Raw genomic sequence first — 56163 nt, 5'->3', positions numbered from 1 at the left:
TCGCCGACTGCTGTCGAATCTGTCACAATTCGGCCCTATTCGAGGTGCGATAGCGCTTTCTGGCCGTCAGTATTTCGACTGATGTCTTGAACGTTTCAAGTAGGGCATTTCCCACCACCAATCGAGGTTCTCTGAAGCCGCATGCCTGCCGAGATCCGCACGGCCCGCGCGTCTGACGTCGATGATCTCGCCGCCATAGAGAAAGCTGTTTTCTCGACCGACCGTATTTCCCGCCGCTCCTTCCGCCTGTTCATCGAACGTGAAACCGCCGAGACCCTGGTCGCCGAAGTCGATGGCCGCGTGGCCGGCTACGCGATCGTGCTGTTTCGCAAGGGAAGCGGTGTGGCGCGCCTGTATTCGATCGCCACCGGTCCGTTTTTCGGTGGGCTAGGTGTCGGCCGCATGCTGCTCGGATCCGCCGAAGAGGCCGCCTTCGAACACGATCGCATGATGCTGCGTCTCGAGGTGCGCGAGGACAACAGCCGCGCGATCTGCATCTACGAACAAGCCGGCTATCGCAAGATCGGCCGCGAACCAGGCTACTATGAGGATGGCGAGACGGCGCTGCGCTACGAAAAGACCTTGCGCGGCGACGTTCCGATCGCCACCAAGGTGCCGTTCTATCAGCAGACTTGCGAATTCACTTGCGGCCCGTGCTGCCTGATGATGGCCATGGCCAATTTCGATCGCGGCTTCGTGCCGGATCCGGTCATGGAAATCCGCCTGTGGCGCGAGGCGACGACCGTCTTCATGATGTCGGGGCCGGGCGGCTGTGAGCCTTTCGGCCTTGCTGTCTCGGGGTACGAAAGCGGGCTTGCGGCGGAGGTCTACGTCTCCTTCTACGGCGCGCTGTTCCTGCAATCGGTGCGCAGCGAGGACAAGCGCCGGGTGATGGAACTGGCCCAGGTCGACTTTCGCCGGCGCGCGGAACTTTACGGCATCCCGGTGAATTACCGTCCGTTCACCATCGACGATATCAGGGCCGCGATCGCTGGGGGAAAACTGGTGCTGGTGCTGATCAGCGGCTTCCTGATGTTCGGAAAGAAGGTGCCGCATTGGGTGCTGGCGATCGGCGATGACGGCGACCATATCCTGATCCACGATCCTTGGGTCGAGGACGAAAGGCAGGAGACGATCCTTGATGCCGCCAATATTCCCGTGCCTTACGGCATCTTCATGAACATGGCGCAGTTTGGCCGCGACGGACTGCGTGCCGCCATCACTCTGGGAAAGCGCTGATAACAATGACCTGGGTTATTCTTACAGGCAGGCAGAGCGATCTCGACCAGGTGGCGACACCACATAAGATCATCACCAATCGCGACTATCTCGCGCATCCTTCGTTGTTTCGCGGCCAGCGCCCGAAAGTCATCAACCTCTCGAACAACTACGCCTACCAGAGCCGAGGCTACTATGCCTCGCTGCTGGCAAGCTCGCGCGGGCATAAGGTGATCCCGACGGTCGAGACGATGATCGACCTGTCGGAGCGCAAGCTTTATGAGCACGCGCTGCCGGAACTGGAGCTGGCGCTCAACAAATGCCGCAAGGACCTCGGCGGCGCCTTCCCGCAAAAAGTCTGCATCTTCTTCGGCATCGGGCCGTCGAAAATCTGGGACCGTTTCGCCAAGCTGTTGTTCGACTGGTTCCGCGCACCGGCGCTCGAAGTCCACATCAAGGACAGCGCCGAATGGGCCTCGATCCGCAAGATCGGCTTCCATCCGCTGGCGCGCATGACCGAGGACGAGGAAAAAAACTTCATCCAGTGCCTGGAGACCTACACCAACCGCGAGTGGCGCGACACCAAGGGCCGCACGCCGGCGCGCTACACCTTCGCCACGCTGGTCGATCCACATGAGGAATTGCCGCCGTCGGAGATATCGTCGCTGCGCTACTGGGCCAAGATCGCCGAAAAAATGGGCGTCGAAATCGAGCCTATCACCAAGCGGGACCTCGCCAAGCTCGCGAACTACGACGCGCTGTTCATCCGCGAGACGACTTCGATCTCCAACCACACCTATCGCTTCGCCCGCCGGGCCCAGCAGGAAGGCATGCCGGTCATCGACGATCCGTTGTCGATGATCCGCTGCACCAACAAGGTCTATCTCAACGAGCTGATGGCCTACAACAAGGTGCCGGTGCCGCCGACGGTGATGATCGCCGGTACCTCGGACCTCGAACTGGCGGCACAGACACTGGGCTTTCCGCTGGTGCTGAAAATCCCGGATTCGTCATTCTCACGCGGCGTCAAGAAGTGCGCCAACTTCGATGAACTGAAGACGCTCGCCACCGAATGGCTGGAGGATTCCGATCTTCTGATCGCGCAGAAGTTCATTCCGACCGAATATGACTGGCGCGTCGGCGTGCTCGGCGGCCAGCCACTGTTTGCCGTGCATTATCTGATGGCCAAGAAGCACTGGCAGATCGTCAACCACAAGGCCAACGGCAAGCCCGACCAGGGCGGCATCAAGACCTTCACGCTGAAGGAAACGCCGGCGCATGTCGTCGAGACGGCGGTAAAGGCGGCGCGCTGCATCGGTGACGGGCTCTATGGCGTCGACCTTAAGGAAACCAAGGACGGCGTCTTCGTCATCGAGGTGAACGACAACCCTAACCTCGACCACGGCTGGGAGGACTCCGGCGAAAAGGACGAAGTCTGGGTGCGTCTGACGCAGTGGTTCCTGGAGCGGCTGGATCGACCGGGGCGGTAGTCAACCGGGCTTCGAGGTTTTTGCCGGCTGAATTCGCAAGGAAATTTACCGCACCTTTCGTGATGGGGACCGGGCGAGCTCCGTGTGCATCACATCGCGGCTGACATAAACCGCATAGGCTTGCATGCCGAGCATCACGCGGTGTGCCATTTCATCAACTGCCGCAGTTTCATACGCTGATCGGAGGGCATTTGAAGGTGGTAGAGCCGAGCTATGTCAGCTTTCACGGCAAATACATCGAGATGCTACGCTGATGACGGCCGCTCACCCGGTTTGGCTATGCACCGAACGGGATTCTAACAGGCGCTGAATATCGGCCGCCTTTGACGGCACGCCGATCAGATAGCCCTGCGCCTCGTTACAGCCATTGCCTCTCAGCATGTCGAGCTGCGCCTCGGTCTCGACACCCTCGGCGGTGACGGTGATGCCAAGCTCGGCACCCAGCCCGATGACGGTGCGAACGATCGCCGCAGTGTCGCGATTGCCCAGGTCGTGGATGAACGAACGGTCGATCTTGATCTTGTCGACGGGAAAACGCCTGAGATAACCGAGCGAGGAATAGCCGGTGCCGAAATCGTCGAGCGCGATGCGAATGCCGAGCCCGCGCAACTGCCGCAATGTCCTCAGCACGGCTTCACTCTCATCCATCAGCACGGTTTCGGTTATTTCCAGTTCCAGCCGGTCGGCGGGCACGCCGGAAAAGGCGAGAGCCGAGATGACGCTACGGGCAAAGCCGCCGCTTTTGAGCTGCACGGCCGAGACATTGACCGCGATGCGCAGGCCGGCCGGCCAGCCTGCCGCAGCGGTGCAAGCCTTTCTCAGCGCCCACTCGCCAAGCGGCACGATCAGTCCGATTTCTTCGGCGACCGGAATGAACTTGTCGGGCGCCACCGTGCCCCGCTCTGGCGAATGCCAGCGCATCAAGGCTTCGGCACCGACGATCTCACCGGAGGCGATGTTCATGATGGGCTGGAAATCGAGATCGAACTCCTGTCGAGGCAGCGCTGCCTCGAGGTCGGTCTCGAGTGCGCGTCGTGCCCGCACCATGGCGTCCATTCCGGGCTCGAAAAAACGGTACAGATTGCGCCCTTCGCTCTTCGCCCGGTAGAGCGCCGTATCGGCGTTTTTCAGCAGCGTATCGGCGTCGCTGCCATCGTCGGGAAACACAGCGATGCCCATGCTGATGCCGACATGCATATCGCGGCTCTTGTCGCGGAAGGGTTTTGCGATCGTTTCGACGATCCGCTTCGCCAGTTTCTCAGCATCGGCGATACCCTTGAAATTGAACTGGATAATGACGAATTCGTCGCCGCCGAAACGGGCGACGACATCCGTTTCACTGCGCAGGCAACGCTGCAGCCTGTCGGCCACGGTCTTCAGCAGCCAGTCGCCGGCCGGGTGCCCCCAGCTGTCGTTGATGGCCTTGAAGCGATCCAGATCGAGCGAGAAGATTGCTAGCGGCGTAGCCGCCGGATCTTCCAACGCAAGATCGAGGCGTTCGCGAAACATCTGGCGGTTGGGCAACCCGGTCAGCGTGTCGTGATGCGCAAGATGTGTCATGCGCTCTTCGGTGCGGCGGCGTTCGGTGACGTCGTCGAAGGTCGCCACCCAGCCGCCGCTCATCGGCTGGCGTGTGACCAGAATCGTCCTGCCGTCGGTAAGATGCCGATACGCCGAATGCATTTTCCCTGCCACTAGGCAGGCTTCGGTTTTGGCGACTTCGCTATCGACGTCGATCTTCGTATAGATGCCAAGTTCCAGCAATCGTTCGAGTGCGTCGCGGTGCGTCGTCCCGAGCGGGAAGTCCGCCGCGGTGACTTTGTAGAGTTCCAGAAAACGCCCGTTGCGCACGATCATCTTGCCATCGGCGTCATACATCAGCAGGCCCTGCGACATGTTGGCGAGCGCGGCGTCGAAGCGGCGGTGCTGCTCCTTGAGCTCTTGTTCGGCGCGCCGCTGTTCGGTGATGTCCTCGTAGATCGAGACCCAGCCGCCCAGAGCCAGCGGGCGATGCGAGATGTTGATGATGCGACCATCCGACAACGTCTCCTCATAGGTCGAGGGTTTTGCCTGGTCGATATAGGGCTTGCGGATGGCGTAGAGCTGTTCGGCGCTTTCCGAGGCGATGCCTATGTCGACGCTATGGCGCAGAATGTCGAGGAACGGGATGCCGGGCCGTATCACCTTGGGGTCGAGACAGAAGATGTTGATATAATTGCCGTTGCAGATGATCATCCGCTCGTCGGCGTTGAACATGCAAAGGCCATGCGACATGTTTTCGACCGCGGCCGAAAAACGTTCGTTCCGTTCGCGCAGTTCGTCTTCCATATGGCGCGAGCGATCCATGCCTTCGGGCTCCCGATCCGGGACGGCCGAACCACCCTTGGCATCAGCGACGGGCATGAGGCGCCTGCGGATCGTCATCGAACGAGCTACTGTGGTCGCCGCCGGTTAATTTAGCGTTTTAGCCGACCGCGGACGCCGAAGCCTGATGCCGCGACCTCTCGATGGCGGAAAACCGCTTCAGGAACGCATTCTGCGCCCAGGTCACCGATCGCGGCGTGAGGTCGAAGCGGTCGGCATTGAAGCCGCGCGGACGGCCGAAGAATTCGGTCGCCTCGGCGGTCGAAAACCCGGCAAGCAGCGTCGCCTCGAAATAGGCGGCGATCTGGTCGGCGCGCTTGATCTCCTTGCGCAGCGCGGCAGCTGGTTCCGGCGGCAGCGAGAAGCGCAGATGGATCGCGCGCTGCAACCGCAACTCACAGTCCTTGTAGCTTCCGCCCATCACCGATTTGAACGGTGAGATCATGTCGCCGATGACATATTCGGGGGCGTCGTGCAGCAGCGCGGCCAGCCGCGCATCGGGCGAAGCCTCAGGCATCAGATCGCAGAACAGCGCCTCGACCAGAAGCGAGTGCTGGGCAACCGAGAAGGCATGTTCGCCGCTGGTCTGGCCGTTCCAGCGGGCAACGCGGGCGAGCCCATGCGCAATGTCCGAAATCTCGATATCGAGCGGCGAGGGGTCGAGCAGGTCGAGTCGGCGGCCCGACAGCATGCGCTGCCAGGCGCGTGCCGGCGCGCCGACACGGTCGGCCGCCATCAGGCCTCCTCCGCGCTGACGGCTTCCTGCGGGAAGGCGAATTTTGCCCAAGCCGGGATGGCAAGTGAAACGGTGGCGTCCCCGGCCATGATCGGCTGACCGGCGTCGATCGCCGCCTTGATCCGGTCGATGCGGGCAATGGCCAGACCGGTCGTGCCGACAGTCGAGCCGAGCGTGCCAACCGACCGTCCCGCGACGGTTAGCTCGGTGCCTGATGCGGGTAGGGACCTGTCGGCCGATGCAATCAGTACGCGCCGCCGGGCGGTGCCGCGATGCTGCATGCGCGAGACGACCTCCTGGCCGACATAGCAGCCCTTTCTGAAACCGACACCGCCGGTTTCGTCCAACAGCACGTCATGGGGGAAAGCGTCTCCAAGTTGGTAGTCGCTGCCGCTTTCGGCAACACCGCCGGCGATACGGAAGGCGTGCCATGCGGCGAGGTCGCTTCGATCATCGGTTTTGCTATAGGAGCGCGTGACGGCGCCGCTCGGAAAGCGCGTGTCGGTCACCGCCGTTGAATCGGATTGTGAGGGCGTTGATTCAGGTCCCCATGCGACGGTGACAAGCGCCTGATCGGATTTGGCAATCTCGACTTTGGCGCGCAGTTTGTAGAGCGTCAGCCGGCGCATGAAATCGTCCGAGATATCGGCACGGCATTCGAGCCGGAATGCATTCTCTCCGGCGCGCGAGATCAGGAAATCGAAAAGGATCTTGCCTTGCGGCGTCAGCAGCGCGCCGGGCTTCGCTTCGCCAGGAGCCAATATGTCGAGATCGGTGGTCAGGATGTTCTGCAAAAAATGCTCGGCATCGGGACCCGAGACGGAAATGAGGGCGCGGTCTTTGAGCTGGGCAAAGGGCATGGGCGGAAAAGCAGCCTGATCTTGCAAAATGGTCGGCCTTTACGTAAGCCGCTGGCACTCCCCCCGCAAGAGAGCATGGCCATGATCTACGACCTCATCCTGACAGGCGGCACAGTGGTCAACCATGATGGCGAAGGGGTCCGCGATATCGGCGTGAAGGACGGGCGCATCGCCACCATCGGCGATCTCCGCCAGGCTTCGGCCGGCGAGACGATCGACTGCCGCGGCCTGCATATCCTGCCGGGAGTCATCGACAGCCAGGTGCATTTTCGTGAACCTGGACTGGAGCACAAGGAAGATCTGGAAACGGGTTCGCGCGCGGCGGTGCTTGGCGGCGTTACCGCCGTGTTCGAGATGCCCAACACCAATCCTTTGACCACCAGCGAGGCAGCGCTTGCCGACAAGGTTCGGCGCGGCAGCGGTCGCATGCACTGCGATTTCGCATTCTGGGTCGGCGGCACGCGCGAGAATGCGAAAGATGTCGGCGAACTCGAGCGGCTGCCGGGCGCGGCCGGGATCAAGGTCTTCATGGGCTCGTCCACCGGCGATCTGCTGGTCGAGGACGACGAGGGCGTGGCATCGATCCTCCGAAACACGCGCCGTCGCGCCGCCTTTCATTCCGAGGACGAGTTCCGGCTGCGCGAGCGTCTGAACGAACGCATCGATGGCGATCCGTCATCGCACCCGGTCTGGCGAGATGAGATCGCCGCCTTGCGCTGCACCGAACGGCTTGTATGCATCGCGCGCAATGTTCGCGCCCGCATCCATGTCCTGCACATCTCGACGGCCGAGGAGATCCTGTTCCTCGAACAGCACAAGGATGTCGCGACCTGTGAGGCGACGCCGCATCATTTGACGCTGAGCGCGGACGATTATGCGCGGCTCGGCACGCTGATCCAGATGAACCCGCCAGTGCGTGCCGCGCGTCATCGCGACGGCGTCTGGCAGGGCATTGCGCAAGGCATCGTCGACGTGCTCGGCTCCGACCACGCGCCGCACACGCTGGCCGAGAAGGCAAAGCCCTATCCGGCCTCGCCCTCGGGGATGACCGGCGTACAGACGCTGGTGCCGATCATGCTCGACCACGTCAATGCCGGCCGATTGACGCTGCAACGCTTTGTCGACCTCTCCAGCCACGGCCCGCAACGCATCTTCGGCATGGCGAGAAAGGGCCGCATCGCCGCCGGCTACGACGCGGACTTCACCATCGTCGATATGAAGCGGCGCGAAACCATCACCAACGCGCAGGCCGGCTCGAAAGCCGGCTGGACGCCCTACGACGGCAGGGAAGTGACTGGCTGGCCCGTCGGCACCGTTATTCGCGGCCTGCGTGTGATGTGGGAAGGGGAGATTACCACGCCGAGCCAGGGCAAAGCGGTGGAATTCTCCGAAGCATTGGCGGAGTAGCTGTTTCTACGGCGTTGGATTTTTTAAGGACAATCCACTAAGTTAATTGGGATATGAACGCCGATCTCGCGCCCATGATTGTCCCTGCTGAGTTCCCGGAACTCCAAGCGCTTGCTTGGAACCGCGATGCAGCACGCCCAATTCCGGCCGAGGAGGCATTTGCGCTATACGAGCGGAATTGGCGTTTTGTCGATCAAAAGCGCCTTACGTCGCGTGAGAAGATGCTTATCCAGACTCTGGCAGACAAGTTTGGTCACGGCATCCTTTTGACCACTGTCTGAAGTTCGTCTCCCTCTTCTGATCTTTACCTCGCAGCTGGAACATCAACGGGACACACCGCGAGCGGAAATCATGACGAAATTCAAGAAGCCTGAACATCGGATCATTGCCGAAACCCTCGGATTGATGGATCACCGTTTCCTGACCGCAAACCAATGCTGGTTCGGTGGCGGCACGGCGATCGTCATGAAATTCGGCGAATACCGACGGTCGCTGGATGTCGACTTCCTGTGTGCCGACGCTGACGGTTATCGCGAACTGCGGACCTGCGCGGCCGAAAGGGGAGTTAGGGCGTTCTTTCCCGCACCCGTGGAGGCCGTTCGGGATTTCCAGATCGACCAGTATGGCTTGAGGACGATTGTACGATTGAAAGGGCAATCGATCAGATTCGAAGTCATCCGCGAAGGCCGCATCAGACTGCAAGGTCATTTCGACAACGATCTGAATGTATCGACCCTCGTCCCCGCAGACATGTTTGCCGAGAAGTTGCTGGCCAATGCCGATCGATGCCAGGACCGCGCAACTGCATATCGCGATGCTATCGATCTTGGAATGTTGATTGACGCGTATGGCGAAATCCCGATCGAAGCGCTCGGCAAGGCGCAAACTGCTTACGGGCCAGACATTCAGCACAAGGTCGCATGGGTGGTGAACAAGCTTCAGGACAAGGACGAGCTGCGCAACGCAGCCGATATCCTGCAAATGGACTCCAGCGTGGCGGCGGATACTATTTCGCTTCTTCGAGAGGAAGGCGCTCGTATATGGCCGGATGCCGGAATCGACGAGGGACCACGTCGGTAGCTGGCGGAACTCAATCCCCGGCGACGAAGAAGGTCCATTGTCCGGTGGGCGTAATGCCGACACGATAGAAGATGTAGGCGCCGAACTGCTTCATGTCGTCGAAATCGCCAGCGGTGACGATCTTGAACAGTTCGACCCGCTGCTTGGCATCCAGCTTGTCCAACGGCATGGCGAAGAAATACGGCCACACATAGAGTTCTTCGGGCTTGCCGGCATCGAGGTGGACATAACCGGCATTGAGCACCTCCTCAAGGATGGCAAGGATCTCCTGGCCATCCGGATCACCCGAGAGACCCTTGAGGAAGGCGATGACGTCGCCGTCTATGTCGGTCAGTGATATCTGAGTCATGCTGCCGCCCGTACCGATCAAGGGCCGCAGTTTTTCGATGTCGCCGCCCTTGCAGGCCTCGACGATCAGATCATGCATGCGCCGCACCGGTTCCGGCAGCTTGCCGAGATCGTAGACAACCTCCGGCAGGGGCGTGTCCGGATCGACGCGCGGCCTGGTCACGCCGCCATCTGCCGGGCTGTCGGGCTCGGATTCGCCCGGAGCAGCCGGCTGGCCGACCGGGTTGGGCATCGGCACGGTGCTCCCTGGCGGCGACATGTCGTCGTCCGCCGGCTGCGTGACAGTTGGAGGGAGCTCTTCGCGCTTGATCTCGCTCAGCGCATAAGCGGGGCTGCTTGCGAGACATACAACCAGGGGAATCGCGGCACAGCAAGCAGCGAACCAGATGCAAAGGACCAAGCCACGCGGCTCGCCTGACATCGAAAAACTCACTGCCCGTATCTCCCTGCTTCCGGGCATGACGCCCGAGCGGCGTTCCGTCGTCAAAGAGCCGGACGTCGGTTCAGTGCCGCAGCCGTTCAGGTTCGAAGGCGCCAGCAATCACCTTTTCACGCATACGGTCGAGCAGGGCAAGGGCCGAGGTCTCGCCATTGGCACGCAACATCTCACCGAAGGCGGTTTCGAGCGCTGCTTCGGCAATGATCTCGGGCTCTATGCCGGCGGAGAGACCTTCCGCCCAGGCCTCGCTGTGGCTTTCCACGGCGGTCAGGCGTTTTTCTTCCCTGACCAGCGCGTCGATGTCGTTGACACCATGTTCCATATGCGAATGTCCACCTTTTCAAGCAGCGATCCATCGATGTGGATCAGGCCTGATCTGTTCATTTCACACGCAGGGGCAATTAAGTATTTGTAAATACGACATTTTTTTGATCGCTTTTTACAAAGCCCAGTTGCCTTGCGCGAAGCTGCGTTCGACCCGAGTCAAACTTAGCCGATTAGCGCGGCACGCGGGGCGAAAACCTTCAGTTTGAGTTAATTCCGCATTCTCGCGATAAGGTTTTGTTAATACTGTTGCAGAAGCGCCACATGAGGATTGCACCAAGATATCGCCCGGCACAAGCCGGACATGTCGGCTGTCACCGGCAATGGCCCGGATAATTGTTGATGAGGAGTTGAAACGCCCAAAGCACGTCGCGTTTCGTTGGAGTCAGGCGACGCGCTTTAGGCTTTCTAATTTATGCCGTCTTATCCAAAACCGCTGCGCGATTTTGGGCGACATGCCTAATTGCCGTAACGCGAGGCGATATCGCGTGACAGCGTCTCGCCTTCCTTCATATAGCGGCTGATGGCTTCGGTCGCCGAAGGTGTGCACTGCGTATAAGTGCCGCCGAAGGAGCGATAGCCGCGATTGAAGCTGGCGATGAAGCGGGCGCGCCGCTCGGCATCCGGATTTTCCGAATCGAGCAGCTTCTCCATCTCGACACGCCACTGGTCGCCCTTCTCGCCGCACAAATTGCGCAGGAAATGCAGCGACCCCAAAACCTCCGCCAATCGCATCAGCCCCGGCTCGAATGGCGACTCGGCGCTAAGTGCGGGCCGTATCGAAACGGCTGCGCTGACGGACAGGCATATGGCGAGGAGCATGGATGAACGGTTCATGAATCTTCTCTGCCGAACGGCATAAGCCGTTCTGGCTTTGCCAGACAGCATAAGTCTTTGTGACGAAACAATTTGTCGCCTGCAAGGCGATTTTCAGGACTGGGGCCTGCCGTGCCCGCCGGGATTCAACAAGTCTTCGGCAACCGCGAACACCGAGCCGGCAAGCGGCAGTGTCGCCATCTCGCTGAGCGTATAGAACGCAGCCGTCTCGGCGTCGTCGCTGGCCACCGCCTCACCGCCGGCATAGGCTGCGCCGAAGACCGTGAGGAGATAATCGACGGGGTGGCTGTCGTCCCTGCCGTCGATATGGATTTCCCGAAGCGGGTGGTAATCGGTGGCCCGCAAGCCGGTCTCTTCCAGCAGTTCGCGGGCGGCAGCCTGCTCCAGCGTTTCGCCGGGTTCGACCTTGCCCCCCGGAAAGGCATAGAGTCCTCGCGAGGGTTGCCGGGCTCGCTTGACCAGTAGCACGGTATCCGCGCGCACGATGGCGACCGAGACTGCAGGCAGTATCTTACGCGCTTCGTTCATGGATCCCAATCAGGCGTGGAGGTAGGTCTGCTGTGGACCGCCCAGCATGGGCGAGCTTTATCGGTTGCGCAACGCTGGTTCCATCGCCACTTTTGAACCAGACCATTCGAGGGCGCCAACAGACAATGTGCGGACGTTTTGCCTTGACCGCGACGCCATATCAGACCGCCGCCGTGCTGGGCTTGGCCGAACTGGAGGAGTTCCCGGCGCGCTACAACATCGCGCCGACACAGCCAGTCCTGATGGTGATCGCCGGCCCTCCGCGGGCGCCGGGCTCGAATCTGCCGGACCGCCAGCCGATGCTGGTGCGCTGGGGGCTGATCCCGACCTGGGTGAAGGACACCAGCGAGTTTCCACTGCTGTTCAACGCGCGTTCTGAGAGCGCTGCCGAAAAGGCCTCGTTCAAAGCCGCGATGCGCCATCGCCGTGCTTTGGTGCCGGCCTCCGGCTTCTACGAATGGCGGCAAACCGGTGGCAGGAAGGGGCAACCCTACTGGATCAGACCCAAGCATGGCGGGTTGGTCACCTTTGCCGGATTGATCGAGACCTATGCCGAGCCGGGCGGTTCGGAAATGGACACCGGCGCCATCCTGACAGTCAACGCCAATGCCGATATCGCGCATATCCATGATCGCATGCCGGTGGTGATCGATCCCCGGGATTTCGCTCGTTGGCTGGATTGCCGCACGCTCGAACCGCGCGACGTCGCCGCTCTGTTAAGGCCGGCGCAGCTGGACTTCTTCGAGGCGATTCCCGTCTCCGACCTCGTCAACAAGGTGACGAACACCGGACCGGAAATTCAGGAGCGGGGCGAGATCGGGCCGGAGCCCGAGAAGATCAAGCGACTGAAGCCCGGCGCGAACGACAGTCAGATGACGCTGTTTTAGCCTGAGGCCGTTGTTGAGAGGCGCATATCGGCGCCATCATCGCGCACCGCTTCAGGCGGCGCGGGGCGACACGATCTTCGAATGTTTCATGACTGTGCCGACATGTTTAATAAAATGTTTCTGTGCATCATTACCTGTGATCCAGCGACGTTTTTGCCGAAACTAGCGACTTGACGGCAACACTGGCCAAGGCGATAAAGCCGGCCATGAAAACGTCTTTCGCCATTTGTGGCATTTGCATTATTGGCTAGCCTCGCGCTGGTCCGGACGTTTTCGCCTCATCTTTCCCAGATTGGACAAACGCCCCGGCCAGCAGGCTGGAATCCGGTCTTGCGCCTCGGCGCTAGGCGGGCTCCTGAACACAACAGACCGGGAAGGCACGAATGTCTGACGCATCGAAGGGCCTGCGCCTCTACAACACGCTGACGCGGACGAAGGAGGATTTCATCCCGATCGATGCGCGCAATGTGCGCATGTATGTCTGCGGCCCAACCGTCTATGACTTTGCCCATATCGGCAATGCCAGGCCGGTGATCGTCTTCGACGTGCTATTCCGCTTGCTGCGTCATGTCTATGGGCAGGCGCATGTCACCTATGTGCGCAACATCACCGACGTCGACGACAAGATCAACGCGCGCGCCTTGCGGGATTTTGGCGGCGAGATCGCTTCAGGTACGCTTTCGCTCAACGAAGCGATCCGGCGGGTCACCGAAAAGACCGCCGACCAGTTTCACCGCGACGTGGCGGTTCTTGGCTGCCTGGAGCCGACGGTCGAGCCGCGCGCCACCGAATTCGTCGAGCCCCGAGCTGACGGTAAGGTGGACATGATCACCTTGATCCAAAGCCTGATCGAACGCGGCCATGCCTATGTTGCCGCGGGCGAAGTCCTGTTCGACACGGCGTCGATGCCTGACTACGGTCAATTGTCAAAGCGCAATCTCGACGAGCAGCAGGCCGGCGCCCGCGTCGCCGTCGACGCGCACAAGAAAAATCCCGGCGATTTTGTCCTCTGGAAGCTGTCGTCGCCGGAGGAGCCGGGCTGGAATTCGCCATGGGGCCGAGGCCGGCCGGGTTGGCACATCGAATGCTCGGCAATGTCGGCCGCCTATCTTGGCGAAGTCTTCGATATTCATGGCGGCGGCCTCGACCTGATCTTCCCGCACCATGAAAACGAGATCGCCCAGTCGCGCTGCGCCCACGGCACCGATGTGATGGCCAACATCTGGATGCACAATGGCTTCCTGCAGGTCGAAGGCCAGAAGATGTCGAAGAGCCTCGGCAATTTCTATTCGATCAATGAATTGCTGGAGACCGAGACCTTCGGTGGCCGCAAATGGCCGGGCGAGGTGCTGCGGCTGGCGATGCTGATGACGCATTATCGCGAGCCGATCGACTTTTCCGTGCGCAAGCTGGAAGAGGCCGAGAACACGCTGCGCAAATGGAAGCGGGCGGCGGATCTGGCGCCGGCGGCGGGGCAGTTGCCGGTGGAAGTCATCGATGCCTTGTCCGACGATCTCGCCACCTATGCCGCCTTCCAGGTGTTGACCCAGTTAGCCGGCGAGGCCGCGGACGGCAACGATGCCGCTGCGTCGCTGAAGGCGTCGCTGCTGTTCCTCGGCTTCGATGTCGCCTCGGCGAAGGTCGATGAAGACTACATCGCCAAGGCCATCGCCAAGCGCCTGGCATTCATCGCCGCGAAGAACTGGGCCGAGGCCGACCGCATCCGCGATGAACTGCTTGCACAAGGTATACAGTTGAAGGACGGCAAGGACCCGGCCACTGGGGAGCGTGTGACAACCTGGGAGGTGAAACGGTGAGGTTGGCGCGAAACTCTTTTGCAAGGTTGGCGGAGACGCTGGCGACAGCCAATCTCCCCCCTTGCGGGGGAGATGTCCGGCAGGACAGAGGGGGGTGTGAAGGAACGCCAGCGTTACCGTTTGCACTCCCTCGTTTCAACCATTTCCCGAGAAGGCAGCGGCCTTCAGCGGATAGGCCGGCGGGACAGCACCCCCCTCTGCCCTGCCGGGCATCTCCCCCGCAAGGGGGGAGATTGGCAGCTCCACCGAGTAGACCTGTTCTGCAACGTTTAGCAGCCTTCTCGTACGAAGGTGCCTGATGGGTCACGACCTCGTCCCATCACGCCAGCGCAAGAACGCAAAATCCATGCGTCGTGTGATGACCGACGCCGAGCTGAAGCTCTGGAACGAGCTTCGCGCGCATCGGCTAATGGGCTTAAGCTTCCGCCGGCAGGTGCCAATCGGCCCTTATATCGTCGATTTTGCCTGCTCGGACAAAAAGCTGATCATTGAGGTTGATGGTAGCCAGGACGCAGACGCTGAGCACGTAGAGCGCGATTCAGAGCGCAGCGCATATTTGAAGAGTAGCGGCTGGACCATCCTGCGCTTCTGGAACGACGACGTCATTCGCGATATCGACAATGTCTGCCAGCACATCGTGATCGAGGCCGGCCTTGCCGGCGCCGAAATGCCGGCGGGCGAACGAGCAAGGGAGGCAATTTCATGATCGACCATCTCGGCATCACTGTTGCCGATTTCGACGCTTCGAAGGCTTTCTATGACAAGGCGATGGCGCCGCTTGGGGCCTCGCTGCTTTACATGGTGCCGCTCGAATACACCGGCGGCGCCAAGGTCGGTGGCTACGGCCGTGACCGCCCGGTGTTCTGGCTGAGTACCGGCAAGGACAAGCCGAGGGACCGCCAGCACGTCGCTTTCACCGCGCGCAGCCGCGCCGAGGTCGAAGCCTTCCATGCCGCGGCGCTTGCCGCTGGCGGCAAGGACAATGGCGGGCCGGGCCTGAGACCGCACTATCACCCGGACTACTACGCCGCCTTTGTCCTCGATCCCGACGGCAACAATGTCGAGGCCGTCTGCCATGCCACGGAGTGAGCGGCGATGAGCCTCGACAACCGGCCGATCTATACCGGCGGCTGCCAGTGCGGCGCGGTGCGCTTTCGCGTCGAAGGCGCGTTGGGAGACGCTTCGATCTGCCATTGCCGCATGTGCCAGAAGGCGTTTGGCTCGTTCTACGCGCCGCTTGTTTCAGTGCGCGGGGCAAAGCTCGACTGGACGCGCGGTGAGCCGAAATATTTTCGCTCATCCAACCATGTCGATCGTGGTTTTTGCGCCAATTGCGGCACGCCGCTGACCTTCACCGCGCCGGATGGTGTCGGGTTGGCGATCGGTGCGTTCGACAATCCGGCGGAGATCGTGCCGCTGATCCAGTGGGGCACTGAGGCAAAGCTGCCCTATGTCGACACAATCCCGGAACTGCCGGGCGAGGAGACAATGGCCGATATGTCGGCGGCCCCCTATCTGGCCGATCTCGTCTCCTATCAGCATCCAGACCACGACACCGAACAATGGCCGCCAAAGGAGAAGTCATGACCGATCAGGTAAGAACCGGCGGTTGCCAGTGCGGCGCCGTGCGTTTCCGCATTCATGGAGCGCTCGGCCGTCCCTCGATCTGCCATTGCCGCATGTGCCAGAAGCAGTTCGGCTCGTTCTTCGGTGCGCTGGTGACGGTGCCCAGGGATGGCGTCGAATGGACCCATGAAGAGCCGAGTTACTTCCAGTCGTCGGTCAACATCGATCGTGGCTTCTGCGCCCGCTGCGGGACGCCGCTTACCTATCGGCAGCCTGGTGGACTGGAGATCGCCATCGGCGCCTTCGACGATCGTTCGGACCTGGCACCGCAGATCCAGGTCAATTACGCAGCGCGGCTGCCCTGGGTGGAGACGATCTTCGACCAGCCCGTTCACCAAGACCCCGACTACTACGCGAGGCAGGAGCAGATCATCTCCTTCCAGCACCCCGACCATGAAACAGCGGACTGGCCGATCAAAGGTTTGCAACTATGAGCAGTCAATTGCGTACCCTCTACCCCGAAATCGAGGCGTTCGATTCCGGCATGCTCGATGTCGGTGACGGCCATCAGGTCTACTGGGAGCGTTCCGGCACCAAGGGCGCCAAGCCGGCGGTATTTCTGCATGGTGGGCCGGGCGGCACCATCTCGCCAAAACATCGGCGGCTGTTTGACCCGAGCCTTTACGACGTCATCCTGTTCGACCAGCGAGGCTGCGGAAAATCGACGCCCAATGCCTCGCTCGAAGCCAATACGACATGGCATCTGGTCGCCGATATCGAACGGCTGCGCGAAATGGCCGGGTTCGACCAATGGCTGGTGTTCGGCGGCTCCTGGGGCTCGACGCTGGCGTTGGCCTATGCCGAAACGCACCCTGAACGGGTCAGCGAACTGGTGGTGCGCGGTATCTACACGCTGACGCGCGCCGAACTCGAATGGTACTATCAGTTCGGCGTCTCGGAGATGTTCCCGGACAAATGGGAGCGGTTCCTGTCGCCGATCCCCGAGGCCGAGCGTGGCGACATGATGGCCGCCTATCGCAAGCGGCTGGTCGGCAGCGACCACAAGGCCCAGATCGAGGCAGCGCGCGCGTGGAGCCTGTGGGAAGGCGAAACCATCACGCTGTTGCCGGAACCGGAGACCAGCGAACCGTTTGGGCAGGATGACTATGCGGTGGCCTTCGCCCGTATAGAGAACCACTATTTCGTCCATGCCGGTTGGCTTGAGGAAGGGCAACTGCTGAGCGACGCGCACAAGCTTGCGGATATTCCCGGTACCATCGTCCACGGCCGCTACGATATGCCGTGCCCCGCGCGCTATGCCTGGGCGCTGCACAAGGCTTGGCCAACGGCGGATTTCCACCTGATCGAGGGTGCCGGCCACGCCTATTCGGAGCCGGGTATCCTCGACCGGCTGATCCGCGCGACGGATGGGTTTGCGGGGAAGAAATGACAGTGCCATTCGCCCCCCTCTGTCCTGCCGGACATCTCCCCCTCAAGGGGGGAGATTGGCTTGCATTTCGGCTTTCGCAAATATTCGGCGCAGCAAGGGATGGCGGAGCATTCGAGCTGCCGATCTCCCCCCTTGAGGGGGAGATGGCCGGCAGGCCAGAGGGGGGTGCTCGCGCACCCGCAGGACTATGAAAAAGCAACGCCTCTATCTCTTCGACACCACCCTCCGCGATGGCCAGCAGACGCCGGGCATCGACTTTTCCGTCGAGGACAAGATCGCCATCGCCAAGCTGCTTGACGCCTTCGGCCTCGACTATGTCGAGGGTGGCTATCCCGGCGCCAACCCGACCGACACGGCCTTCTTCCAGGAGAAGCGGACGACACGTGCCAAATTCGTCGCCTTCGGCATGACCAAGCGGGCAGGGGTATCGGCGTCCAACGATCCCGGCCTTGCCTCACTGGTGCAATCGAAGTCGGACGCCATCTGCTTCGTCGCCAAGAGCTGGGATTATCACGTCCGTGTCGCGCTCGGCTGCACCAACGAAGAAAACCTCGACGCCATCAAGGCCTCCGTCGAGGCGGCGATCGCCGCCGGCAAGGAGGCGCTGGTCGACTGCGAGCATTTCTTCGACGGCTTCAAGGCCAATCCCGGCTATGCGCTGGCGTGTGCCAGGACCGCCTATGATGCAGGCGCGCGCTGGGTGGTGCTGTGCGACACCAATGGCGGCACGCAGCCGTCGGAAGTCCGCTCCATCGTCGAGAAGGTTATTTCGTCCGGTATGTCAGGCGATCATCTCGGCATCCATGCCCATGACGACACCGGCCAGGCGGTGGCCAATTCCCTGGCCGCCGTCGAGGCCGGCGTGCGCCAGATCCAGGGCACGCTCAACGGCATCGGCGAGCGTTGCGGCAACGCCAACCTGATCTCGATCGCGCCGACGCTGGCGCTGAAGCCGGCCTTCGCCGATCGTTTCGAGACCGGCATTTCGGCTGAGGCGCTGACCGGCATTTCGCGTCTGTCGCGGGCTTTCGACGAGCTCTTGAATCGCGCTCCGGAAGCGCAGGCGCCCTATGTCGGCGCCTCCGCCTTCGCCACCAAGGCCGGCATCCATGCCTCGGCGCTGGCCAAGGAGCCGGCGACCTATGAGCATGTGCCGCCGGAAACGGTCGGCAACCGCAGACGCGTCATGGTTTCGGACCAGGGCGGCAAGGCCAATTTCCTCGCCGAACTGAAGCGGCGCGGCATCGACGTACCGAAGGACGACCACCGGCTCGATGCGCTGATATCAGTGGTCAAGGAGCGCGAGGCCGAGGGTTACGCCTATGAGGGTGCCGACGCCAGCTTCGAACTCCTGGCGCGCAAGATGCTGCACGGCCTGCCGGAGTTCTTCAAGGTCACCTCGTTCCGCTGCATGGTCGAGCGCCGCTTCGACGCCAACGGTCAGTTGAAGACGGTGTCCGAAGCGATCGTCAAAGTGCTGGTCGACGGCGAGGAGAAGATGTCGGTGGCCGAGGGGCATGGCCCGGTCAACGCACTCGACATCGCACTGCGTAAGGATCTCGGCAAATTCCAGGGCGAGATCGCCGATATGGAGCTTGCCGACTTCAAGGTGCGTATCCTCAATGGCGGCACCGAGGCGATCACCCGCGTCCTGATCGAATCGCATGACGGCACCGGCGCGCGCTGGTGGACGGTAGGTGTTTCCGAAAACATCATCGACGCCTCATTTCAGGCATTGATGGATTCCATCGTCTACAAGCTGATGAAGAACCGCGAGATGGCCGGGCTGGTGGCTGCCGAATAGGGTTGAACCATCAGCGAAAGTCCATTGATCCATCAGAACTTTGCGATGGTCTTGGCAAAGTGGCTGGGCCATAGCGTTGGCCCATGGCTACCAAAGCAATCACCCTGGACGCTGATTCCAAGGCCCGTCGCGGCTTTCTGCTGGCGCTGGGCGCCTATTTGCTATGGGGAATGCTGCCCTTCTACATGAAGGCCGTGGCGCATCTGCCGCTCGCCGAAGTCATTGCCCACCGCATCGTCTGGTCGGTGCCGATCGCCGCCGCCGTTCTGGTCTGGGCCGGCCGCACGGCGGATTTCAAGGCAGCACTTCGCTCACCCCGCACCATCGCCATGGCCGCGCTGACGGCGGCGCTGATCTCGGTCAACTGGGGCGTCTACGTCTGGGCGATCGCGGTCGACCGCACGGTCGAAACCGCGCTCGGCTATTACATCAATCCGCTGGTCAGTGTCGTCGTCGGCGCGCTGTTGCTTGGCGAGCGGCTTGACCGGCTTCAGATCGCAGCGGTGGTAGTGGCGGCGGTCGCCGTCGCGGTACTGACCATCGAGGGCGGCAAGCTGCCCTGGGTGTCGCTGGCCTTGGCGTTTTCCTTCGCCGCCTACGGCTTCTTTCGCAAGACGCTGCCGATCGGCCCGAGCCAGGGTTTTCTGCTCGAAGTGCTTTTGCTGTCGGTGCCGGCGCTTGGCTACATCGCTTATCTCATCGTGACCGGACAGGACCACATCGTATCCAGCAGTGGTGCCGATACGGCATTGCTGATCGGCTGCGGTCCGGTCACGTCGGTGCCGCTGCTGTTGTTCGCCTTCGGCGCCAAGCTGTTGCGCCTCTCCACCATTGGCATCATGCAGTACATCGCGCCGACCATGGTGTTCCTGATCGCCGTGCTGATTTTCGATGAGCCTTTCGGCACCACCCAGGCCATCGCCTTTGCGCTGATCTGGACGGCACTGGCGATGTATTCCTGGTCGATGTTGACGACCGCGCGCAGGGCTGCGCCGAAGCCCGCACAGTAAGAGATTTCGGATGTACCTGCTGCATATGGCCAACAAGAACTATTCCTCGTGGTCGCTGCGGCCATGGGTGCTGATGCGAGCGCTGGATATCCCATTCGAGGAGCGGCTGACGCCATTCCCGACCGGATCGAGCTGGGAGCTCTACCGGTCGTTTTCACCCAGCGGCCGTGTGCCGTGCCTGATCGACGATGGTTGGGCGGTCTGGGATTCGCTCGCCATCGCCGAATACCTGGCGGAGCGCCATCATGGCGTTTGGCCCGTCGAAGCCAAGGCACGCGCCTGGGCACGCTCGGCCGCCGCCGAAATGCATTCGAGCTTCACCGCACTGCGCGGTGACTGTCCGATGAGTTGCGGCGTGCGGGTCAAGCCGTTTCCGATGTCCGACGCGCTGAAGCAGGATCTCTTTCGCCTCGGCGATCTTTGGAACGATGGTCTCGCCCGTTTCGGCGGGCCGTTTCTGGCCGGCGCTCATTTTACTGCCGTCGACGCCGTCTTTGCTCCCGTGGCATTTCGGGCTCAGTCGTACGGGCTCGTTTTCGAAGGGGCGGCCGTCGCCTATCCGGCGCAATTGCTTGCCTTGCCGGCGATGCGCGAATGGTATGCGGCTGGCCTTGCCGAGACCTGGCGCGAGCCCGACCATGAAGCGGAAGTCGCCGCCGCTGGCACCGTCCTCGAGGATTTTCGCGCCTCGGCGTGAAAGCTGCCGTGCTACATCCCCCGGCCGAGCCGCCTGACGAACAGATAGGTGGCGGCAGCGATAACGAGCGATACTGCTGACACCACCCAAAAACCCATCGGCGTGTTGACCAGCGGCAGCCCGCCGACATTCATGCCGAACAGGCCTGAGATGATGGTCATCGGCAACAGCACCGCCGTCATGACAGAGAGGACATAGAGGAGTTGGTTCGACTGCATGGTCAGCTTGGCCATCAGCTCGTCCTGCAACAGCCTAGTGCGCGCCTGCAACTGCTCGCCGTCGTGATAGAGCGTATGCGCCCGTTGCGAGAGCCTGACCGCCATGTCGTTGATCGGGTCAGGCAGCTCGTTGCGATGCGAATGATCGAGATGCCGGAACAGATTGGTGATCGTCGCCATCTGCCGATGGATCACCACCAATTGTCGGCGCGCCTCGACCAGCGCTTGTCGTTCATTGTGCCATGCATCGCGCACGACACGGTCCTCGATGCCGTCGAGCGTGTCGCCCAGCTTGCGGAGCTCGGCCGACATGCCGTCGAGCGACTGGCCCGTGACCGCCTCTATCAGTTCCGCCGGCGAGCGGAATTTCCGCGATCCATTTTCCACCGCCTTGCGGACGGCGTCGACCGATTCCAGCGGCTGCTTGCGAGCGCCGATCAGCATCGTGTCGTTGAAGGCGAAGCGGAAATGGACGAGTCCGCGCGCCTCCGAAAAGTCGTGCCTGAGATCCGGCAGATCGCCATAGAGCCAGCCATCCTCGAAGTCGATGTGGCAGCCATGGCTCGGAGCAAGGAAGGCGTCGCGCACCGGCCCCGGCAAAGCCCTTTCGGCGCCGATCTCCTGGCGTGCGTGCAGGTCAGTGATCTGGTAGCTGCGCCATGTCCAGTGCGCGGCCGCGGCGTCCCTGGTTCGCACGCCCTCTGCGGTGAAGTGATAGATGAAGAACAACCCGTGCTCATCAGGCAGGTAAGGCGACAGGTCGGTGCCTTCCGGGGCGAGAGCGATATCCATGGGCGAGGCGCCAGATTCAGGTTTCGAACATGGCGCCGCGTGGCGGTCGCCTGATCCCAATTTCTAGCACGTGCGAAGCCGGTTTCGTGTGACGGTTTCTTGACAGCCGATCACAGCCTGTCGATCGCCGCGTCAATCCGGTGGTGACGCCTTCGCCGCCACCGGATTGCGTCCTCTCAACGCTTCGGGCCGAACCCAGGGTAAGGATTGAGCGGCACGATTGCGGAGATATCCATCATGCCGGCCTTGATCAGGGGCAAGGTGGCGAGATGGCCGCGCACGTCTGCGTCGCTGCGGGCCTCGAACATCATGCCACTGCCTGGTATATCGCCGCGGTTCCATACCTGGCGGACCGCGCCTTCGGCGTAAAGCGTTCGGCGCTGTTCGGCCTCACCGGGCAGCAGCGGCGCGAAATCGGCATCGGTAAACTTTTCGGTGTTGCGAGTGAGAAGGGCAAAGAACTGCATGTCGGTCTCCTTTGGTTGGGATGGCCGAGTATCACTCCCACTGGTCAGACTGTCCAAGACTGATTAGGCTATAGTTAAGACCCGTGAGGACTTGGAACCTCGGAGAAAAAATGTTCGACCTGCGCCAGATCAGGTATTTCGTCACCGTCGCCGAAGCCGGCAATGTCGGTCGCGCCGCCGAGATGCTGCATATCTCGCAGTCGCCGCTCAGCCGGCAGATCATGCAGCTCGAGGAGCAGCTTGGCGTCTCCCTGTTTGAGAGGTCGAAGCAGCGGGTCCATCTCAATGCCGAGGGTCGCGCCTTCCTCGCGGAGGCCCGTTCGCTGCTGTCCAATGCGCGACGACTGGAGGAGTTCGGCCGCAACCTGGCCAGCGGCGCCGTCGGCCGTCTCGCCATCGGCTACGTCGAAGGCGCCGTGCACGCCGGGCTTGTCGCAGGCATGCTGCGCCAGTTCCGCCGCGACCGGCCAGACTTTCACCTTCAGTTGCGAAGCCTGCGTTCGGCGGCGCAGCTGGAGGGGTTGCGGCAGCGGGTGCTCGATCTGGGCTTTGTCTATTCGCCGCCAGCCGACGATGACCCGGATGTCGCCGCCATGGCGCTGCGGCATGAGCCGTTGGTGCTGGCGATCCCCGAAGATGATCCGCTTGTCCAAATATCGGAGATCGGGCCGCATCACCTCGACGGCCGCACCTGGATCACGGTCGTGCGCCAGCCCGACGACACCAACCGCGGGCAATTCCTTGTCGCATGCGCCAAAGCCGGTTTTCTGCCCGACATCGCCTATGAGACGGCGGACCCGCTGACCTCGCTCGGTCTGGTCAGCGCCGGTCTCGGCCTGGCGACGGTGCAGGCCAGCCTGCGTGCCGCCGCTCCGCCGCGGATCGTGTTTTGCGACCTGCCATGGTTCGAGCGCACGGTTTCCATCTATCTTGCCTGGCGTCGTCATGACCGCCGCGCGGTGATCGCCGGCTTGCGGCAGGCAGCTGCAGTAGGCAGTAGGCAGTAGGCTAGGGCTCCGCACCCAGGTTAACAAAGACCTGACGACAGTTCGGCGGTGTCGGCTTTTGTGCTGGTAATAGGAATTTTTTCTTGATTCCGTGCCCTCAGCTATGGTATATATTCGGCCATGGTGCTGATTTGCGCCAGTGACCCGCCGCAAAGGCGGGTTTTTCGTTTGATGCTCCGTCAGCCAATGCGCAGGCGAAGGCTCCGAAGGAACCCGTTAACCCGAGTTCGTTGCCCTGGGCAGTAGGCAGTAGGGTTGCCGTCCCCCGGCATTCACACTGCCTATTCTCTACTGCCTCACATCTTGTCTATCACCGACTGCACGCCCTCGGTCGGGGCGTCGACGGAGGACCCAGCCACCATGATGGCGGCGACGATTGCTTCGGGGTCGTCGACCACCAGCGGCCTGACTCGCTGCGCGGTGTGGATGAAGCCCTCGGCGGCCATGTGATCGAGTAACGCCAGCATCGGATCCCAGAATCCGCCGACATTGCCGAAGACGATCGGCTTGCGGTGATGACCGAGCTGCGCCCAGGTCATGACCTCGACGATCTCCTCGACCGTGCCGATGCCGCCCGGCAGCGCCACAAAGGCGTCGGATTTCTCGAACATCTTGTGTTTGCGCTCGTGCATGTTGTCGGTGATCAAGAGTTCGTCGAGCCGGTCAAGCGCGGTTTCCGTTGCCTCCCTATTGATCAGGAAGCGCGGAATGATGCCCGTCACCTTGCCCCCCGCGCGCAAGGCGCCTTCGGCGACGGCGCCCATGATGCCTTTGGTGCCGCCGCCATAGATCAGCCGCAGGCCCGCTTTGGCAATCGAGCGCCCGAGCAGGTGCCCGGCCTTGATATAGATTTCATCGCGGCCCGGAGACGAGCCGCAATAGACGCAAACGGATCGAATCGTGTTCATGCTGATGATTGGTGATTGGGTCTGAAAGCGCGGTCAAGCCCCAAGGGTCAACAAGCTCGGGCTTTTTCTTGTCGGTCCCTCTTTCTTGTCGACATGGGCAAAACAGGCTAGACCGGCGTTAGGTGGCTAAGGGGTAGAGAAATATGGTGATTAATCCATTGAAGGCGTTCCTGTTCGTGGCGGGTGGGACCGTTGCGGCCGCGGGGACCGCCTATGTTTCGGGTGCGCTCGACCCGTATCTTAATCCGACGCCGCCGGCGCAAGTGGCGGCCTTGACGCCGCCCGCGGCGCCGAAATCGGCTGACCCCGGCACGGAAGCGCGGCTTCCAGCAGCGGCTGTGCCGGCCGCGCCCGCCGCTGTGCCCCAGACAACGGCGCCAGCCGCACCGGCAACGGGTGCAGCGGTTCCGGCAGCGCCCGCTGCAGCCGGTCCGATCGCACCGTCCTTCGATGTCGTGCGCGTCGAGAGCAATGGCTCCATTGTGATTGCCGGCAACGCAGCGCCCAACGCGAAGGTCGAGATCCTCAACGGCGCGCCCGTGCTCGGTTCGACGGTCGCCGGTCCCGACGGCGCCTTTGTCATCGTGCTCGACGATCCGTTGAAGCCTGGCGACTATACGATTGCCCTGCGCGCGACCACCGGCGATGTCGTGACGCCGTCGGTGCAGACCGCAGTCGTCTCGGTTCCAAAGAATGCGGCCGGCCAGGTGCTGGCGATGGTCGAGGAGCCGGGCAAGCCGGCCGAACTGCTCACCGTTCCCGCGCCCGAGGCAAAGCCGGCCGCCCCGGCTGCCGGCGACCAGGCCGCCGCGCCGGCGGCTCCCGCGGCGGCGCCCGCAACTGCTTCGGCACCAGCCGCGCCGGCTCCGGCGCCGGCCGTGGCTGAAGCGTCACCTGCTCCGGCAGCCCCATCGGCGCCGGCTGCGCCAGACGTGTCCGAACCCAAGATCGTCGTCGAGGCGGTGGAGATCGACGGCAACAAGATATTTGTTGCCGGCCTCTCAGATCCGGGCCGCAAGGTGCGCGCCTATGCCAATGATATCCTGCTCGGTGACGCTCAGACGTCGCCGAACGGCCATTTCCTCGTCGAGGCGACGCGCGACATTCCGGTCGGCAGCTACACCATCCATGTCGACGGTCTCGATGCCGACGGCGTGAAAGTGGTGGCACGCGCCGCCGTGCCGTTCGAGCGCGAGCCGGGTGAATCGATCGCCGCCGTGGCGCCCGCGGAGCTCAAGCCTGCCGAACCTGCTGCCGCCGAAGCGCCTGCCGCTCCGGCCGCTGAAGCGGCTGCTCCCGCAGCACCGGCCAGTGAGGCTCCGGCCGTTGTGGTGGCAGCCACGCCGCCAACCGATGTGCCCGAGACCGTAGCGCCCAAGCTCGAACATGCGGACGGCGCCGTCATCATCCACCGCCACGACACGCTTTGGCGGATTTCACGGCGTGTCTACGGCCATGGCATGCGCTACTCGACCATCTACCTCGCCAACCAGGATCAGATCAGCGATCCTGATCGCATCTGGCCGGGACAGGTGTTCAAGGTCCCGGAAAAGTCCAAGGAAGGCGAAGCCGCCGACCTCAAGGCGATGGGCAAGCAGGTGACGACAAAGACCAACTAGAGACAAGGCTTTCCGGAGGTCGAAGTCAGCTAGCTCGTTGAGCCGCTTAGGTGAAGTTTGAACCCGGTCATGTTCTGATCGCCCAGGTCGGAGCGTAGCTTCATGCTCGGAATCAAATAGTCGCCGCCATTCTGCCGGCGATAGGGGATGGGTTGCGTGGTCGCGAACGTTCTCATCCTCTCGCGCAGGCGCTCGGCAGCGGGCTCGAAGTCGGCTTCGCCGAAGCGGTCGACGCTATAGGCGACGAACGGCGGAAGGACGTCGTAGCCCGGGTAGTAGAGAATCCCGTGGTTGATCGGGAACAGCAAGTCGTCGATCTCTCCGTTGACGCCGCGAGGCGCATAGTGCTCTTCCCAGCCGCCGGCGGTCACGATCAACATTGCGCGCTTGCCCATCAAGGTTCCCTCGCCGTAGCGGTCGCCCCATCGCTTGTCGCTATGCTCACCCACACCGTAAGCGAAGCCGTAGGCGAAGACCCTGTCGACCCAGCCCTTGAGGATCGCCGGCATGGCAAACCACCAGAGCGGAAACTGGAGAATCAGCGCATCCGCCCACCGCAGCTTTGCGATCTCGGCCTTGACGTCCTCGGTCAGCGCGTCGGTTTCAAAAGACTTTTTTGATGCTGCGGCAGGCATCAACCGCGCGTCGGACGCCAAAATCGGAAAGTCGGCCCGATCAACCGCTGATTTCCAACGCTGGGCGTAGAGGTCCGTCACCCGCACTTCGTGGCCTTGTGCCTCGAGTTCTCTGATGGCGACGTCGCGGAGCGCGCCGTTGAGCGAGCGCGATTCGGGATGAGCGAAGACAAGTAGAATTTTCATGCAGGGACTCCGAGGACTGAAAAACTGGTCCCTTAGCTAGGCAATATCGACATGATCCGCTACGTATTCATAATGCATAAGATTGTGCCGAATAATGGATAAATCGGATATCACGTTCGAACGCATGCGCACCTTCGTTCGCGTTGCGGAACGGGGTAATCTGTCGCTGGTTGCCAGCGAACTCGGCATAGGGCAATCGACGGTTACGCGGCATTTGCAGGAGCTTGAAGAGGCGGTGGGTGTGCCTTTGCTCAGCAGGACCACCCGGCGGGTCACGCTGACCGATGAGGGTAGCCGGTACTATACAAACAGTATCCAGATCCTGCGCCTTGTCGAGCAGGCCGGCGACGAAGCGCGGGGCGCACGTGGCGCGCCGGCTGGCACCATCCGGATATCCTGTACGGCCGCTTTCGGGGTCTTGCACACCACCCGGCTCATCTTCGCCTTTCAGGACCGATATCCCGACATCGGAATTGACCTCAGCCTCACCGATGAGCGTGTGGATTTGGTCCGGGAAGGCGTCGATATTGCGCTTCGCTTGGGACCACTTACTGACAGCTCGTTGAAGCTGCGGGCCCTCGGCCTGTCACGGCGCCTGCTCGTGGCATCGCCGGATTATCTGGCGGCGCGAGGGAGACCGGCTGTCCCGTCGGACCTGTCTGGACATGAGGGCATCCGGATGTCGAACGTGGCGGGCAGTGAAACTCTTGCTTTGCAGGGCGCTGGAGGCGAGCGCTATATGGTGCCCTTCGCGGGGCGACTGCGTGTCGACCATGGGCTTGCCGCGCGTGAGGCCTTGGTCGCGGGTCGAGGGATCGCACCGGCTCATCGATGGCTTGTCGGAGATCTTTTGGAGGCTGGCCTGCTCGAGACCTTACTGGATGATTATTCGCTGCCGTCCATCCCGCTGAACATGCTGATCGTCCCGGAGCGCGCGGGCGTTGCAAGGGTTCGCCTGCTGGTCGACTTTCTGGCTGAACGGATAGCCGATATCCCGGGGATCGAGAAGTCCATCTCACAGCGTTAGCCGCTATCTGGTCTGACCAGAAGAGTAGCTTGCGATAGCGCCAACCATCGTTTATCGCCGATGGACGATGAGCGACAGCCCCTTCGAAACCCATACACTCCGCTCCGCGTCGGAGGCCCCGGACAGCCGCGCCGTCGCCGCCCGGCTTGCCGCGCTTTCGCACCCGGCGCGTATCGAAATCCTGAAATACCTGTCGGCCAGCAGCTCCTGTTGCTGCCGAGAGGTCGTCGATCGTTTCGATCTGGCGCAGTCCACCGTGTCACAGCATTTGAAGATATTGGTCGAAGCCGGGCTGGTCCGGTTCGAGCCTGATCGCCAACGCTCGCGCTATGCGATCGACCACGCAGCGCTCGCCGATGTCTCGATGTCGCTGACCGCGCTCGTCAATTCCTGCTGCTCCGGCCGCTAGATCCATGATCCCGAAAACTGCAGCCCTGTTTTCGGAAGAGATCATGGTCAAAAAGACATAAGAAGAAGGCACAAAGAATGGCCAAAAAAACCGTCTCCGACTCTTCGACCTTCAAGACGCTGCTCAACCTGTGGCCCTATATGTGGCCGGCGGATCGTGCGGATCTGAGAGCCCGGGTCACGTGGGCGACGCTTCTGTTGGTTGTGGCCAAGCTGACACTGGTCGCCGGTCCCTATTTTTTCAAATGGGCGACCGACGCGCTGGCCGGTGACGCCAAATCGGTGCCGCCGCTGCCGAGCTTTCTGCTGGCGCCCGTCATGCTGGTCGTCGCCTACAATGTCGTGCGCCTGGTGCAGCTTGGCTTCAATCAGTTGCGCGACGCATTGTTTGCCCGCGTTGGCCAGTACGCGGTGCGCCAGCTTGCCTTCCGCACCTTCGTCCACATGCACCAACTGTCGCTGCGCTTTCATCTCGAGCGCCGGACCGGCGGCCTGTCGCGCATCATCGAACGTGGCACCAAGGGCATCGAGACGATCGTGCGCTTCATCATGCTTAATACAGCGCCGACGATTCTCGAGTTCGCCCTGACCACCGGCATCTTCGCCTACACCTATGGCTGGAAATATGTGGCGGTCGTCGCGGTCACCGTCTGGGTCTATGTCTGGTTCACGGTGCGCGCCAGCGACTGGCGCATCTCGATCCGCCGCGACATGAACGACAGCGACACCGATGCCAACACCAAGGCGATCGACTCGCTGCTAAACTACGAAACGGTCAAGTATTTCAACAACGAAGGCATGGAGGCCGAGCGCTTCGACCGCTCCATGGCACGCTACGAGATATCGGCGACGCGCATCTGGACCTCGCTTGGCTGGCTGAATTTTGGCCAGGGCATCATCTTTGGCCTCGGCACAGTCATCGTCATGTGCATGTCGGCGCTGGAGGTGCAGGCCGGCACGCAGACGGTCGGCGATTTCGTCTTCATCAACGCCATGCTGATGCAGTTGTCGGTTCCGCTCAATTTCATCGGCTTCATCTACCGCGAAATCCGCCAAGGGCTGACCGATATCGAGCAGATGTTCGACCTTTTGGATGTGCCGCAGGAGATCGTCGACAAGCCGGATGCGAAGCCACTATCTGTCAGCGCCGGCAAGGTCGAGTTCCGCGACGTTCAATTCTCCTACGACCCGAACCGCAAGATCCTGAAGGGCGTCAGCTTCGAGGTGCCGGCCGGCAAGACCGTCGCCATTGTCGGGCCATCGGGCGCCGGCAAGTCGACCATCTCGCGGCTTCTATTCCGCTTCTACGATGTGCAGGACGGCCAGGTGCTGATCGACGGCCAGGATATCAGGGACGTGACGCAGGAGAGCCTGCGCGGAGCAATCGGCATGGTGCCGCAGGATACTGTGCTGTTCAACGACACCATCGCCTACAACATCCGCTACGGCCGCGTCGGTGCCAGCGAGGAGGATATGCGCAAGGCTGCCGAACTCGCCCAGATCGGCCCCTTCATCGAGCGGCTGCCAGATGGCTACAAATCGATGGTCGGTGAGCGTGGGCTGAAACTCTCGGGCGGCGAGAAGCAGCGCGTGGCGATCGCCCGCACCATCCTGAAAGCCCCGCCGATCCTGATGCTCGACGAAGCGACTTCGGCCCTCGACAGCCACACCGAGCAGGAAATCCAGGCGGCGCTCGACCTGGTCAGCCGCGGTCGCACCACCATCGTCATCGCCCACCGGCTGTCGACGGTGATTACGGCCGACGAGATCATCGTGCTGCAGGACGGCCAAATCGCCGAGCGCGGAACGCATGCCGAACTGATGCACAAGCATGGCCTCTACGCCTCGATGTGGGATCGCCAGCGCGAGGCAACGGAGGCCGAGGAGCGGCTGCGCATCGCCCGCGAGGGCGACGAACTTGGGGTCATCGTTCGCCGCCGGCTATCCGAGGTGAATTGATGCCGCCTACCAGGTGAGCCGCCTACCAGATGAGAAGGAAGAAATTTCCGCTTGACCTCAACTTAAGTTGAGATTGTAGGTCGTTCTTGGAGCCCGGAAGCAACATGATCCAAGAACGGAATGATCGAAATGAGTAAGGGAAATCAGAACGTTAACGGCGGCAGCGTGTTCAGGGTGGACAAATTCGTTGTCCCGGCCGCCGCTCGCGAAGAGATACTGGCCAAGGTTAGGACAACGCATGAATTGCTGCGCCTGCAGCAAGGCTTCGTGCAGGATTTCCTACTCGAGCAATTCTCGGGTCCTGGCGAGTTCAACCTCGTCACTATCGTCGAATGGGAGAGCCAGACGGCCGTCGACAATGTCGTGCCGATCGTCAAGGCGGCGCACGAGCGCATCGCCTTCAACCCGCAGGAGACGATCGCCCGGCTCGGTGTTCGGGCCGACATCGCCAACTATCAGCGAGTTCCCGAACTGTAATAAGGCTTCTTACGGCCAGCCGACGCCGGGTGCCGGTGCGTCCACGCTGAGCACCTGGCCGGTGCGCGCGTCGCTGACCATGTGCTCGAAGCCACGCCATTCGGCGGCGAGAATGAACAGCGTTTTCCTGTCGGTGCCGCCCAGCATGCAGGCAAAGCAGCCGCGATCGACAACGACCGTCTGCAACACCTCACCGCCTTCGCTCACGCGCACGCAATGCTTGTTGGGAACATCCGCATACCAGATCGCCCCGTCGGCATCGAGGCAGATGCCGTCGGGATAGCCGTCGAGATCGGCCCAGACGTGCCGGTTGGACAGAGTGCCGTCGGCCGCGATGTCGAAGGCAGTCAGCCTGTTGGCATGCGATTCGGCGACGATCAGCGTCTTGTTGTCCGGGGTGACCGCCATGCCGTTGGCAAAGGCGATATTCTCGGCCACTTGCCGGACCGCACCGTCCGGCGTGACCAGCACGATCGTGCCGGGACCGAAATGCTCGCCCGGCGCCGGCGCCGGGCCACCGCCATTGACATAGATGTTGCCGCGCCCATCGACGACGATTTCGTTCCACGGGCTTTTCGAGAGGCTGCGCAAATCGGCATGGGTGACGAGTCTTCCATCTGCTTCCTGCCGCAGAAGCAAGCCGTCGCGACCGGAGATGACAAGCAGACGGCCATCCGGCAGCCAGTCGATGGAGTAGGGCAGGACAGCCGGCACGGTAAGCACAATCTCGCGGTTGCCGTCGGCATCGACGGCGATGATCTCGCCGGTGCCCCAGTTGCAGACCCAAAGCCGTCCGTTGTGCCAACGCGGCGACTCGCCGAAGGCGAGGCCGGCGGTCAGGAGATGCGCTTGGGTGGCCGGTTGTTTCTGCATTTGCGAGAGCTCCTTGTTGCGCACGTCATCATGGCCGGGCGGTCCAGAAAGACGCTGTCTCACCAAGGACGGATGACGGCGTGCGTTGCCGACAGGCATCACGCAACAATTCAACTCGGCCACCTCTACGCTGAGCTCCTGAAGCAAAATCTCGAAATCAGTTTTCTGAATGCTCTAAAAACGTCGGCGACTAGACATTTGAAAATGAATTTCAAATGCTTTTATTTGCTCTTCAAGGTATTATTCTGCTGCTGCAGATAAGAAGGCCGCTGGCATGTTCGGAATTTTTTCGCGGAAGAAAAAGCTTCAGCAGTCGACAACGGTTTCGGCCGACCGTTCGGAGCAGCCGATGGCCAGCCCGCATGTGTCTTCAGTTATTGTCCCGTTTTCAGCTGTCGAGCGCGCTGCCAAGGAGAATTACGTTGCTGATCTCGTGACCGCGGTCATGGATTTCGTCAACGCGATGCTCAACCAGGGCCTCTACGAAGATCACGAAATTCCGGCATCGGCGAGGCAGTTTTTTCATACTTATCTCTACGCCCTGGAAGTAAGCAATGGCGGCCACAGCCAATTTATCCGCAACTACCATGGTGGCTTCGACAAAATTACCTCCGATGCGAGGTTGGCTCTGGCTGGAATGCGAGCGACAAATCATTTGGCTGCTTTGGAACAAATGGTCGCTTGGGTCAGGGAACACCCAAAAGAAGCGGAGGAACAGACCGGATTCGAAGGTGGTCGCGCTGATTTCCTTGATGAGCTCGACGATCTTTTTTACAAGGAGGAAGATAGCGTCCCGTTGCTTGCCCGCGCAGTGGGTTGGATTGCCTCATGGCCTGAACTGGAGATTGTCGACGATGCCGAATGCCAGGAGGCCATTCTCGACGTTGTGATGGCTAATCCCAGGCGTGAACCTCGATTGCGCCATCGCTCGGTGTTCCATCTGAAAGCAGTGATGACGAGCCGACTTCAAGTGGGCATCGGTTTAGCCTGTGCAGGCTTGCCGCAACCCGAGGTCAAGCTCGGGGTCGGCGAAGGAAGGATGTTGGACATAGACGGCGAGAAGCAGATGGCTTTTCCTGTCGTAACCAATGCCTGCAGGGCGCTTTTGTGCGTGGTCACGTCGACGCATGCAGCGGCATACCAGTACCTTGCTGCCGATGGCACGGAACTGGAACTCGACTTCGGACCCAACGACAGCGTCACCGACGACATCGATGAGTTATTTGGTGACAGTGTTCCACGTGTCGGCTTGAAGCTGTCGCATGTCGGCGCCGATTCAATAGCGACCGTCATCAAATTGGCTGAAGCCTATCGGGCGCCAGCAGCCCTCGACCTTCTTTTGCGCAGGGCTGGAGTAGACACTGCAGGAGCAGTTGCCTTGCCGTCGATGTTGGTTCCGAGAGAGGGAGGATCGGTCGTCAGTTGGACAGTTGCTGCTGGCGCTAGACCATTGCTCTTGTTGTCCGCTCCCAACGGTAGCATGCTCTTGAGATCGAGCGCGGAAGACCCGCTAGCGGACGCCGGTAGGCTTGAAATCGAAGAACATTTTGCGCGAGCCGAAGCCGATGGCGCCAACTAATCTGGTCCGGTCGTCTCGATGGCGCCGCGCTACTTTTTCTCCGTCAGGAAGAACGTTCCATCAGCATGGTCGGCGCAAATGGCCTTTTCCGCCACGCTGGCGGCCTTGCTGCAGTCAAAGGATAGCTTGGCTTGCGCTATTGCGCTGCCATTCGATGCCGCCAGCGCGAGCAGAACCGCACTTGTGGCGGCCCATCGCTTGGCAATGAGGTGCGCCGTGTTGGGGTTTAAGATCATGGGCGGTCGGTTTGTTCCCGCATTTTGAACCGGCGGTGCCCCGAATTCTGCCGACAATGACGCCGACAGGCGAGCGCACCACCGCTTCTGTAGGACGCGGCCAATACAGCCTTGCCGATTGTTGCGTTGCGGCGAGGGGGGCTTTCGGCTATTGAGGCCGCAATTGAAACGGAGCCCGTTTTTACCCGATGAGCCTTGTCGATACGGTCAAGAACGCGTTCGTACCGATCCATCGCGAAGGCTATCCCTTCATTGCGGCCTTTGGCGCGGCGACGCTTTTCCTCGGCTATTTCTCTTCGATCCTGTTTTGGATCGGCCTTATCCTGACGGCCTGGTGCGTCTATTTCTTCCGCGATCCCGAGCGCGTCACGCCGGTCGACGACCACCTCGTGGTCAGCCCCGCAGACGGCATCATTTCTGCGGTCGGGCCGGCTGTGCCGCCGCGCGAGCTTGGTCTCGGCAACGTCGAAATGACCCGTATCTCCGTGTTCATGAACGTGTTTTCCTGCCATGTGAACCGCGCTCCCGTACGCGGGCGCATCACCACGATCGAGCATCGGCCGGGAAAATTCCTCAATGCCGAACTCGACAAGGCCAGCACCGAGAACGAGCGCAACGGCCTGGTCATCGAGAGCCCCAACGGTACGGTCGCCGCCGTCCAGATCGCCGGCCTGGTGGCGCGGCGCATCGTCTGCTGGGCCGAGGCCGGCGGCTCGATCGCCATCGGCGAGCGCTTCGGCCTGATCCGCTTCGGCTCGCGTGTCGATGTGTTCCTGCCGCTGGCCGCCACGCCGCGTGTTGCCGTTGGCCAGACGGCGGTCGGCGGCGAAACGGTGCTGGCCGAATTCGGCGGTGTCGCCGGCACGCCTCTTGTTCGGATTTCCTGACCGTGGGCACGCAATACAAAAAGTTCGAGGCTCATGCCAGCGGCGGTCCGCGCATCCGGGAAATCCCTATGCGCATGGTGCTGCCCAATCTGGTCACCGTGCTGGCCATCTGCGCCGGCCTGTCCGGCATCCGCTTCGGCTTCGAAGGCCGTTTCGAGCCGGCGGTGGTGATGGTGCTGCTTGCGGCCTTCCTCGACGGCATTGACGGCCGCCTGGCGCGGATGCTGAAGGCGACCTCCAAATTCGGGGCGCAGATGGATTCGCTGGCCGACATCGTCAATTTCGGCGTCGCACCGGCTCTGGTGCTCTATGCCTTCCTGCTCGACCGCGCCGGCTCGCCGGGATGGATCGCCGCACTTCTGTTTGCCATCGCCTGCGGGCTGCGGCTCGCCCGGTTCAACGTGCTTGACGACGAGAAGGCCGATCGCCCCCTATGGCAGTCCGAATATTTCGTCGGCGTGCCGGCGCCGGCGGGCGCCGTGCTGGTGATGCTGCCGCTCTATCTTTATTTCCTCCGCACCGGGCTGGAGCCCAGTCGTCCAGCCGCCTTCGTCGCCACCGGCTTCACCATCCTGGTCGCCTTCCTGCTGGTCAGCCGGCTGCCGGTCTATTCCGGCAAGAACCTGAGAATCCCGGGCGACAAGGTGCTGCCGATCATCCTCGGTGTCGTGCTCTACGTGCTCCTGCTGATGACCTATCCCTGGTACACGCTGACGGCGTCGGTCGCCGGCTACCTGATCTTCCTGCCGTTCAGCGTGCGCGCCTATTCGAAACGTGCCAAGCTGGAGGGTGAGAAGATACCGCCTTCGGATATAGGTTAAGTCATTATCTCCCCCCTTGAGGGTCAGATGGCCGGCAGGCCAGAGGGGGTCGCGCGCGTGAAGCGCCAACCTCTGACTGTCGCAAGACACCCGGTCGAACCGACCCCCTCTGTCGCCTTCGGCGACATCTCCCCCTCAAGGGGGGAGATTACGCCGCGACGCCGAGTCCCAGCCTGTCGATCGCCAGCTTTCTCGTCGACACATAGTCTGTCTTGCCGGAACCCAGCACCGGGATTTCCTCGACCTTGACGATGTCGTTGGGCACCATCAGCTCAGCCGCACCTGCCTGTTTGCCGAATTTGCGCAACTCGTCGGGATTGGCGTCGTCGGCGGTGGTGACCAGCACGATGCGTTCGCCCCGCCGCTTGTCCGGCACGGCCACCGCCGCGTGCCGTTCTTCCGGCCATAGCGACTGTACCAGCATCTCGACCGCGCCGAGCGACACCATTTCGCCGGCGATCTTGGCAAAGCGCTTGGCGCGGCCGCGTATGGTGATGAAGCCTTCGCGGTCGACCGAAACGATGTCGCCAGTGTCGTGCCAGCCGCTCAACGGCTGCAGTTCACCGGGACGCTCCGCGGTCATGTAGCCCATCATCAGGTTTGGTCCGTCGAGCCACAATTGCCCGGCGCCGGAGATGCCTTCGACCGGCTCCAGCTTCATGCGCATGGCCGGCAGCAGCCGGCCGACGGTGCCGTCGCGGCCATGGATTGCGGTGTTGACGGCAACCACGGGGGCGGCCTCGGTCAGTCCGAATCCTTCGATGATCTCCGCCTGGAAGCGTTCGCGATAGATGCGGCGGGTTTCCGGCTTCACTGCCTCGGCGCCGGCGACGACAAAGCGCAGGCTGGAAAAATCCCCATCCTTGGCGGTGCGCGCATAATTGGCGAGGAACGTGTCGGTGCCGAACATGATGGTCGGTTTCGCCTTGCGCGCCACCTCGGGGATGATCTTGTAGTGGAGAGGCGAGGGGTAGAGGAACAACTTCACGCCGGTGACCAGCGGCAGGATGGTGCCGCCCGTCAGCCCGAACGAGTGAAACACCGGCAGCACGTTGAGAAGGATGTCGGCAGGCGAGATGGTGATGCGTGCCTCCGCCTGCATGGCGTTGGCCAGCAGGTTCTTGTGCGAAAGGATCACCGCTTTCGGCGTGCCTTCCGAACCAGAGGTGAACAGGATCACCGCCGGCTTGGCAGCATCCTGCCGTTGCAGCGGCCAGCGCCACAGCAAGGCGGCGGCAAGCTTGTCCAGCGCCGTGACGCCTTCCCGCACATCCTCCAGCCAAAGCAGCCTGGCACCGCCCTTTTCGACAGCCTCGACGATATCGGCAAGGTCGGCCTTCTCGACGAACGCGCGGGAGGAAATCACGGTCCTTATCACCGCCGTGCGCACCGCCGCAGTCACGCTCGCCGGCCCTGCCGTATAGTTGATCATCGCTGCCACCCGGCCGGCGGACAGAAGCCCGGTAAGCGACAGCACGACGCCATTGGCGTTCGGCAGCATCAGCCCAACCGCTTCGCCCGGCGCCGTTACCGCCTCGAAGCGGCGGCCGAGGACCCGGGCGCCGATGAACATCTTGCGGTAGCTCAGCGCGCCGGAGATGACGTCCTCGATGATCGGGTGCGAAGCGCCGACGCGGTCGGCGGCATCGCGCATGGCCAGGAACAGGCCACGATCGAGGTTAGTGCTGAAAAGCCGTGCCTCGGCGACGCGGTCGAACAGCGCATTGGTGTTCGAGGCCTGGTCGGGGTTGCGCGCCACCAGTTCGGCGATGGTCATCGGCTCCAGCACGCTGATCGACAGTTGCGGAAACCAGTGCCGTGGTGCCTTGTCCGCTGGCGTCAATGACACCGGCAGGCTTCGTGCGCCGCCGACGAAGACCGGCACGATGCTGGCGTTCGCCTGCATGGCGATGCGGGTGACGGCACGAAACAGCCGAAACGTCTTGACGTCAGGCTCGACCGCATCCGGCAGATAGACGGCGAGCCGGCCTTTGCCTTTGAGGACACGCACCAGCCGGCGGCTGACGAAGACGTGTTCCGCATTGAAGGCGATGGTACGGCCAAGCCCGCGCCACGGTTCGAGCCAAGGGGACCGCGCCGAGACCTCGTCGAGTATGTGCAGTGTGTCGTCCGGCAGAAGCGACAGCATCAGCGCCGGTTCGAAACGCGACTGATGCGAGATGACGTAGATGACGGGAGCCTGCGCGTTGCGGGCGATCCTGATGCGGGCGTCGGCGATCCGGTAGGCGAGCTTGAACGGCACATAGAGCAGCGCCTGGGTGAAGCGCAGGCCGAGGCGGAATTTTTCCACGATGCCGATCAGCAGCCAGGCGAGGGCAAGACCTGCAAGCAGCGCCAGTGTCAGGATCATGCCGCGTCTCTCCCAACGTTTTATCATCTCGGCTCTTTTGCGGCCGCTTCGGCAAGAACCTAGACCATGTGGGAGCAACGTCAATGCGGATGAGGGCAAGCTTACCTTCTCGCCCCGGGCGAAAATGGTCTGTATTCACGCCGCCTTCAACCGTCCGCTGATGAAACGGAATTCCTGCGTCTTGCCGCCATAGCCATAGGCCGCCGCCGGCACTTCGTGCACGAAGGCATAACTTTCCTCATGCACGCCGCCCAACAGGCGGCCGAAGGCCGCAAAGATCGCCTTGAGATAGGCCTCCAGCTCGAGCTTGGTGTTGGTGCCGTCAACCACCTTGATATCAAGCCAGAACGTATGGGTGCCGTCCTCGGCCAGCGACTTGCCGCCGGCGAACCAGTGCTGCGGATCGATGTAGGATATGGCAACCGCGGTGATCGTCGGATCCTTGCGCAGCTGCGTGGCGGTGATTTCGGTGACTTCTTTTGCGATGCGAGTGGAAAGAGCCGCGTCAGGCCTGCCGGTGACGCTGATGTTGATGATGGGCATTTCTCTTCTCCTTGGTTCGAGCGGCGTCTGATCGCCGCTGGACGGGACTATGTTACCCCTATTCAGTCAAGAAAATCGAATTGTTTTTAACTGAAAGTTCGATATTATCAAATTATGGAAACGCTTGATCCCGATCTGCTCAGAACCTTCCTAGCGTTCGTCGACAGCGGCTCACTGGCCCAGGCGGCTTCAAATGTCGGCCGTTCGCCCTCGGCGGTTACCGCCCAGATGCAACGGCTGGAGGAAATCGTCGGCGAGCCGCTACTGGCGCCGCAAGGGCGGGGCCGCGGCCTGACGCCGGCGGGTGAGGACCTCGTCGGCCATGCCAGGCGTATCCTTGCCGCCCATCGGGAGGCATGGCTGGCGATGAAGGGGGCACGCGCTGCCGGGCGCGTCGCCATCGGCACGACACAGGATTTCGCCGATAGCGGCCTGCCGGACCTGCTGCGTGCCTTCGCCGTCAGTCACCCGCGCGTCAGGATCGAACTGCGTGTCGGCCGCTCCGCCGAACTGGCGCAGGCGCTACAGTCCGGCGGACTCGATCTGGCGATCGTCATGCGCCAGGCGGCAGTGCCGGACGAAGTCGGCGTTCTGCGTGAGCCGATGATATGGCTGTGCTCGCAGAAAGGCTTGGCCTCGCGGCAGGAGGAACTGCCGCTGGCGCTGCTCGATCCGTATTGCGGCTTTCGCGAAGCGGCACTTGCCGCGCTCGATGCGGCCGGCCGCCGCTACCGCATTGCTGCCGGAAGTGCCAGTCTGGCCGGCTTACGCACGGCGGTGAACGCCGGCGTCGCGTTGACGCTGCGAACGGCCCGCTTTGCCCATTCCGGCATTGTCGAGACGCCGCGCGAGCTTGGCCTGCCACAGGTTCCGACGGCTGAATTCGCGATCAGGCTGCGCGCCGGCAACGATGGTCCGGCGGGCGATCTGGCGACACTGCTCAGTCGCAACCTTGCCTCGTCGACCGGCTGAACGGCAAAGAAAAAGCCGACCTTGCGGTCGGCTGAGAGTAGGACGGGCCGAGGGGTTTGGGGGGACTTGGGGATGGCCCGTCGCACCAACAATGCTTGACCCGGATAATGGTTCCACGACTGTGTAACTTTTTTTAAGAATATTTGACGTCATGCGTTGCGAGCGGGCCATCAGCCAATCCCGCCCAGCATGGCAAACACAGCGCACAACACAATAGCGCCGCCTATCATGCTGGCGACTGGTGCAATCCGCCCAGGAACAGAAAGGCAAACCGGACCGCGAACCGCACTTCGGCCGAGCAGAGCAATCCGGATTCGGCCGCCGGGATCGGCCTCCGCCACAGGATCGGCTGCGTGCGCCATACGGGCGAAAGTCGATGCAACGCCAACCGTGCTGAGGCAGCGTTCCATGGCGAGCTGAGCTGTCACAAAGCTTATTGCGTTACCTGATAGAGCTCCGAGGCGGCTTCTTTCAGGGCGCGCCGACCATCGGATCTGAAATACATCATGTGCCCGCCCTCGACGACATCGAGATGGATCGGCTTGGCATTGGCGAGCGACGAGATCTGGTTCACCAGGTAACGCGAGGCGAGGTAAGGCGTGACTAGGTCGGTGTAGCCGTTGACGATCACGACGCCGAGCGAAGGGTTCAGCGAGCGTGCTTTTTGCAGATCATTCATCACCCCGGCATAGCCTTGCCGTGAGGCGCTGGTCCCGTAATCCCAATTGTGGCTGATTTCGCCATTCAGCAGCCGATAGCTGACATCGGTGCGGAAATTCAACTCGTTGCTGATATAGCCGACGAAAGCCGACGTTAACGCCGGGACGCTCCGGTCGAGCACGGGATCCGGGCCGGCGATGCGGGCGCTCTCGGGCGCGATGTCCGCCGTGCCGATCATGGCGTCGTATGGGCTGAGCACTTTGCCGCTGGCACGGGCGAATTCCCTTGCGAACAGGCCGGTGGGGATGCGGGCGGAGTTCCGCTGCACGAGTTCGAGCGGCAGGCCGGTGATGTCAGCCACGCGTTGGCTCGCCAGCCGCCTGCCTTGCTCCAGTCCGCTGGTGAGCGCCGTAAGGTAATCGCCCAGCGCATATTGTTCGACTTCCGCCAGCTTCTCTCGCAACGCATCGCCGCTGACGCCTTCGGCGCGCAGGCGCACCGCCGCCAGCGAAGGCAGTTCGAGTGCCCAATGCAGCGGCTCGAACTCGTCGGGCTGCACCAGCGTGAATTCCAGCGCCGGGGAGATCAGCACGATGCCGTTCGGACTGATGCCGATATCTTCCTGCAATGTCCTGGCAAGTAGCGCCGCCCGAAACCCGCCATAGCTTTCGCCGGCGAGGAACAGCGGCGATCCGGTGCGGCCGTTCTGCGCGAGATAGAGCCGGATGAAGGCGCCGACCGAGCTGGCATCCTGGTTGACGCCCCAGAAGTCGTGCGTGTCCTGGCCCGGTGCCTCGCGGCTGTATCCTGTCCCGACCGGATCGACGAAGACGAGATCGGTCATGTCGAGCCAGCTGTCCGGATTATCGATGAGTCTTTGCGGCGGGGGCAGGAATTCGCCTTCGGCTCCCGTTGCGATAATACGCGGACCGAGTGCTCCGATATGCAGATAGGCGGACGCTGCTCCGGGGCCGCCATTGAACACGAAGGTTATCGGCCGCTGCGGGTCTTTGGCCGCCTTTGCCGGTGGCTCCAGCGTGTAAGCGACATAGAAGATCTCCGCCGTGACATCACCCTTGCCCGAAAGCAGCGACAAGGTGGCGGCCTTTGCCTGATAATCCAGCTTGCGCCCGGCGAGGGTGATCGAGTGCCTGGTGATCTGCGGCGGCGGCAGCAGGGACAGCACGCCGCCCGAGGGTGCCGGCCGCTCCGCCGTTTCAGCCAGGGCGGGCTGCGCCAGGGCGGCAAGCACCGGGAGGATAAGGAAGATCAGTTTCAGCTTGACCGGCATGATGGCTCCGCGAGAACAACTCCCGCATAGGTATGGCCTAGATGATCGAAGTCAAAGGAAATGGCTGTGTGGTTGAACAACTGACGCTGCCGTGTTCCTTCTCCCTTCGTCCTGCCGGACTCTCTTGGGAAAAGGGGACTGGCAGCTTCGCCGGCCACGGCCTGGCTGCGTTGGTGGTAGGCGAAAGCCGGCGTGACGTGGCTGCCATTCGAGAGCGGCGGGTTTGGCGGCCGCGGCAATGGCCGCGACGCCCGAAGAATTGTCGGCTCGCTTCTCAGCGGCGACGAGCGGGCTGCTTGGCTCCGACCGCGTCTTGGCGGCTGGCTTGTATGCAGTGGCGATGAACAACATTGCCTTCCCGTGGTGATCGGCGCAAATCTCGACTGTACGAGACAGTCGACGAAAGGGAGAAAGCATGGATGCGACCGAACTGAAGGCCATGCAGGCGCCGCTGAAGCAGGCCTATCGCGACGACGCTTCGCAGGCCCTGATCACGCTTCGCGCCAAGGGCTCGATCGACGACCAGTCGGTCGCCTGCAAGGTGGAGACGGGCAGGGCGCTCGCCATCGCCGGGCTGCATCCGGCAACAGGTGGCTCAGGCCTTGAGCTCTGCTCGGGCGACATGTTGCTGGAAGCGCTGGTGGCCTGCGCCGGGGTGACGCTGAAGGCGGTGGCGACGGCGCTTGAGTTCAAGATCGGCGCCGCCACGGTGGAAGCAGAAGGCGACCTCGATTTTCGCGGCACGCTCGGTGTGGCAAAAGATGCCCCGGTCGGCTTTCGCGCCATTCGGCTCAATTTCAACCTCGACACCGATGAGCCGCAGGAGCGGGTAGACTCACTGCTGAAGCTGACCGAGCGCTATTGCGTGGTGTTCCAGACCATCAACCAGAAGCCGGAACTGACGGTTTCAGCTCGGCGCTGACGCTTACTGCGCTGACGGTTCTTCCGCATCGCCCTCGTCGGTGAAGGGCGAGGCGCTCGGCACGCATTGCACCGACCAGCCGGCCGGTGTCGGCTGTTTCTGATACTCAGCGATGGCGGCGGTGCACTGTTCGCGCTTGTCGAAGGTGCTGGGCAGGACGACCATGCCGCCCTGCGGGCCGGCGATTACCAGATACCAGACCAACGCTGCGGTCGTTGCCATTGGGATTTCCTCGTTCTGCCAGTTGGGCGCTTGTTGTGGGAGTCGCTATGATCCTACCAACTCCACGGAAGTGACGAAAGCATGGCCGCTGCGCAGCCTCCAGCCGCCACATCACAGCCGCGTGACGAGGCGGCGGGTTTGTCCCGCGCGAGTGCGGCTATTCCGGCTGCCGATAGGCGACGAAGCGGTTGTGCTTGGCCTGGAAGATCAGCCCGGTCTCCTTCAAGTCGGGGCTCGCCAGCGGCACGATGAGCTTGGCGATCTCCGAAGGGTGCGGCAGCGTCGCCGGATCCTCGCCGGGCACCGCCTGCGCCCGCATGGCTGTCCGGGTGGCGCCGGGGTCGGCTGCATTGACGCGCAGCGGCAGGCTCTGCGTCTCATGCGCCCAGGAACGCATCATCGTCTCGACCGCCGCCTTGGACGCTGCGTAGGGCGCCCAGAACGCGCGGGCCGAGTGCGCGGCATTGGATGACAGGATGATCGCTCGCCCGGCGTCGGAGAGCCGCAGCAGCGGGTCGACCGAGCGGATCAGCCGCCAAGTCGAGGTGACGTTGATGGTCATCACCTTCTCGAAGGTTTTTGCTTCGACATGACCGATCGGCGAAATGACGCCGAGCACGCCGGCATTGGCGACGAGAATGTCGAGTTTGCCCCAGCGTTCGTGGATGGCGCCGCCCAGCCGGTCGATGCCGGCCATGTCGGCGAGGTCGAGCGGCACCAGCGTCGCCTGGCCACCGGCAGCCTTGATCTGATCGTCAAGCTCTTCCAGGCCGCCGACAGTGCGCGCCACCGCGACGACATGGGCGCCTGCGGCAGCCAATTCCTTGGCGATGAAATAGCCGATGCCGCGCGAGGCGCCGGTGACGACCGCAACGCGGCCGGTAAGGTCGAGGGGACGGGTCAACGGGCAACTCCGAGGGCTAGCGTTCTAACTCGGACTTGGCTCTGCCTCGTCAGCCTGCATATTTGGCGAAAGCGGAGGTGGGAGCGCAATCTCCCCCCTTGCGGGGGAGATGTCCGGCAGGACAGAGGGGGGTGTGAAGGATCGCCAATTTTCGAAATGATCCGACCCCGAGAGAGAACCCGGCCACGCGCGCGGCTGGAATTGATGGACAGGATGGAGGGACAGCACCCCCCTCTGCCCTGCCGGGCATCTCCCCCGCAAGGGGGGAGATCGGCTGCTTCGAGGAGGCCGCAACAAAGTGATCGCGGCGAAATTTGCAAACCGGCGAAATTCACAGTTGCAGCAAGGCCCTACGTCCCGCTCGTCGCCAGCAACGACAGCGTGCGCACATTATCGTGGCCTTCGAAGTCGAGCAGGCGGGTCGGGTACTGGCCGGTGAAGCAGGCGTCGCAGAATTGCGGTTGGTCGTTGTCGCGGCTGGCCTCGCCGACGGCACGGTAAAGTCCGTCGATGGTGAGGAAGCCGAGCGAATCGACGCGGATGAATTCGGCCATTTCTTCAACCGACATGCGCGATGCCAGAAGCTTCGACTTCTCCGGCGTGTCGACGCCGTAGAAGCAGGAGGCGCGTGTCGGTGGCGAGGCGATGCGCATATGCACTTCCTTGGCGCCGGCGTCGCGCACCATCTGCACGATCTTCTGGCTGGTGGTGCCGCGCACGATGCTATCGTCGACCAGCACCACGCGCTTGCCCTCGATCATGCGGCGGTTGGCATTGTGCTTCAGCTTGACGCCCATGTGGCGGATCGAATCGCCCGGCTGGATGAAGGTGCGGCCGACATAGTGATTGCGGATGATGCCGAGCTCGAAGGGAATGCCGGCCGCCTGAGAAAAGCCGATCGCCGCCGGCGTGCCGGAATCCGGCACCGGCACGACGATGTCGGCCTCGACCGGACTTTCGACCGCCAACTCGGCGCCGATGCGCTTGCGCACCTCATAGACGTTGCGGCCTTCGACCGACGAATCCGGTCGCGCGAAATAGACATATTCGAAGATGCAGAAGCGGGTCTTCTGCGGCTCGAAGGGGAACAGGCTTTCAATGCCCTTGGACGTGACGACGACCATCTCGCCGGGCTTCAGGTCACGCACGAAACGCGCACCGATAATATCGAGCGCGCAGGTTTCGGAAGCCAGGATCCAGGCGCCGTCGAGATCGCCGAGCACCAGCGGCCGGATGCCGAGCGGATCGCGGCAGCCGATCATCTTCTTGGCTGTCATTGCCACCAGAGAGAAGGCACCCTCGACCTGCCGCACCGCATCGATGAAACGCGAGTTGAGATCGCGCTCCTTGCTGGTGGCGACGAGGTGCAAAAGCGTTTCGGTGTCGGAGGTGGAGGAGAAGATCGCGCCTTGCTTCTGCAGCGCACGCTGCACGGTCATGGCGTTGGTCAAATTGCCGTTGTGGGCGACAGCAAAGCCGCCATCGGCGAGCTCGGCGAAGAAAGGCTGGATGTTGCGCATGCCGGCGCCGCCGGTCGTGGCGTAGCGCGTGTGGCCGATGGCGCGGTTGCCTTGCAGGCTGTCGATGACGCGCTGCTTGGTGAAGGTGTCGCCGATCAGGCCGACATGGTGTTCGACGTGGAACTGGCTGCCGTCGTAGGAAACAATACCGGCCGCTTCCTGGCCGCGATGCTGCAGGGCATGCAGGCCCAATGTGACGATAGCCGCAGCATCCTGCCGGCCGAAAATGCCGAACACGCCGCATTCGTCGTGGAAATGGTCGTCGGCCTCGGCGGAAAGCACGTCGTCTGCGTCTGCCATCTTAAGCTCCGCTAAAATCGCCATATAATGCGGGTTCGCGTCGAAAGCAACGCGCTCCGTGCAGCCGTTCACACGATGGTCAAGTCCCGACGCCCATTTCGGGCGTCAGTTTGCCGGTGCAGCCGGCGCCGGATTGGCCGGGGCATTGTCGGCCGGAGGCGTTCCTGTGTCATTATCGTCAGGCGCCGGCGTGTTGGCATCGTCGCCGCCTGCGGGAGCATCCGCCGCCGGGGCGTCCGGAGCTGCGGGCGTCTCTGCGGCCGGCTGATTCGGGTTGAGCTTCTTCATAATCGCGTTTTCGGGATCCTCAGGCAGCAGGCTCTCGAGCTTGGCGCCGATCTGCTCCAGCAATGGCCGCGACTTGGCCTCCGTGACCCAGGCCGGTGCCTTGGCGCCGGCCAGCCAGTTGAAGAACAGCAGTGCGACGGCAACGACCAGGATGCCGCGCGCGGCGCCGTAAAGGAAGCCGAGCGTGCGGTCGAGCGCGCCGATCCTGGAATCGATGATCCAGTCGGCAAGCTTCATTGTGATGATCGAGACGACCATCAGCGCGATGATGAAGACGACGCCGGCGGAGGCCGCCATCGCGATCTTTTCATTCTCGATGTAGGGCGCGAGGTAGGGCAGGACCGGCTTGTAGAAGAAGAACGCCGCCGCTGCCGCTGCCGCCCAGGAGACGACGGACAGGACCTCGCGCGAGAAGCCGCGAACCATGGCGAGCATCGCCGAAACCAGAGTGAAGCCGACGAGAATTCCGTCAAGCAGCGTAATCGGCATGTCTTTCGCCCCACTCCATGAGCCGCATTATAGCGCGGAGCATTGGGTTTCCCAAAGCCGTTTCCCGCTTCTGGGTCCGATGCCCTAATCTTCCTCGTCCACGCGGCTTCGGCGTGAGCCGGCTATGCGTGCCACCAAGTCGGCAAGCTCAGTCGGCTGGAAACAACCAGCCCCGATCCCCCAAGCCAACTCTCCGCTGCCCGAGGGCAGAACCGCGCTTCCAAAACCCAGCTTTTCGGCTTCCTTGAGGCGCTGTTGCGCATGCGCAACCGGCCTCACGGCGCCCGAAAGGCTGATTTCGCCGAAATAGACGCAATCGGCGGGAAGGGCAAGACCGGTGAGCGAGGAAACCAGGGCCGCCGCCACCGCCAGATCGGCCGCGGGCTCCGAAATGCGATAGCCGCCGGCGACGTTGAGATAGACATCGTGGCTGCCGAAGCGCACGCCGCAATGGGCTTCGAGAACCGCCAGGATCATCGACAGCCGCGCGCCGTCCCAGCCGACGACGGCGCGGCGCGGCGTGCCGAGCGAGGAGGACGCCACCAGCGCCTGAATCTCGACCAGCACTGGCCTTGTCCCCTCCATGCCGGCGAAAACCGCCGCGCCCGGCGATTTGGCATGGCGTTCACCAAGGAAAAGCTCGGATGGGTTGGCGACCTCGCGCAGGCCTTTGTCCGACATTTCGAAGACGCCGATCTCATCGGTCGGTCCAAAACGGTTTTTCACCGTACGCAGGATGCGATAATGATGGCCGCCTTCGCCTTCGAAGTAGAGCACGGCGTCGACCATATGTTCGACGACACGCGGCCCGGCGATCTGGCCTTCCTTGGTGACGTGGCCGACCAACACGATCGCCGCCCCCGTGGACTTCGCATAGCGGATCATCGCCTGGGCGGCGGCGCGCACCTGGGTGACGGTTCCCGGCGCCGAATCGGCGAGATCGGTCCACAGCGTCTGGATGGAATCCAGGATGACCAGGTCAGGCCGCTTGCCGTCGGCTATTGTCGCCAGGATGTCCTCGACATTGGTCTCGGCGGCAAGTTCCACCGGGGAGGAGGCGACGCCAAGCCGCTGCGCTCGCAGCCTGATCTGTGCAACTGCCTCTTCGCCCGAGACATAGACGATGCGGTGACCCTTTGACGCCAGCGCGGCGGCTGCCTGGGTGAGGAGCGTCGATTTGCCGATGCCGGGATCGCCCCCGACCAGCAACGCGGAGCCGCGCACGAAACCACCGCCGGTGGCGCGGTCGAGCTCGCCAATGCCCGAGCTGATGCGCGGCGCGTCCTCGATATCGCCGGACAGCGTGGTCAGCACCACCGCGCGACCTTTACGGGCGTTGCGCGTGTTGGCCGGGCCTGAGCCGATGCCGCCGGACGTGCCTTCCTCGACCAGCGTGTTCCACTCGCCGCAGGCATCGCATTTGCCGGCCCAGCGCTGATGCACCGATCCGCAACTCTGGCAGATGAATTGGACCCGCGATTTGGCCATCAGTGGGGTGCCGGGTGGTGACAGGTTAGCGGGACAGCGCCCCCCTCTGGCCTGCCGGCCATCTCCCCCTCAAGGGGAGAGATTTGCAGCTTCAGCGCTTGCGCCTTCTTTTCAGCGCCAAAAATTGGCGAAAGAATCGATGACATCCGATCTCCCCCCTGGAGGGGGAGATGTCCGGCAGGACAGAGGGGGGCGCCAGGAAACGAGACCTTTCTCAACAGGTCACTCGAACCTTTCCGGCAGGTGATGCTCCTCGGCAAGGTCGGAGAAGCGGGTGAACTCGCCCTGGAAGGCAAGGCTGACGGTGCCGGTCGGACCATGGCGCTGCTTGGCGATGATCACTTCGGCCTTGCCCTGGACCTCGATCATCTTTGTTTCCCAAGCCAGGTGCTCGGGCGTGCCTTTCTCCGGCTCCTTGTTCTTGATGTAATATTCCTCGCGGTACACGAACAGCACCACGTCGGCGTCCTGCTCGATGGAGCCCGATTCGCGCAGGTCCGACAGCTGCGGATGTTTGTCGTCGCGGCTTTCGACCTGGCGCGAAAGCTGTGAGAGCGCGATGATCGGCACGCCAAGCTCCTTGCCGAGCGCCTTCAGCCCGGTGGTGATCTCGGTGATTTCCTGGACGCGGTTCTGCGACGCCTTGGCTGATGAACCCTGCATCAGCTGGATATAGTCGATAACCATCAGATCCAGCCCGCGCTGGCGCTTGAGGCGGCGGGCGCGCGCCGCGAGCTGGGCGATCGAAATACCACCCGTCTGGTCGATGTAGAGCGGGCGCTTGTGGTTCTCTTGCGTGTAGGCGACGAGCTTGCCGAAATCGGCTTCGGTCAGGTCGCCACGCCTGATTTTGGAAGACGGGATCTCGGTCTGCTCGGAGATGATGCGGGTGGCCAGCTGCTCCGACGACATTTCGAGCGAGAAGAAGCCGACGACACCGCCATTGGCCGCCTTGACCGAGCCGTCAGCCTGCTGGGCGGGCTCATAGGCGGCGGCGATGTTGTAGGCGATGTTGGTGGCCAGCGACGTCTTGCCCATGCCCGGGCGGCCGGCGATGATGATCAAATCCGACGGCTGCAGGCCGCCCATGCGATGGTCGAGATCGCGCAGGCCGGTGGCGATGCCGGACAGGTGGCCATCGCGCATATAAGCCGCGCTGGCCATGTCGACGGCGTTCTTCAAGGCATCGGAAAAGCTTTCGAACCCGCCATCGTAGCGGCCGTTTTCGGCCAGCTCGAACAGCCGCCGCTCGGCATCCTCGATCTGCTCGGTGGGCGCCATGTCGACCGGCGCATCATAGGCGATGTTGACCATGTCCTCGCCGACGGTGATCAGCGCGCGGCGCGTGGCGAGGTCGTAAATGGCACGGCCATAGTCGGTGGCGTTGACGACGGTGACGGCCTCGACCGCCAGCCGCACGACATATTGCGCCATCGTCATGTCGCCGACCTTCTCGTCGGCCGGCAGGAAGGTTTTTAGCGTTATCGGCGTCGCGACCTTGCCCATGCGGATGAACTCGGACGCCACCTCATAGATCTTGCGGTGCAGCGGCTCGTAAAAGTGGCTGGCCTTGAGGAAGTCCGAGACCCGGTAGAATGCGTCGTTGTTGACGAGAATGGCGCCGAGCAGCGCCTGCTCGGCCTCGATGTTGTTTGGCGCTTCACGATAAAGCGGTGTTTCCGCGACGCCGAATTTTCGCGCTGCCTCTGCCATGATATCCCCGATTTGATCCCGACCTTCGATATCAGAACGAGATGAGTCGATGCTGACCTTTCTGCATCACTGCGCGACCAAAGAGCCTCGATGCCCGTTGTTCACAGGAACGACCAATCGTCCACAGGAGAGTATGTCCGTGCCCCGATTCCGTTTGACTCGACAGGACGTTGATTCGTATCTGACTCGTCAGAACAAAGCAAGAACTTGCACGACGTTCATATTGCGCTTTTGTCCAGCCTGTCGCCCCAGCCCAGCCGCCGGGCGAGCTTGAAGTCGGCGCCGTCACGCTTGGTAAACAGGCGCTCGGCGGCAGTGCCGTCTTCCTTGCAAAGCTTGAGCAGAACCTTGCCGGAGCCGGATTTCGGCGGCGCTAGAACCCGCGCCCGGCGGGAGGTAGGCGCGTCTCGGGAAGCCGCGACATAGATGAACTTCTCGTCCTCCCATGGCACGTCGGCATCCTTGGCCAGCCGGTGCAGGCGCGAGCGGGCGACGCGGCGGGAGAAATGGCACCAGTCCGGCTGGGCAAGCGGGCAGGGCGCCTGATGCGGGCAAGGCGCAAGCACATGCGCGCCCGCCTCGATCAACTGTCGGCGCACGGCAAGGATGCGTTGCCATCCGGCAGGAGTGCCCGGCTCGACGATCAGCAGCGTGTCGCCGGTGACCTGCCAGAGCCGGTCGATGAGCTTCGGCAGGGATGCCGGAACGATTTCATCCAGCACATAGGCGCACGTCACCAGATCGGCTGGCTCGAGGCCGGCAAGATCGATGGTGGCGTCGCCGGCCAGCCAACTGGTCCGGGCGGCAATCGCGTCGCCGGCCAGCACCTCGCCCACCTTGCGCACCGCCGCGCTCGCTTCCAGCAGCACCGCCTGTTCGAGATCTGGCCACTGGTCGGTCGTGGCCCAAAGCACCGTACCAGGGCCGGCGCCGACGTCGAGCAGGCTCCTGGGTTGAAAGTCGGGCTTGGCATCGCTCAGCGCGTCGAGGCTGGCGCGGATCGCGGCATAGGTCGCCGGCAGCCGCGTCGCCAGATAGGCCTTGACCGCCAGATCCTCGGCCATGTGCATGCGGCCGTCGCGCAACTCGGCACGGTAGCGGTCCGACAGCGTTTTTGCCGCTTGCTTCAGCGTCGCCAGCGGAACATTTTCGAGCACGCGCTCTACACCTTGGCGAAGCGGCGCCGGCAGTTCCATCTCACGCGCCCCGCGGGGCGAGAAGGATCACCGAGGCGCCGGCAATGCAGAGCGCCGCTCCGGCAAAATCCCAGCGGTCGGGTCGCACGCCTTCCACCAGCCACAACCAGCCAAGCGACGCCGCAATGTAGATGCCGCCGTAGGCGGCGTAAGCGCGGCCGGCGGCATTCGTGTCGACCAGCGCGAGCAGGAAGCCGAACAGCGCGAGCGAGGCCAGACCGGGGAGTAGCCAAAGCTGCGACTTTTCCAATCGCCACCAGGCCCAGAACGAAAAGCAGCCGGCGATCTCGGCCAGAGCGGCGGCGGCGTAGAGGACGTAGGTCATGAAAAAGGTCCCGAGACGATCACGGGACCTTTTTCAGTGCAGGCGCCGACAATGGCAAGCGGCAATGCTTATTCCGGATCCGCGACCTTGCGGCGGCGAGCTGGCTTGGCAGCAGGGCTCTTTTTGACCGGTGCCGTTTCGCGATGCCCCATATCGCGCATCTCAAGCGTCTTTTCGCACTTGGCGATGTAATCGCGTGTCATCGGCAGCGTGTCGTTCTTCTTGGTGATCTGGATCTGAAAGATGACCAGATCCTGCCAGCGGAAGGCGGCCTCCGACGCTGCCAGGTAGAATTCCCACATACGGCAGAAGCGTTCGTCATAAATCGTCTTGGCCTTGTCGCGATTGGCGGCGAAGCGCTGGCCCCAGTGCTTTAGCGTGTCGGCATAGTGCAGCCGCAGGATTTCGACGTCGGTGACGACGAGGCCCGACTTCTCGATCGCTGGCATGACTTCCGAAAGCGCGGGGATATACCCGCCCGGGAAGATATATTTGCGTATGAAGGCGCTGGTCGCCCATGGCACGCCGGAGCGGCCGATCGTATGCAACAGCATTACGCCATCCGGCTTGAGCAGCGTCGCGCTCTTGTCGAAGAAGGTACGGTAATGGTTGACGCCGACATGTTCGAACATGCCGACCGAGACGATGCGGTCGAAACGCTCGTTAAGTTCGCGGTAGTCCTTGAGCTCGAAATGCACGCGGCTTTCCAGCCCTTGCGCGTGTGCCCGGTCGGTGGCGACGCCATGCTGCTCGGTCGACAGTGTCACGCCCTGCACGTCGACGTCGAACGCCTTGGCGAGGTAGAGGCCGAGCCCGCCCCAACCGGAGCCGATGTCGAGCACCGTCTGGCCGGACTTCAGCCTGAGCTTGGCGGCGATATGGCGTTTCTTGGCAGCCTGCGCTTCGTCGAGCGTCATGTCCGGTTGCTCGAAATAGGCGCAGGAATACTGCATGTCGTCGTCGAGGAAGAGCCGGTAGAGATCACCTGACAGATCGTAGTGGCGCTGGACGTTGCGGCGCGAGCGCGAAGCGGTGTTGATCTGCTGCAGGCGGCGGAAGGCGTGGCGCAGGCCTTCTATGGCTTTCGACCAGGTGGCGTCGATACCGCCGCTGCCCATATTCTGGAAGGCGATGCGCATCACGCCCAACACGCCACCTTCGAGAATGTCGAGTTCGCCGTCCATGTAGGATTCCGGAACCGCCAGCATCGGATCGAAGGTGATGGCGCGCTCGGCATGCGTGGTCTTGATGTGCATGTGCACCGGTTCGCCGCTGCCGTCGCCGAAAACCACCGTCGCGCCCTTGGGGCCGGTCACCTTAAGGTTGCCGGTGCGCACCAGGCGGTCGAGAACGCGCTTCAGCAGAATATTCATGACCAAATGTCCCCTCTCGGCCAGACAGGCTATCTTGGCGCGTAACCGCGAGAATCGGAATCGATTTTCCGCGGAGCCTTGCGCCGAGCCAAAGTTCACAACGTCATTTGCGCGACCAAAGGACGCGCGACGCTATAGTCTGCAACAATATATAGGGGTTCGAAAAGTTCCATTGGCACAAAAAAGCCCGGGCGCGAGGCCCGGGCGTTGGTCCAGTATGGCTGGATGCCGACAAAGTGATCGGAGCAAAGCTCCAATCGTGATCGGAGCACAGCTCCAATCCTCTGCGACGTATGCTCAGGCGTTGTCTTCGCCACCCTCGAATTCGGTGTTCGGGTCGAAGAAGTTTTCCGGCCGGGCATTGTCGTTGATGTCGTCGCCATAGATGGCTTCGGCGGTGGTCAGTGTCTCGCCCTTGGCCTGGCGTTCGGCTTCGTCGGCCGTGCGGGCGATGTTGAGCGTGATCGTGACTTCGACTTCCGGATGCAACGCGATCGCCACATTGGTGAGACCGATGGTCTTGATCGGCTGATTGAGCAGGATCTGGTTGCGGTTGACCGAGAAACCTTCCGCCGTGAGCAGGTCGGCAATGTCGCGGGTCGAAACGGAACCGTAAAGCTGTCCGGTTTCACCGGCGGAGCGAACGGCGATGAAGCTCTTGCCGTCGAGCTTTTCGGCAACCTGGCTGGCTTCCGACTTGCGCTCGAGGTTGCGGGCTTCGAGCTGGGCGCGCTGGCCTTCGAACTTCTTCTTGTTGGCTTCGTTGGCGCGCAGCGCCTTACCCTGCGGCAGCAGGAAGTTACGGGCAAAGCCGTCCTTTACCTTGACGGTATCGCCCATCTGGCCGAGGCGGGAAACGCGTTCGAGAAGAATGACTTCCATGGTTTTGTTCCTTCGGTTGGGCGCCACTCGATCGGTGAGGTCGACGCCGAATGTCATTGGAACAGGTCAGGAAGCTTGAACGCCTGGGGCGCTGGTGTCGCTGTCCTGCCTGTCGCGGCAGTTAGAGGTTTTTGACCTCAACCCGGGATTGATGTTCAACCCTGCGGCGCCCGTCACCGTGGGAGAAGAGCGGGCGGCAAGCCGCCCGCATGCTAGATAGTGAGCCCGAAAACTGGATCCCGGTTTTCAGACAGGAGTTTTAGCGAACCACGTAGGGCAGCAGGCCGAGGAAGCGGGCGCGCTTGATCGCCTTGGCGAGTTCGCGCTGCTTCTTCTGGCTGACGGCGGTGATGCGCGACGGCACGATCTTGCCGCGCTCGGAAATGTAGCGCTGCAGGAGACGCACGTCCTTGTAGTCGATCTTGGGCGCATTGGCGCCGGAGAACGGGCAGGTCTTGCGGCGGCGATGGAACGGGCGCCGGGTCGGGATCTGGTTGATGTCGACCATTATTCTGCACCCCCTTCAAAGCCTTCGCGCGGACGGCGCGGACCACGATCGGCACCGGCGTCGCCGAACGAGCGCGGCGGACGATCGCCACGATCGCCGCGATCACGGTCGCCGAACGAGCGCGGACCACGATCGCCACGGTCGCGATCGCCGAAGCCGCCACGTTCCGAGCGCTCTTCGCGCTTCTGCATCATGGCCGACGGGCCTTCCTCATGCGCCTCGACCTTGATGGTCAGGAAACGCAGCACGTCTTCGGACAGACCCATCTGGCGCTCCATCTCGTTGAGCGCGGCCGGCGGGCAATTCAGGTCCATCAGCGTGTAGTAAGCCTTCCGGTTCTTGTTGACCCGGTAGGTGAGGGACTTCAGTCCCCAGTTCTCGACCCGGCCGACGGACCCGCCATTCGCGGAGATGACACCCTTGTACTGTTCGACAAGCGCATCGACCTGCTGCTGCGAGAGGTCCTGCCGGGCAAGAAACACATGTTCGTAAAGAGCCATTATGTCTTATGCCTTTCTTCGTTTCTCTCCCGGTTCCCGGCGGCAAAAGCCTCTGCAACTTCTCTGACCCGCAAAATCGGGGAAGAAAGGAGCATGACGAGACGGTCGAGAGCGGAGACACGGGAGGCGGAAGCACTTCTGGCATCACACGGAGGTTTTCGAAAACACCTCCGGCCCTCCGTTCAGCCCCCAGCAAGGACCGGCAGATTGCGGGCGTCTATATAGCAATCCGGCTGCAAAGCAAGGGCAGACGACGTTCTATGAGTCGCGCGAGGCCAAAATCAAGCAGCAACCGTGGCCGGAGTTTGTGGTTTCCGCAACTTCGCCTTAACCACAAAGTCACGTGATGGGAGATGAAATCTCGCCGTAAACGGTCGATTCATCATCGAAGGGCAAAAACCGGACAAGCCGCGACAAAAAGCGACAGGCATTTCGGGGGTAAGAATGATTCTCAAAAAGTTCTGGCGCTCGAAGAGCGCCAATTTTTCGCTTGTAATGGGTCTGGGCCTGCCGGTCATCCTGACAGCCGTCGGTTTCGCAACCGATGTCTCCACCCTCATGCGGGCCAAGAGCGATCTTCAGAATGCCCTCGATGGGGCAAACCTTGCCTCTTCGCATCTTGGCGATCTCGACGTCACCCGCAATGACGCCTTCAACCGTTATTTCCAGGCCAATATCGTCGGGCACGGCGAACTCGGAAATGCGCAGGCGACGTTGAGCGTCGACAAGGGCATCAATTTCATCAAGACAAAGGCGGTTGCCACGGCGGACGTCAATCTGAACTTTGCCTTCCTGTTCGGCAACAGCAAGCACATCGCGGTCGATGCTGCCGCCGTCGAATCAAACAACCAGCTGGAAGTCGTGCTGGTGCTGGACAACACTGGCTCGATGGCCGGCGCGCGCATGACGGCGCTGAGGACGGCGACCAAATCGTTGCTCGATACGCTCGAATCGACAAAATCGCCGACGCGCCAGGTCCGCGCGTCGCTGGTTCCATTTGTTACAGCCGTCAACGTCGACGGTGATGAATTCGACCCGTCCTGGATCGATATGGACGGCAAGTCGTCCACCAACGGCGCCAACTTTCCGACCATCGACGGGAAGCGTCCCAATCACATGGCGCTCTTCAAACAGCTCAAGGAGACTGGATGGACGGAGCCCGGATGGAACGGTACCGGATGGAAAGGTTGCGTCGAGGCGCGACCGGGCACCTTCAACATTTCCGACACGCCGCCCGATCCGAACAAGCCCGAAACGCTGTTCGTTCCGTATTTTGCGCCGGACGATCCGGAAGACGCCCAGATGCCGTCTAGCTCCTACGGCAATTCGGCTAGATACTACAACAATTCCTATCTCGACGACGTCAGCGACAAGGTCAAGCTCGCCAAGAAGAAGACCAACCTTCTCGGCATCGATCTCAGTGATCTCGTCAGCGATGTGTCGACGCCCGGAAAGTCCGACAAGGAAAAGATCGCCAAATATGTTGCCCCCGCCAAGGAACTCATCACCGAGACTGGCTCGCGCATCACCGTTGGTCCCAACCGCTCTTGCCCCACACCGCTCGTCCCTCTCACCAACGATTTTGACAAGCTTCGCAAGGCGGCAAGCGAGATGACCGAGTGGAACGGCTCGGGTACCAATGTTTCCGAAGGCTTGTCATGGGGCATGCGGGTGCTGTCGCCTGGGGCGCCCTATACCGGTGGCGCGCCATGGAAGACGCCTGGCATCAGCAAGATCGTACTATTGCTCACCGATGGCGAGAACGTTGTCTATGGCGCCAGCGAACAGCCGACAAAATCAGACTACACACCCTATGGCTATCTGGCGGGTGGTCGTTTCGGATCGGACAACCAGACGACCGCTGCGCGCAATGTCGACGGCTGGACCAAAAGCGTTTGTACGCAATTGAAGAGCGAGGGCGTGCAGATCTACACAATGGTGCTGCAATCCGACACCGCCGCCAACCGCACGCTTTACAGCGCCTGCGCTTCGGACCCGAGCGACTATTATGCCGTGAACGATCCGACCAAGCTGCCGAATGTGTTCCTGCAGATCGCCAACAAGTTCACGAAGCTGCAATTGACGAACTGAGCGCCCGGCCGAACCGGTGCGGAAGGTCAAATCTGTTCAACTCGTATGGGCGACAACCTTGTCGACCGTTTCGGGGAAGAAGTCGGGCGCCGCATTGCGTTTGCCGAACATCATATCGTACTGCAAAAGGCGGAAATCGCGGATCGCCGGGTCGATCTCTTTCTGCCGCGCCCAATCGGGAGTGGCCTCGCCAGCCGGCGTCAGCAACAGGTTGCGGTCGACGACGCGATAGCGTTCGCTCATCTGACCCAGGAAGCCGGTGTAGTAGGGATGAGCGATGCCGGCCGTCTTCAGGATATGATAGGGCAGGAAGGCCGGGCTGACGGCACCTATGTCTTCAGCAGGCCCGGTGCGATTCGACCAGATGACCAGCGGCGTTTCGTGATGTTCGAGGGCGGCCCCGGGCGACGCCTCCTTGCGCGGCGCGACATTGTCCTTGAGGAATCCGGTTTCGACGTAGACCGGCCCCAGCGGCGGCAGATGGTCGCCGAAGAAGGCGATCACGGTCGGGCGGGAGCGCTTCTTCGCCCATTCGACGAGGCGTTCAAGACCACGATCGGCGTCGGCTGAGCCCTCGGCGTAGCTGAGCAGCGATTCGCGCGCCCATTGGCTGATCGGCGCCTGCACCGTATGCGTCGGATTGT

Annotated in this window: 56 protein-coding genes and 1 pseudogene (1 of these 57 running past the window's edge); 27 read left to right on the top strand and 30 right to left on the bottom strand. The window is 62.2% G+C overall.

Features of this window, described 5'->3' with window-relative positions; all coding sequences use genetic code 11:
- The first annotated feature begins 141 nt into the window (after positions 1-141).
- Together NKJ90_RS07300 and NKJ90_RS07295 are read left to right on the top strand one after the other, a co-directional pair.
- A complete protein-coding gene (locus tag NKJ90_RS07300) occupies positions 142-1239 on the top strand; it encodes a peptidase C39 family protein (RefSeq protein WP_023762075.1) in 1098 nt (365 codons plus the stop codon).
- A gap of 5 nt (positions 1240-1244) precedes the next feature.
- Positions 1245-2708: a RimK family ATP-grasp domain-containing protein gene (locus NKJ90_RS07295; protein WP_023762074.1), complete on the top strand. Its 1464-nt coding sequence runs from the start codon at positions 1245-1247 to the stop codon at positions 2706-2708.
- A 264-nt stretch (positions 2709-2972) separates the two neighbouring features.
- Here NKJ90_RS07295 and NKJ90_RS07290 read toward each other — a convergent pair whose 3' ends face one another.
- From NKJ90_RS07290 to ygfZ, 3 genes are all read right to left on the bottom strand, one after another.
- Positions 2973-5111: a putative bifunctional diguanylate cyclase/phosphodiesterase gene (locus NKJ90_RS07290; RefSeq protein ID WP_352485853.1), complete on the bottom strand. Its 2139-nt coding sequence runs from the start codon at positions 5109-5111 to the stop codon at positions 2973-2975.
- Positions 5112-5172: 61 nt separating this feature from the next.
- Positions 5173-5808 carry an HD domain-containing protein gene (locus NKJ90_RS07285; RefSeq protein ID WP_023762072.1) on the bottom strand — a complete coding sequence of 212 codons (636 nt, stop codon included), beginning with the start codon at positions 5806-5808 and terminating at the stop codon, positions 5173-5175.
- The gene (gene ygfZ, locus NKJ90_RS07280) at positions 5808-6668 is read right to left on the bottom strand and encodes a CAF17-like 4Fe-4S cluster assembly/insertion protein YgfZ (protein ID WP_023762071.1); all 861 of its coding nucleotides are present in this window, start codon (positions 6666-6668) and stop codon (positions 5808-5810) included. Before ygfZ ends, NKJ90_RS07285 begins: the two co-directional genes overlap by 1 nt.
- Before the next feature lie 75 nt (positions 6669-6743).
- Between ygfZ and NKJ90_RS07275 the strand changes: the two genes are divergently transcribed.
- The 3 genes from NKJ90_RS07275 to NKJ90_RS07265 all read left to right on the top strand — a co-directional run bounded on the left by NKJ90_RS07275 (position 6744) and on the right by NKJ90_RS07265 (position 9155).
- Positions 6744-8075 (top strand): dihydroorotase, encoded by a 1332-nt coding sequence (locus tag NKJ90_RS07275; RefSeq protein WP_352485852.1) that lies wholly within the window; start codon positions 6744-6746, stop codon positions 8073-8075.
- A 53-nt stretch (positions 8076-8128) separates the two neighbouring features.
- Positions 8129-8356 (top strand): hypothetical protein, encoded by a 228-nt coding sequence (locus NKJ90_RS07270; RefSeq protein WP_023762069.1) that lies wholly within the window; start codon positions 8129-8131, stop codon positions 8354-8356.
- Positions 8357-8426: 70 nt separating this feature from the next.
- Entirely contained in the window at positions 8427-9155 is a 729-nt protein-coding gene (locus tag NKJ90_RS07265) for a nucleotidyl transferase AbiEii/AbiGii toxin family protein (RefSeq protein ID WP_023762068.1), read from the top strand.
- 10 nt (positions 9156-9165) lie between these two features.
- On the opposite strand, the gene NKJ90_RS07260 is transcribed toward NKJ90_RS07265, so the two are convergent.
- From NKJ90_RS07260 to NKJ90_RS07245, 4 genes are all read right to left on the bottom strand, one after another.
- Complete coding sequence (locus tag NKJ90_RS07260; protein ID WP_031261009.1) at positions 9166-9936, bottom strand: hypothetical protein; 771 nt, start codon at positions 9934-9936, stop codon at positions 9166-9168.
- A 70-nt stretch (positions 9937-10006) separates the two neighbouring features.
- Positions 10007-10264 (bottom strand): hypothetical protein, encoded by a 258-nt coding sequence (locus NKJ90_RS07255; protein WP_008874920.1) that lies wholly within the window; start codon positions 10262-10264, stop codon positions 10007-10009.
- 461 nt (positions 10265-10725) lie between these two features.
- Positions 10726-11103: a TIGR02301 family protein gene (locus tag NKJ90_RS07250; RefSeq protein WP_031261008.1), complete on the bottom strand. Its 378-nt coding sequence runs from the start codon at positions 11101-11103 to the stop codon at positions 10726-10728.
- A 93-nt stretch (positions 11104-11196) separates the two neighbouring features.
- A complete protein-coding gene (locus NKJ90_RS07245) occupies positions 11197-11631 on the bottom strand; it encodes an NUDIX hydrolase (protein ID WP_023762065.1) in 435 nt (144 codons plus the stop codon).
- 125 nt (positions 11632-11756) lie between these two features.
- On the opposite strand from NKJ90_RS07245, the gene NKJ90_RS07240 reads away from it, so the two are divergent.
- The 10 genes from NKJ90_RS07240 to NKJ90_RS07195 all read left to right on the top strand — a co-directional run bounded on the left by NKJ90_RS07240 (position 11757) and on the right by NKJ90_RS07195 (position 20862).
- Positions 11757-12518: an SOS response-associated peptidase gene (locus tag NKJ90_RS07240; protein WP_023762064.1), complete on the top strand. Its 762-nt coding sequence runs from the start codon at positions 11757-11759 to the stop codon at positions 12516-12518.
- A gap of 383 nt (positions 12519-12901) precedes the next feature.
- Positions 12902-14335, top strand: coding sequence for a cysteine--tRNA ligase (cysS, locus tag NKJ90_RS07235; protein ID WP_023762062.1), 1434 nt, complete (start codon positions 12902-12904; stop codon positions 14333-14335).
- Positions 14336-14633: 298 nt separating this feature from the next.
- The gene (locus tag NKJ90_RS07230; RefSeq protein ID WP_023762061.1) at positions 14634-15041 is read left to right on the top strand and encodes an endonuclease domain-containing protein; all 408 of its coding nucleotides are present in this window, start codon (positions 14634-14636) and stop codon (positions 15039-15041) included.
- Complete coding sequence (locus tag NKJ90_RS07225; RefSeq protein WP_023762060.1) at positions 15038-15424, top strand: VOC family protein; 387 nt, start codon at positions 15038-15040, stop codon at positions 15422-15424. The genes NKJ90_RS07230 and NKJ90_RS07225 overlap by 4 nt, the downstream gene beginning before the upstream one ends.
- 6 nt (positions 15425-15430) lie before the next feature.
- Complete coding sequence (locus tag NKJ90_RS07220) at positions 15431-15922, top strand: GFA family protein (protein WP_023762059.1); 492 nt, start codon at positions 15431-15433, stop codon at positions 15920-15922.
- Complete coding sequence (locus tag NKJ90_RS07215; RefSeq protein WP_031261007.1) at positions 15919-16395, top strand: GFA family protein; 477 nt, start codon at positions 15919-15921, stop codon at positions 16393-16395. The genes NKJ90_RS07220 and NKJ90_RS07215 overlap by 4 nt, the downstream gene beginning before the upstream one ends.
- The gene (pip, locus tag NKJ90_RS07210; RefSeq protein ID WP_023762057.1) at positions 16392-17351 is read left to right on the top strand and encodes a prolyl aminopeptidase; all 960 of its coding nucleotides are present in this window, start codon (positions 16392-16394) and stop codon (positions 17349-17351) included. The genes NKJ90_RS07215 and pip overlap by 4 nt, the downstream gene beginning before the upstream one ends.
- A gap of 187 nt (positions 17352-17538) precedes the next feature.
- On the top strand, positions 17539-19155 hold the full coding sequence (cimA, locus tag NKJ90_RS07205) for a citramalate synthase (protein ID WP_023762056.1): 1617 nt from the start codon (positions 17539-17541) through the stop codon (positions 19153-19155).
- Between the two features lie 83 nt (positions 19156-19238).
- Positions 19239-20165, top strand: a complete 927-nt coding sequence (gene rarD, locus NKJ90_RS07200; protein WP_023762055.1) for an EamA family transporter RarD — start codon at positions 19239-19241, stop codon at positions 20163-20165.
- A 10-nt stretch (positions 20166-20175) separates the two neighbouring features.
- Entirely contained in the window at positions 20176-20862 is a 687-nt protein-coding gene (locus tag NKJ90_RS07195) for a glutathione S-transferase family protein (protein WP_023762054.1), read from the top strand.
- Positions 20863-20873: 11 nt separating this feature from the next.
- On the opposite strand, the gene NKJ90_RS07190 is transcribed toward NKJ90_RS07195, so the two are convergent.
- Together NKJ90_RS07190 and NKJ90_RS07185 are read right to left on the bottom strand one after the other, a co-directional pair.
- The gene (locus NKJ90_RS07190; RefSeq protein ID WP_023762053.1) at positions 20874-21872 is read right to left on the bottom strand and encodes a transporter; all 999 of its coding nucleotides are present in this window, start codon (positions 21870-21872) and stop codon (positions 20874-20876) included.
- A 176-nt stretch (positions 21873-22048) separates the two neighbouring features.
- On the bottom strand, positions 22049-22339 hold the full coding sequence (locus NKJ90_RS07185) for a muconolactone Delta-isomerase family protein (protein WP_023762052.1): 291 nt from the start codon (positions 22337-22339) through the stop codon (positions 22049-22051).
- A 110-nt stretch (positions 22340-22449) separates the two neighbouring features.
- Here NKJ90_RS07185 and NKJ90_RS07180 point away from each other — a divergent pair, with 110 nt between their 5' ends.
- Positions 22450-23346: a LysR substrate-binding domain-containing protein gene (locus NKJ90_RS07180; RefSeq protein ID WP_023762051.1), complete on the top strand. Its 897-nt coding sequence runs from the start codon at positions 22450-22452 to the stop codon at positions 23344-23346.
- 296 nt (positions 23347-23642) lie between these two features.
- Here NKJ90_RS07180 and NKJ90_RS07175 read toward each other — a convergent pair whose 3' ends face one another.
- Positions 23643-24254, bottom strand: coding sequence for an LOG family protein (locus NKJ90_RS07175; protein ID WP_023762050.1), 612 nt, complete (start codon positions 24252-24254; stop codon positions 23643-23645).
- Between the two features lie 143 nt (positions 24255-24397).
- Between NKJ90_RS07175 and NKJ90_RS07170 the strand changes: the two genes are divergently transcribed.
- Positions 24398-25873, top strand: coding sequence for a LysM peptidoglycan-binding domain-containing protein (locus tag NKJ90_RS07170; protein ID WP_352485851.1), 1476 nt, complete (start codon positions 24398-24400; stop codon positions 25871-25873).
- Between the two features lie 29 nt (positions 25874-25902).
- On the opposite strand, the gene NKJ90_RS07165 is transcribed toward NKJ90_RS07170, so the two are convergent.
- Positions 25903-26694, bottom strand: a complete 792-nt coding sequence (locus NKJ90_RS07165; protein WP_023761635.1) for an NAD(P)H-dependent oxidoreductase — start codon at positions 26692-26694, stop codon at positions 25903-25905.
- 94 nt (positions 26695-26788) lie between these two features.
- Between NKJ90_RS07165 and NKJ90_RS07160 the strand changes: the two genes are divergently transcribed.
- From NKJ90_RS07160 to NKJ90_RS07145, 4 genes are all read left to right on the top strand, one after another.
- Complete coding sequence (locus NKJ90_RS07160; RefSeq protein WP_023761634.1) at positions 26789-27721, top strand: LysR family transcriptional regulator; 933 nt, start codon at positions 26789-26791, stop codon at positions 27719-27721.
- A gap of 67 nt (positions 27722-27788) precedes the next feature.
- A complete protein-coding gene (locus tag NKJ90_RS07155; RefSeq protein WP_023761633.1) occupies positions 27789-28130 on the top strand; it encodes an ArsR/SmtB family transcription factor in 342 nt (113 codons plus the stop codon).
- Between the two features lie 77 nt (positions 28131-28207).
- Positions 28208-30088, top strand: a complete 1881-nt coding sequence (locus NKJ90_RS07150) for an ABCB family ABC transporter ATP-binding protein/permease (protein WP_352485850.1) — start codon at positions 28208-28210, stop codon at positions 30086-30088.
- Positions 30089-30217: 129 nt separating this feature from the next.
- Positions 30218-30565, top strand: coding sequence for an antibiotic biosynthesis monooxygenase family protein (locus NKJ90_RS07145; protein ID WP_031260848.1), 348 nt, complete (start codon positions 30218-30220; stop codon positions 30563-30565).
- Between the two features lie 9 nt (positions 30566-30574).
- On the opposite strand, the gene NKJ90_RS07140 is transcribed toward NKJ90_RS07145, so the two are convergent.
- Positions 30575-31438 carry an SMP-30/gluconolactonase/LRE family protein gene (locus NKJ90_RS07140; protein WP_031260846.1) on the bottom strand — a complete coding sequence of 288 codons (864 nt, stop codon included), beginning with the start codon at positions 31436-31438 and terminating at the stop codon, positions 30575-30577.
- Between the two features lie 274 nt (positions 31439-31712).
- On the opposite strand from NKJ90_RS07140, the gene NKJ90_RS07135 reads away from it, so the two are divergent.
- Positions 31713-33017 carry a DMP19 family protein gene (locus NKJ90_RS07135; RefSeq protein ID WP_023761629.1) on the top strand — a complete coding sequence of 435 codons (1305 nt, stop codon included), beginning with the start codon at positions 31713-31715 and terminating at the stop codon, positions 33015-33017.
- Positions 33018-33046: 29 nt separating this feature from the next.
- On the opposite strand, the gene NKJ90_RS07130 is transcribed toward NKJ90_RS07135, so the two are convergent.
- Positions 33047-33310 (bottom strand): lysozyme inhibitor LprI family protein, encoded by a 264-nt coding sequence (locus tag NKJ90_RS07130; RefSeq protein WP_156938604.1) that lies wholly within the window; start codon positions 33308-33310, stop codon positions 33047-33049.
- A gap of 131 nt (positions 33311-33441) precedes the next feature.
- On the opposite strand from NKJ90_RS07130, the gene NKJ90_RS07125 reads away from it, so the two are divergent.
- On the top strand, positions 33442-34140 hold the full coding sequence (locus NKJ90_RS07125) for a phosphatidylserine decarboxylase (protein WP_023761627.1): 699 nt from the start codon (positions 33442-33444) through the stop codon (positions 34138-34140).
- 2 nt (positions 34141-34142) lie between these two features.
- Positions 34143-34961: a CDP-alcohol phosphatidyltransferase family protein gene (locus tag NKJ90_RS07120; RefSeq protein WP_023761626.1), complete on the top strand. Its 819-nt coding sequence runs from the start codon at positions 34143-34145 to the stop codon at positions 34959-34961.
- A gap of 148 nt (positions 34962-35109) precedes the next feature.
- Here the strand turns inward: NKJ90_RS07120 and NKJ90_RS07115 are convergent, their stop codons facing one another.
- On the bottom strand, positions 35110-37332 hold the full coding sequence (locus NKJ90_RS07115) for an AMP-binding protein (protein WP_031260843.1): 2223 nt from the start codon (positions 37330-37332) through the stop codon (positions 35110-35112).
- 135 nt (positions 37333-37467) lie between these two features.
- Positions 37468-37875, bottom strand: coding sequence for a tautomerase family protein (locus tag NKJ90_RS07110; RefSeq protein WP_023761624.1), 408 nt, complete (start codon positions 37873-37875; stop codon positions 37468-37470).
- A gap of 114 nt (positions 37876-37989) precedes the next feature.
- Here NKJ90_RS07110 and NKJ90_RS07105 point away from each other — a divergent pair, with 114 nt between their 5' ends.
- Positions 37990-38847, top strand: coding sequence for a LysR substrate-binding domain-containing protein (locus tag NKJ90_RS07105; protein WP_023761623.1), 858 nt, complete (start codon positions 37990-37992; stop codon positions 38845-38847).
- A gap of 138 nt (positions 38848-38985) precedes the next feature.
- On the opposite strand, the pseudogene NKJ90_RS07100 reads toward NKJ90_RS07105, so the two are convergent.
- Both NKJ90_RS07100 and NKJ90_RS07095 read right to left on the bottom strand, forming a co-directional pair.
- Positions 38986-39181: pseudogene (locus tag NKJ90_RS07100) on the bottom strand (DMT family transporter); the annotation flags it as partial.
- Positions 39182-39280: 99 nt separating this feature from the next.
- Complete coding sequence (locus tag NKJ90_RS07095) at positions 39281-40798, bottom strand: S10 family peptidase (protein WP_352485849.1); 1518 nt, start codon at positions 40796-40798, stop codon at positions 39281-39283.
- Positions 40799-41213: 415 nt separating this feature from the next.
- Between NKJ90_RS07095 and NKJ90_RS07090 the strand changes: the two genes are divergently transcribed.
- A complete protein-coding gene (locus NKJ90_RS07090; RefSeq protein WP_023761620.1) occupies positions 41214-41720 on the top strand; it encodes an OsmC family protein in 507 nt (168 codons plus the stop codon).
- Positions 41721-41723: 3 nt separating this feature from the next.
- Here NKJ90_RS07090 and NKJ90_RS07085 read toward each other — a convergent pair whose 3' ends face one another.
- From NKJ90_RS07085 to rpsF, 12 genes are all read right to left on the bottom strand, one after another.
- Entirely contained in the window at positions 41724-41942 is a 219-nt protein-coding gene (locus tag NKJ90_RS07085) for a hypothetical protein (RefSeq protein ID WP_023761619.1), read from the bottom strand.
- A 157-nt stretch (positions 41943-42099) separates the two neighbouring features.
- A complete protein-coding gene (locus NKJ90_RS07080; RefSeq protein ID WP_023761618.1) occupies positions 42100-42846 on the bottom strand; it encodes an SDR family NAD(P)-dependent oxidoreductase in 747 nt (248 codons plus the stop codon).
- A gap of 350 nt (positions 42847-43196) precedes the next feature.
- On the bottom strand, positions 43197-44666 hold the full coding sequence (gene purF / locus NKJ90_RS07075) for an amidophosphoribosyltransferase (RefSeq protein WP_023761617.1): 1470 nt from the start codon (positions 44664-44666) through the stop codon (positions 43197-43199).
- A 105-nt stretch (positions 44667-44771) separates the two neighbouring features.
- Positions 44772-45443: a CvpA family protein gene (locus NKJ90_RS07070; RefSeq protein WP_023761616.1), complete on the bottom strand. Its 672-nt coding sequence runs from the start codon at positions 45441-45443 to the stop codon at positions 44772-44774.
- Between the two features lie 84 nt (positions 45444-45527).
- The gene (gene radA / locus NKJ90_RS07065; RefSeq protein ID WP_023761615.1) at positions 45528-46931 is read right to left on the bottom strand and encodes a DNA repair protein RadA; all 1404 of its coding nucleotides are present in this window, start codon (positions 46929-46931) and stop codon (positions 45528-45530) included.
- A 222-nt stretch (positions 46932-47153) separates the two neighbouring features.
- Positions 47154-48644, bottom strand: a complete 1491-nt coding sequence (locus NKJ90_RS07060; RefSeq protein WP_023761614.1) for a replicative DNA helicase — start codon at positions 48642-48644, stop codon at positions 47154-47156.
- A 218-nt stretch (positions 48645-48862) separates the two neighbouring features.
- On the bottom strand, positions 48863-49840 hold the full coding sequence (locus NKJ90_RS07055) for a small ribosomal subunit Rsm22 family protein (RefSeq protein ID WP_023761613.1): 978 nt from the start codon (positions 49838-49840) through the stop codon (positions 48863-48865).
- Position 49841: 1 nt separating this feature from the next.
- On the bottom strand, positions 49842-50165 hold the full coding sequence (locus tag NKJ90_RS07050; protein ID WP_023761612.1) for a YnfA family protein: 324 nt from the start codon (positions 50163-50165) through the stop codon (positions 49842-49844).
- 68 nt (positions 50166-50233) lie between these two features.
- Positions 50234-51538, bottom strand: a complete 1305-nt coding sequence (locus NKJ90_RS07045) for a cyclopropane fatty acid synthase (RefSeq protein ID WP_023761611.1) — start codon at positions 51536-51538, stop codon at positions 50234-50236.
- 297 nt (positions 51539-51835) lie between these two features.
- On the bottom strand, positions 51836-52420 hold the full coding sequence (rplI, locus tag NKJ90_RS07040; protein ID WP_031260841.1) for a 50S ribosomal protein L9: 585 nt from the start codon (positions 52418-52420) through the stop codon (positions 51836-51838).
- A 259-nt stretch (positions 52421-52679) separates the two neighbouring features.
- Positions 52680-52928, bottom strand: a complete 249-nt coding sequence (gene rpsR / locus NKJ90_RS07035) for a 30S ribosomal protein S18 (protein ID WP_006203718.1) — start codon at positions 52926-52928, stop codon at positions 52680-52682.
- Positions 52928-53428 carry a 30S ribosomal protein S6 gene (gene rpsF / locus NKJ90_RS07030; protein WP_023761609.1) on the bottom strand — a complete coding sequence of 167 codons (501 nt, stop codon included), beginning with the start codon at positions 53426-53428 and terminating at the stop codon, positions 52928-52930. The genes rpsR and rpsF overlap by 1 nt, the downstream gene beginning before the upstream one ends.
- Before the next feature lie 444 nt (positions 53429-53872).
- Between rpsF and NKJ90_RS07025 the strand changes: the two genes are divergently transcribed.
- Complete coding sequence (locus tag NKJ90_RS07025) at positions 53873-55519, top strand: pilus assembly protein (RefSeq protein ID WP_023761608.1); 1647 nt, start codon at positions 53873-53875, stop codon at positions 55517-55519.
- A 36-nt stretch (positions 55520-55555) separates the two neighbouring features.
- On the opposite strand, the gene NKJ90_RS07020 is transcribed toward NKJ90_RS07025, so the two are convergent.
- Positions 55556-56163: the final stretch of an LTA synthase family protein gene (locus NKJ90_RS07020; protein WP_023761607.1), read on the bottom strand. Its footprint extends 1321 nt past the window's final position; 608 of the gene's 1929 nt are visible here — the last part of the coding sequence; its start codon lies beyond the right edge, outside the window; it ends in the stop codon at positions 55556-55558.

Origin of the sequence: Mesorhizobium sp. M0051 (genome assembly GCF_040323235.1) — a bacterium.
Lineage (GTDB): Bacteria > Pseudomonadota > Alphaproteobacteria > Rhizobiales > Rhizobiaceae > Mesorhizobium.
The sequence above is the reverse complement of the archived record's forward strand: the minus strand, read 5'-3'. Positions and strand labels throughout refer to the sequence as shown.

Coding starts and splice junctions, on each gene's coding strand:
- NKJ90_RS07300 (WP_023762075.1), top strand. CDS start 142: ATGCCTGCCGAGATCCGCACGGCCCGCGCGTCTGACGTCGATGATCTC.
- NKJ90_RS07295 (WP_023762074.1), top strand. CDS start 1,245: ATGACCTGGGTTATTCTTACAGGCAGGCAGAGCGATCTCGACCAGGTG.
- NKJ90_RS07290 (WP_352485853.1), bottom strand. CDS start 5,111: ATGCCCGTCGCTGATGCCAAGGGTGGTTCGGCCGTCCCGGATCGGGAG.
- NKJ90_RS07285 (WP_023762072.1), bottom strand. CDS start 5,808: ATGGCGGCCGACCGTGTCGGCGCGCCGGCACGCGCCTGGCAGCGCATG.
- ygfZ (WP_023762071.1), bottom strand. CDS start 6,668: ATGCCCTTTGCCCAGCTCAAAGACCGCGCCCTCATTTCCGTCTCGGGT.
- NKJ90_RS07275 (WP_352485852.1), top strand. CDS start 6,744: ATGGCCATGATCTACGACCTCATCCTGACAGGCGGCACAGTGGTCAAC.
- NKJ90_RS07270 (WP_023762069.1), top strand. CDS start 8,129: ATGAACGCCGATCTCGCGCCCATGATTGTCCCTGCTGAGTTCCCGGAA.
- NKJ90_RS07265 (WP_023762068.1), top strand. CDS start 8,427: ATGACGAAATTCAAGAAGCCTGAACATCGGATCATTGCCGAAACCCTC.
- NKJ90_RS07255 (WP_008874920.1), bottom strand. CDS start 10,264: ATGGAACATGGTGTCAACGACATCGACGCGCTGGTCAGGGAAGAAAAA.
- NKJ90_RS07250 (WP_031261008.1), bottom strand. CDS start 11,103: ATGAACCGTTCATCCATGCTCCTCGCCATATGCCTGTCCGTCAGCGCA.
- NKJ90_RS07245 (WP_023762065.1), bottom strand. CDS start 11,631: ATGAACGAAGCGCGTAAGATACTGCCTGCAGTCTCGGTCGCCATCGTG.
- NKJ90_RS07240 (WP_023762064.1), top strand. CDS start 11,757: ATGTGCGGACGTTTTGCCTTGACCGCGACGCCATATCAGACCGCCGCC.
- cysS (WP_023762062.1), top strand. CDS start 12,902: ATGTCTGACGCATCGAAGGGCCTGCGCCTCTACAACACGCTGACGCGG.
- NKJ90_RS07230 (WP_023762061.1), top strand. CDS start 14,634: ATGGGTCACGACCTCGTCCCATCACGCCAGCGCAAGAACGCAAAATCC.
- NKJ90_RS07225 (WP_023762060.1), top strand. CDS start 15,038: ATGATCGACCATCTCGGCATCACTGTTGCCGATTTCGACGCTTCGAAG.
- NKJ90_RS07220 (WP_023762059.1), top strand. CDS start 15,431: ATGAGCCTCGACAACCGGCCGATCTATACCGGCGGCTGCCAGTGCGGC.
- NKJ90_RS07215 (WP_031261007.1), top strand. CDS start 15,919: ATGACCGATCAGGTAAGAACCGGCGGTTGCCAGTGCGGCGCCGTGCGT.
- pip (WP_023762057.1), top strand. CDS start 16,392: ATGAGCAGTCAATTGCGTACCCTCTACCCCGAAATCGAGGCGTTCGAT.
- cimA (WP_023762056.1), top strand. CDS start 17,539: ATGAAAAAGCAACGCCTCTATCTCTTCGACACCACCCTCCGCGATGGC.
- rarD (WP_023762055.1), top strand. CDS start 19,239: ATGGCTACCAAAGCAATCACCCTGGACGCTGATTCCAAGGCCCGTCGC.
- NKJ90_RS07195 (WP_023762054.1), top strand. CDS start 20,176: ATGTACCTGCTGCATATGGCCAACAAGAACTATTCCTCGTGGTCGCTG.
- NKJ90_RS07190 (WP_023762053.1), bottom strand. CDS start 21,872: ATGGATATCGCTCTCGCCCCGGAAGGCACCGACCTGTCGCCTTACCTG.
- NKJ90_RS07185 (WP_023762052.1), bottom strand. CDS start 22,339: ATGCAGTTCTTTGCCCTTCTCACTCGCAACACCGAAAAGTTTACCGAT.
- NKJ90_RS07180 (WP_023762051.1), top strand. CDS start 22,450: ATGTTCGACCTGCGCCAGATCAGGTATTTCGTCACCGTCGCCGAAGCC.
- NKJ90_RS07175 (WP_023762050.1), bottom strand. CDS start 24,254: ATGAACACGATTCGATCCGTTTGCGTCTATTGCGGCTCGTCTCCGGGC.
- NKJ90_RS07170 (WP_352485851.1), top strand. CDS start 24,398: ATGGTGATTAATCCATTGAAGGCGTTCCTGTTCGTGGCGGGTGGGACC.
- NKJ90_RS07165 (WP_023761635.1), bottom strand. CDS start 26,694: ATGAAAATTCTACTTGTCTTCGCTCATCCCGAATCGCGCTCGCTCAAC.
- NKJ90_RS07160 (WP_023761634.1), top strand. CDS start 26,789: ATGGATAAATCGGATATCACGTTCGAACGCATGCGCACCTTCGTTCGC.
- NKJ90_RS07155 (WP_023761633.1), top strand. CDS start 27,789: ATGAGCGACAGCCCCTTCGAAACCCATACACTCCGCTCCGCGTCGGAG.
- NKJ90_RS07150 (WP_352485850.1), top strand. CDS start 28,208: ATGGCCAAAAAAACCGTCTCCGACTCTTCGACCTTCAAGACGCTGCTC.
- NKJ90_RS07145 (WP_031260848.1), top strand. CDS start 30,218: ATGAGTAAGGGAAATCAGAACGTTAACGGCGGCAGCGTGTTCAGGGTG.
- NKJ90_RS07140 (WP_031260846.1), bottom strand. CDS start 31,438: ATGCAGAAACAACCGGCCACCCAAGCGCATCTCCTGACCGCCGGCCTC.
- NKJ90_RS07135 (WP_023761629.1), top strand. CDS start 31,713: ATGTTCGGAATTTTTTCGCGGAAGAAAAAGCTTCAGCAGTCGACAACG.
- NKJ90_RS07125 (WP_023761627.1), top strand. CDS start 33,442: ATGAGCCTTGTCGATACGGTCAAGAACGCGTTCGTACCGATCCATCGC.
- NKJ90_RS07115 (WP_031260843.1), bottom strand. CDS start 37,332: ATGATCCTGACACTGGCGCTGCTTGCAGGTCTTGCCCTCGCCTGGCTG.
- NKJ90_RS07110 (WP_023761624.1), bottom strand. CDS start 37,875: ATGCCCATCATCAACATCAGCGTCACCGGCAGGCCTGACGCGGCTCTT.
- NKJ90_RS07105 (WP_023761623.1), top strand. CDS start 37,990: ATGGAAACGCTTGATCCCGATCTGCTCAGAACCTTCCTAGCGTTCGTC.
- NKJ90_RS07095 (WP_352485849.1), bottom strand. CDS start 40,798: ATGCCGGTCAAGCTGAAACTGATCTTCCTTATCCTCCCGGTGCTTGCC.
- NKJ90_RS07090 (WP_023761620.1), top strand. CDS start 41,214: ATGGATGCGACCGAACTGAAGGCCATGCAGGCGCCGCTGAAGCAGGCC.
- NKJ90_RS07085 (WP_023761619.1), bottom strand. CDS start 41,942: ATGGCAACGACCGCAGCGTTGGTCTGGTATCTGGTAATCGCCGGCCCG.
- purF (WP_023761617.1), bottom strand. CDS start 44,666: ATGGCAGACGCAGACGACGTGCTTTCCGCCGAGGCCGACGACCATTTC.
- NKJ90_RS07070 (WP_023761616.1), bottom strand. CDS start 45,443: ATGCCGATTACGCTGCTTGACGGAATTCTCGTCGGCTTCACTCTGGTT.
- radA (WP_023761615.1), bottom strand. CDS start 46,931: ATGGCCAAATCGCGGGTCCAATTCATCTGCCAGAGTTGCGGATCGGTG.
- NKJ90_RS07060 (WP_023761614.1), bottom strand. CDS start 48,644: ATGGCAGAGGCAGCGCGAAAATTCGGCGTCGCGGAAACACCGCTTTAT.
- NKJ90_RS07055 (WP_023761613.1), bottom strand. CDS start 49,840: ATGGAACTGCCGGCGCCGCTTCGCCAAGGTGTAGAGCGCGTGCTCGAA.
- NKJ90_RS07050 (WP_023761612.1), bottom strand. CDS start 50,165: ATGACCTACGTCCTCTACGCCGCCGCCGCTCTGGCCGAGATCGCCGGC.
- NKJ90_RS07045 (WP_023761611.1), bottom strand. CDS start 51,538: ATGAATATTCTGCTGAAGCGCGTTCTCGACCGCCTGGTGCGCACCGGC.
- rplI (WP_031260841.1), bottom strand. CDS start 52,420: ATGGAAGTCATTCTTCTCGAACGCGTTTCCCGCCTCGGCCAGATGGGC.
- rpsR (WP_006203718.1), bottom strand. CDS start 52,928: ATGGTCGACATCAACCAGATCCCGACCCGGCGCCCGTTCCATCGCCGC.
- rpsF (WP_023761609.1), bottom strand. CDS start 53,428: ATGGCTCTTTACGAACATGTGTTTCTTGCCCGGCAGGACCTCTCGCAG.
- NKJ90_RS07025 (WP_023761608.1), top strand. CDS start 53,873: ATGATTCTCAAAAAGTTCTGGCGCTCGAAGAGCGCCAATTTTTCGCTT.